Annotated in this window: 46 protein-coding genes (2 of these 46 cut by a window edge); 17 read left to right on the forward strand and 29 right to left on the reverse strand. The window is 72.0% G+C overall.

Annotation, left to right across the window (positions count from 1 at the left end; translation table 11 throughout):
• A protein-coding gene (locus ACIBVN_RS02785; protein WP_397131940.1) for a C45 family autoproteolytic acyltransferase/hydolase crosses the window boundary here: on the forward strand, positions 1-583 show its 3' portion. The gene continues 485 nt to the left of window position 1, outside the view; the window shows 583 of its 1,068 coding nt (coding positions 486-1,068); the start codon falls outside the window, past its left edge; the stop codon is at positions 581-583.
• Here the strand turns inward: ACIBVN_RS02785 and ACIBVN_RS02790 are convergent, their stop codons facing one another.
• Complete coding sequence (locus ACIBVN_RS02790; protein ID WP_397131942.1) at positions 584-1,747, reverse strand: acyl-CoA dehydrogenase family protein; 1,164 nt, start codon at positions 1,745-1,747, stop codon at positions 584-586.
• 67 nt (positions 1,748-1,814) lie between these two features.
• Here ACIBVN_RS02790 and ACIBVN_RS02795 point away from each other — a divergent pair, with 67 nt between their 5' ends.
• The 3 genes from ACIBVN_RS02795 to ACIBVN_RS02805 are packed head-to-tail and all read left to right on the forward strand — an operon-like array spanning position 1,815 to position 5,034.
• Entirely contained in the window at positions 1,815-3,248 is a 1,434-nt protein-coding gene (locus ACIBVN_RS02795) for an aldehyde dehydrogenase family protein (protein ID WP_397131944.1), read from the forward strand.
• Positions 3,245-4,369: a CaiB/BaiF CoA transferase family protein gene (locus tag ACIBVN_RS02800; RefSeq protein WP_397131946.1), complete on the forward strand. Its 1,125-nt coding sequence runs from the start codon at positions 3,245-3,247 to the stop codon at positions 4,367-4,369. Before ACIBVN_RS02795 ends, ACIBVN_RS02800 begins: the two co-directional genes overlap by 4 nt.
• Positions 4,366-5,034, forward strand: a complete 669-nt coding sequence (locus ACIBVN_RS02805; RefSeq protein ID WP_397131948.1) for a GntR family transcriptional regulator — start codon at positions 4,366-4,368, stop codon at positions 5,032-5,034. The genes ACIBVN_RS02800 and ACIBVN_RS02805 overlap by 4 nt, the downstream gene beginning before the upstream one ends.
• On the opposite strand, the gene ACIBVN_RS02810 is transcribed toward ACIBVN_RS02805, so the two are convergent.
• The 4 genes from ACIBVN_RS02810 to ACIBVN_RS02825 all read right to left on the reverse strand — a co-directional run bounded on the left by ACIBVN_RS02810 (position 5,029) and on the right by ACIBVN_RS02825 (position 8,547).
• The gene (locus tag ACIBVN_RS02810) at positions 5,029-6,339 is read right to left on the reverse strand and encodes a hypothetical protein (protein ID WP_397131950.1); all 1,311 of its coding nucleotides are present in this window, start codon (positions 6,337-6,339) and stop codon (positions 5,029-5,031) included. The two genes, ACIBVN_RS02805 and ACIBVN_RS02810, sit on opposite strands and share 6 nt — an antisense overlap.
• Before the next feature lie 50 nt (positions 6,340-6,389).
• Positions 6,390-6,779 (reverse strand): carboxylesterase family protein, encoded by a 390-nt coding sequence (locus ACIBVN_RS02815; RefSeq protein WP_397131952.1) that lies wholly within the window; start codon positions 6,777-6,779, stop codon positions 6,390-6,392.
• Positions 6,780-6,955: 176 nt separating this feature from the next.
• The gene (locus ACIBVN_RS02820) at positions 6,956-7,753 is read right to left on the reverse strand and encodes an alpha/beta hydrolase (protein WP_397131954.1); all 798 of its coding nucleotides are present in this window, start codon (positions 7,751-7,753) and stop codon (positions 6,956-6,958) included.
• 143 nt (positions 7,754-7,896) lie between these two features.
• On the reverse strand, positions 7,897-8,547 hold the full coding sequence (locus ACIBVN_RS02825) for a spondin domain-containing protein (RefSeq protein ID WP_397131956.1): 651 nt from the start codon (positions 8,545-8,547) through the stop codon (positions 7,897-7,899).
• Between the two features lie 182 nt (positions 8,548-8,729).
• On the opposite strand from ACIBVN_RS02825, the gene ACIBVN_RS02830 reads away from it, so the two are divergent.
• From ACIBVN_RS02830 to ACIBVN_RS02845, 4 genes are read left to right on the forward strand one after another with little or no spacing between them, the layout of a single operon-like run.
• Positions 8,730-9,296, forward strand: a complete 567-nt coding sequence (locus ACIBVN_RS02830) for a redoxin domain-containing protein (protein ID WP_397131958.1) — start codon at positions 8,730-8,732, stop codon at positions 9,294-9,296.
• Between the two features lie 21 nt (positions 9,297-9,317).
• Entirely contained in the window at positions 9,318-10,154 is an 837-nt protein-coding gene (locus ACIBVN_RS02835; protein WP_397131960.1) for a cytochrome c biogenesis CcdA family protein, read from the forward strand.
• Positions 10,155-10,165: 11 nt separating this feature from the next.
• The gene (locus ACIBVN_RS02840) at positions 10,166-10,765 is read left to right on the forward strand and encodes a TetR/AcrR family transcriptional regulator (RefSeq protein ID WP_397131962.1); all 600 of its coding nucleotides are present in this window, start codon (positions 10,166-10,168) and stop codon (positions 10,763-10,765) included.
• Entirely contained in the window at positions 10,762-11,325 is a 564-nt protein-coding gene (locus tag ACIBVN_RS02845; RefSeq protein WP_397131964.1) for a carboxymuconolactone decarboxylase family protein, read from the forward strand. Before ACIBVN_RS02840 ends, ACIBVN_RS02845 begins: the two co-directional genes overlap by 4 nt.
• 53 nt (positions 11,326-11,378) lie before the next feature.
• On the opposite strand, the gene ACIBVN_RS02850 is transcribed toward ACIBVN_RS02845, so the two are convergent.
• Positions 11,379-12,137 (reverse strand): DUF899 family protein, encoded by a 759-nt coding sequence (locus ACIBVN_RS02850; protein ID WP_397131966.1) that lies wholly within the window; start codon positions 12,135-12,137, stop codon positions 11,379-11,381.
• Between the two features lie 244 nt (positions 12,138-12,381).
• On the opposite strand from ACIBVN_RS02850, the gene ACIBVN_RS02855 reads away from it, so the two are divergent.
• Positions 12,382-13,002, forward strand: coding sequence for a maleylpyruvate isomerase family mycothiol-dependent enzyme (locus ACIBVN_RS02855; RefSeq protein WP_397132382.1), 621 nt, complete (start codon positions 12,382-12,384; stop codon positions 13,000-13,002).
• Between the two features lie 49 nt (positions 13,003-13,051).
• Here the strand turns inward: ACIBVN_RS02855 and ACIBVN_RS02860 are convergent, their stop codons facing one another.
• The 4 genes from ACIBVN_RS02860 to ACIBVN_RS02875 form a co-directional block, all read right to left on the reverse strand.
• Positions 13,052-13,414, reverse strand: a complete 363-nt coding sequence (locus ACIBVN_RS02860; protein WP_397131968.1) for a VOC family protein — start codon at positions 13,412-13,414, stop codon at positions 13,052-13,054.
• A gap of 61 nt (positions 13,415-13,475) precedes the next feature.
• Complete coding sequence (locus ACIBVN_RS02865) at positions 13,476-14,708, reverse strand: amidohydrolase family protein (RefSeq protein ID WP_397131970.1); 1,233 nt, start codon at positions 14,706-14,708, stop codon at positions 13,476-13,478.
• Positions 14,705-15,133, reverse strand: a complete 429-nt coding sequence (locus ACIBVN_RS02870) for a GAF domain-containing protein (RefSeq protein WP_397131972.1) — start codon at positions 15,131-15,133, stop codon at positions 14,705-14,707. The genes ACIBVN_RS02865 and ACIBVN_RS02870 overlap by 4 nt, the downstream gene beginning before the upstream one ends.
• Positions 15,130-16,503, reverse strand: coding sequence for an MFS transporter (locus ACIBVN_RS02875; RefSeq protein WP_397131974.1), 1,374 nt, complete (start codon positions 16,501-16,503; stop codon positions 15,130-15,132). Before ACIBVN_RS02875 ends, ACIBVN_RS02870 begins: the two co-directional genes overlap by 4 nt.
• A 145-nt stretch (positions 16,504-16,648) precedes the next feature.
• Here ACIBVN_RS02875 and ACIBVN_RS02880 point away from each other — a divergent pair, with 145 nt between their 5' ends.
• Both ACIBVN_RS02880 and ACIBVN_RS02885 read left to right on the forward strand, forming a co-directional pair.
• Positions 16,649-17,542: a MurR/RpiR family transcriptional regulator gene (locus ACIBVN_RS02880; RefSeq protein WP_397131976.1), complete on the forward strand. Its 894-nt coding sequence runs from the start codon at positions 16,649-16,651 to the stop codon at positions 17,540-17,542.
• A 390-nt stretch (positions 17,543-17,932) separates the two neighbouring features.
• Positions 17,933-18,094, forward strand: coding sequence for a hypothetical protein (locus ACIBVN_RS02885; RefSeq protein WP_397131978.1), 162 nt, complete (start codon positions 17,933-17,935; stop codon positions 18,092-18,094).
• A gap of 142 nt (positions 18,095-18,236) precedes the next feature.
• Here the strand turns inward: ACIBVN_RS02885 and ACIBVN_RS02890 are convergent, their stop codons facing one another.
• The 6 genes from ACIBVN_RS02890 to ACIBVN_RS02915 form a co-directional block, all read right to left on the reverse strand.
• Positions 18,237-18,779, reverse strand: a complete 543-nt coding sequence (locus ACIBVN_RS02890; protein WP_397131980.1) for a hypothetical protein — start codon at positions 18,777-18,779, stop codon at positions 18,237-18,239.
• Between the two features lie 78 nt (positions 18,780-18,857).
• Positions 18,858-19,466 (reverse strand): hypothetical protein, encoded by a 609-nt coding sequence (locus ACIBVN_RS02895; protein WP_397131982.1) that lies wholly within the window; start codon positions 19,464-19,466, stop codon positions 18,858-18,860.
• A gap of 103 nt (positions 19,467-19,569) precedes the next feature.
• On the reverse strand, positions 19,570-20,994 hold the full coding sequence (locus ACIBVN_RS02900) for a glycoside hydrolase family 28 protein (RefSeq protein WP_397131984.1): 1,425 nt from the start codon (positions 20,992-20,994) through the stop codon (positions 19,570-19,572).
• Positions 20,995-21,003: 9 nt separating this feature from the next.
• Positions 21,004-21,999, reverse strand: coding sequence for a hypothetical protein (locus ACIBVN_RS02905; RefSeq protein ID WP_397131986.1), 996 nt, complete (start codon positions 21,997-21,999; stop codon positions 21,004-21,006).
• Positions 21,996-24,488, reverse strand: a complete 2,493-nt coding sequence (locus ACIBVN_RS02910) for a family 78 glycoside hydrolase catalytic domain (protein ID WP_397131988.1) — start codon at positions 24,486-24,488, stop codon at positions 21,996-21,998. Before ACIBVN_RS02910 ends, ACIBVN_RS02905 begins: the two co-directional genes overlap by 4 nt.
• 15 nt (positions 24,489-24,503) lie before the next feature.
• Complete coding sequence (locus ACIBVN_RS02915) at positions 24,504-26,000, reverse strand: alpha-L-fucosidase (protein WP_397131990.1); 1,497 nt, start codon at positions 25,998-26,000, stop codon at positions 24,504-24,506.
• Between the two features lie 172 nt (positions 26,001-26,172).
• On the opposite strand from ACIBVN_RS02915, the gene ACIBVN_RS02920 reads away from it, so the two are divergent.
• Together ACIBVN_RS02920 and ACIBVN_RS02925 are read left to right on the forward strand one after the other, a co-directional pair.
• Positions 26,173-29,190: a glycoside hydrolase family 2 TIM barrel-domain containing protein gene (locus ACIBVN_RS02920; protein WP_397131992.1), complete on the forward strand. Its 3,018-nt coding sequence runs from the start codon at positions 26,173-26,175 to the stop codon at positions 29,188-29,190.
• A gap of 15 nt (positions 29,191-29,205) precedes the next feature.
• Positions 29,206-30,891 carry an acyltransferase gene (locus ACIBVN_RS02925; protein WP_397131994.1) on the forward strand — a complete coding sequence of 562 codons (1,686 nt, stop codon included), beginning with the start codon at positions 29,206-29,208 and terminating at the stop codon, positions 30,889-30,891.
• Between the two features lie 89 nt (positions 30,892-30,980).
• On the opposite strand, the gene ACIBVN_RS02930 is transcribed toward ACIBVN_RS02925, so the two are convergent.
• Genes ACIBVN_RS02930 through ACIBVN_RS02940 form a run of 3 tightly spaced genes read right to left on the reverse strand, consistent with a single transcriptional unit; the run spans position 30,981 to position 37,101 of the window.
• Entirely contained in the window at positions 30,981-32,312 is a 1,332-nt protein-coding gene (locus ACIBVN_RS02930; RefSeq protein ID WP_397131996.1) for a GDSL-type esterase/lipase family protein, read from the reverse strand.
• Positions 32,313-32,329: 17 nt separating this feature from the next.
• The gene (locus ACIBVN_RS02935) at positions 32,330-35,275 is read right to left on the reverse strand and encodes a family 78 glycoside hydrolase catalytic domain (RefSeq protein ID WP_397131998.1); all 2,946 of its coding nucleotides are present in this window, start codon (positions 35,273-35,275) and stop codon (positions 32,330-32,332) included.
• The gene (locus tag ACIBVN_RS02940; protein ID WP_397132000.1) at positions 35,272-37,101 is read right to left on the reverse strand and encodes a hypothetical protein; all 1,830 of its coding nucleotides are present in this window, start codon (positions 37,099-37,101) and stop codon (positions 35,272-35,274) included. Before ACIBVN_RS02940 ends, ACIBVN_RS02935 begins: the two co-directional genes overlap by 4 nt.
• Before the next feature lie 105 nt (positions 37,102-37,206).
• Between ACIBVN_RS02940 and ACIBVN_RS02945 the strand changes: the two genes are divergently transcribed.
• The 3 genes from ACIBVN_RS02945 to ACIBVN_RS02955 all read left to right on the forward strand — a co-directional run bounded on the left by ACIBVN_RS02945 (position 37,207) and on the right by ACIBVN_RS02955 (position 42,818).
• Positions 37,207-39,147, forward strand: coding sequence for a glycoside hydrolase family 127 protein (locus ACIBVN_RS02945; protein WP_397132002.1), 1,941 nt, complete (start codon positions 37,207-37,209; stop codon positions 39,145-39,147).
• An 87-nt stretch (positions 39,148-39,234) separates the two neighbouring features.
• Positions 39,235-41,052, forward strand: a complete 1,818-nt coding sequence (locus ACIBVN_RS02950; protein WP_397132004.1) for an ABC transporter ATP-binding protein — start codon at positions 39,235-39,237, stop codon at positions 41,050-41,052.
• Positions 41,049-42,818 carry an ABC transporter ATP-binding protein gene (locus tag ACIBVN_RS02955; RefSeq protein ID WP_397132006.1) on the forward strand — a complete coding sequence of 590 codons (1,770 nt, stop codon included), beginning with the start codon at positions 41,049-41,051 and terminating at the stop codon, positions 42,816-42,818. Before ACIBVN_RS02950 ends, ACIBVN_RS02955 begins: the two co-directional genes overlap by 4 nt.
• A 2-nt stretch (positions 42,819-42,820) precedes the next feature.
• Here the strand turns inward: ACIBVN_RS02955 and ACIBVN_RS02960 are convergent, their stop codons facing one another.
• From ACIBVN_RS02960 to ACIBVN_RS02990, 7 genes are all read right to left on the reverse strand, one after another.
• Positions 42,821-44,191 carry a DHA2 family efflux MFS transporter permease subunit gene (locus ACIBVN_RS02960; protein ID WP_397132008.1) on the reverse strand — a complete coding sequence of 457 codons (1,371 nt, stop codon included), beginning with the start codon at positions 44,189-44,191 and terminating at the stop codon, positions 42,821-42,823.
• 1 nt (position 44,192) lies between these two features.
• Positions 44,193-45,818, reverse strand: a complete 1,626-nt coding sequence (locus ACIBVN_RS02965) for an AMP-binding protein (RefSeq protein WP_397132010.1) — start codon at positions 45,816-45,818, stop codon at positions 44,193-44,195.
• 37 nt (positions 45,819-45,855) lie between these two features.
• Positions 45,856-46,701 carry a family 3 encapsulin nanocompartment shell protein gene (locus tag ACIBVN_RS02970; protein WP_397132012.1) on the reverse strand — a complete coding sequence of 282 codons (846 nt, stop codon included), beginning with the start codon at positions 46,699-46,701 and terminating at the stop codon, positions 45,856-45,858.
• Entirely contained in the window at positions 46,686-47,462 is a 777-nt protein-coding gene (locus ACIBVN_RS02975) for a sulfotransferase family protein (RefSeq protein WP_397132014.1), read from the reverse strand. The genes ACIBVN_RS02970 and ACIBVN_RS02975 overlap by 16 nt, the downstream gene beginning before the upstream one ends.
• Positions 47,429-48,412, reverse strand: a complete 984-nt coding sequence (locus ACIBVN_RS02980) for an aldo/keto reductase (protein ID WP_397132016.1) — start codon at positions 48,410-48,412, stop codon at positions 47,429-47,431. The genes ACIBVN_RS02975 and ACIBVN_RS02980 overlap by 34 nt, the downstream gene beginning before the upstream one ends.
• Positions 48,413-48,435: 23 nt before the next feature.
• Entirely contained in the window at positions 48,436-51,486 is a 3,051-nt protein-coding gene (locus tag ACIBVN_RS02985) for an amino acid adenylation domain-containing protein (protein WP_397132018.1), read from the reverse strand.
• Between the two features lie 70 nt (positions 51,487-51,556).
• Positions 51,557-52,663 carry an NAD(P)/FAD-dependent oxidoreductase gene (locus tag ACIBVN_RS02990; protein WP_397132020.1) on the reverse strand — a complete coding sequence of 369 codons (1,107 nt, stop codon included), beginning with the start codon at positions 52,661-52,663 and terminating at the stop codon, positions 51,557-51,559.
• A gap of 132 nt (positions 52,664-52,795) precedes the next feature.
• Between ACIBVN_RS02990 and ACIBVN_RS02995 the strand changes: the two genes are divergently transcribed.
• Positions 52,796-53,980: a PLP-dependent aminotransferase family protein gene (locus ACIBVN_RS02995; RefSeq protein ID WP_397132022.1), complete on the forward strand. Its 1,185-nt coding sequence runs from the start codon at positions 52,796-52,798 to the stop codon at positions 53,978-53,980.
• Here ACIBVN_RS02995 and ACIBVN_RS03000 read toward each other — a convergent pair.
• The 3 genes in view from ACIBVN_RS03000 to ACIBVN_RS03010 are tightly spaced (each overlapping or abutting the next) and all read right to left on the reverse strand, a layout consistent with a single transcriptional unit that may run on beyond the window.
• Complete coding sequence (locus ACIBVN_RS03000) at positions 53,977-55,266, reverse strand: glycoside hydrolase family 28 protein (RefSeq protein ID WP_397132024.1); 1,290 nt, start codon at positions 55,264-55,266, stop codon at positions 53,977-53,979. The two genes, ACIBVN_RS02995 and ACIBVN_RS03000, sit on opposite strands and share 4 nt — an antisense overlap.
• A complete protein-coding gene (locus ACIBVN_RS03005) occupies positions 55,263-57,257 on the reverse strand; it encodes a hypothetical protein (RefSeq protein WP_397132026.1) in 1,995 nt (664 codons plus the stop codon). The genes ACIBVN_RS03000 and ACIBVN_RS03005 overlap by 4 nt, the downstream gene beginning before the upstream one ends.
• Positions 57,254-57,671, reverse strand: partial view of a DUF5605 domain-containing protein gene (locus tag ACIBVN_RS03010; RefSeq protein WP_397132028.1) — the end only. The gene runs 587 nt beyond the window's last position; only the last 418 of its 1,005 coding nucleotides appear in the window; its start codon lies off the right edge, out of view — the gene reads right to left on this strand; it ends in the stop codon at positions 57,254-57,256. The genes ACIBVN_RS03005 and ACIBVN_RS03010 overlap by 4 nt, the downstream gene beginning before the upstream one ends.

Genomic DNA, 57,671 nt, shown 5'->3' on the forward strand with positions numbered 1-57,671 from the left:
GAACACGGCCGGGCTCGGCATCCACTTCAACATCCTGCGCCACGACTCCGACACCGCCGACCTCGGCGTGCCCGTGCACCTGATCGCCCGCAGGATCCTGGACGACGCCACCACGGTCGAGGAGGCCGCCGACATCGCCCGCTCCGCCACGGTGTCGGCCTCGACCGTCATCACGGCCGTGACCTCGTCGGACGCGGCCTCGATCGAGATCTCCCCGGCCGGGGTCGCCGTCATCCCGCCGGAACCGGGCGGCGTGCTGCAGCACTGCAACCACTTCCTCGACCCCGACCTGGCGGCGGGGGAGCGGCACGCCACCGACCGGCCCAGCACGTACGCCAGGCTCCAGCACCTGCGGGCCAGCACCGAGGACCTGAAGAGCGACGACCACACCACGCGGGCGCTGGCCATGCTCAGCCACGGCCCCGACGACGCGCCCGTCTGCGCCCACCCGGACCAGACACAGCCGATCAACCAGCGGTGGGAGACCGTCGCGACGATCGCGCTTGACCTGCCCGCCGGGCGGCTGCGGGTGCACCAGGGCGGGCCGTGCCAGGTCACCGAGGCGACCTGGCAGACGTTCTGATCAGTGAAACGCGCCGATCCCGGTGAGCGCCTTGCCCAGGACCAGGGCGTGGATCTCGGAGGTGCCCTCGTAGGTCAGCACCGACTCGAGGTTCACGGCGTGTCTGATCACCGGGTACTCCAGGGTGATGCCGCTCGCTCCGAGCAGCGTGCGGCACTTCCTGGCGATCTCCAGAGCCTCGCGCACGTTGTTCAGTTTGCCGGCGCTCACCTGCTCGGGGGTGATCGTGCCCGCCTCCTTCAGCCTGCCGAGGTGCACGGCCAGCAGCAGTCCCTTGCCCAGCTCCAGCGCCATGTCGGCGAGCTTTTCCTGGGTGAGCTGGTACGACGCCAGCGGCCTGGCGAACACCTCGCGGTCGCCCGCGTATACGATGGCCGTCTCCAGGCAGTCGAGCGCCGCCCCCATCGCCCCGAACACGATCCCGAAGCGCGCCTCGTTCAGGCAGCCGAGCGGCCCGGACAGGCCCCTGGCGCCCGGCAGCACGGCCTCGCCCGGCAGGCGCACGCCGTCGAGCACCAGCTCGCTCGTCACGCTCGCGCGCAGCGAGACCTTGTGCTTGACGTCGTTCACGGTGAAGCCCGGCGTGCCCGCCGGGACCAGGAAGCCCCTGATCCCCTCGTCAGTACGCGCCCAGACCACCGCCACGTCCGAGACCGAGCCGTTGGTGATCCACATCTTGGTGCCGTTCAGCACCCAGTCGCCGCCCTCGCGCTTGGCCGTGGTCCGCATGCCCGCCGGGTCGGAGCCGAAGTCCGGCTCGGTGAGGCCGAAGCAGCCGATGCGCTCGCCGGCTGCCATCGCGGGCAGCCACTCCTGCTTCTGCTCCTCGCTGCCGTACTTCCAGATGGCGTACATCGCGAGCGAGCCCTGCACCGACACCAGGCTGCGCAGCCCGGAGTCCGCCGCCTCCAGCTCCAGGCAGGCCAGCCCGTACGAGACCGCGCCCATGCCGGCGCAGCCGTACCCGTCGAGGTGCATGCCGAGCACGCCGACCGAGCCGAGCGTGCGGGCCAGCTCGCGCGCCGGCAGCTCCCCGGCCTCGAACCAGGCGGCGACGTGCGGGCGGATCTCCCGGTCGCACACGCGCCTGACCGTGGTCCTGATCTCCCGCTCCTCCTCGGTCAGCAGCGTGTCCAGGGCGAACAGCGCGGTCGGGGTGACCATCCGGACTCCTTCGTATTTTGGATCCAATATTGAAAATCCAATATGGCACAGTTAGGGTGCGTTGACCATGGACGTTCTGAATCTCATCGGCGGTCGCTGGGTCGAGGGGGAGGGCGAGGAGTTCGCCGACACCAACCCGGCGCGGCCCGGCGAAGTGGTCGCGCGCGGGCGGTTCGCCTCCGCCGCCGAGGTGGAGCGGGCGGTCGCCGCGGCGCGCTCGGCGGCGCCCGGATGGGCGGCGACGCCCCATCACGCCCGCGCGGCTGTGCTGGTCGCGGCGGCGGACCTCGTCGACGCCTCGGCCGACGAGTGGGGCGCCGAGCTGGCCCGCGAAGAGGGCAAGACGTTGCCCGAGGCGGTCGCCGAGGTGCGGGGCGCGGCCCGGATCCTGCGCTACCACGCGGGCGAGGCGGACAGGGAGAGCGGCGAGATCTTCGCCTCCCCGCGGCCCGGCGAGAACGTGCTCGTGGTCCGCAAGCCCGTCGGCGTGGCCGGGCTGATCACGCCGTTCAACTTCCCGATCGTCATCCCCGCCTGGAAGATCGCCCCGGCGCTCGGCTACGGCAACACCGTCGTGTGGAAGCCGTCCTCGCTGGTGCCGCTGCTGGCGTACCGGTTGGCGCAGGCGCTGACGTCGGCGGGGCTGCCGGACGGGGTGCTCAACCTCGTGTACGGCGAGGCCGAGGTCGGCTCGGCCATCGTGGACCACCCCGGCGTGGACGCGGTCTCGTTCACCGGCTCCACCGCGGTCGGGCGGGCGGTGATCGCGCGCTGCGGCGAGCTGGGCAAACCCGTGCAGACGGAGATGGGCGGCAAGAACGCCTCCATCGTGCTCGCCGACGCCGACCTCGAGCACGCCGCCGAGCAGGTCTGCCTCGGCGCGTTCCGCTCGACCGGCCAGAAGTGCACGGCCACCTCGCGGCTCATCGTGGCCTCCCAGGTGGCGGACGAGCTGCTGGAACGGGTGGCCGACCGGGCCGCGCGCCTCGTGGTCGGCGACCCGCTGGAGTCCGGCGTCGAGATGGGGCCTCTGGTGAGCTCCGCCGCCCGTGACCGGGTGACCTCCGGGGTGGCGCAGGCCGTGGAGGAAGGGGCCAAGCCGCTGGCGGGCACCTCCCCGGTGGACGGGCAGGGCTGGTTCGTGCCGCCGACCGTGCTCGACCTGCCGGGCATCGGGGTGGACTACTGGCACACCGAGCTGTTCGGGCCCGTGGTGGGCGCGGTGCGGGCCTCGGGGGTCGAGGAGGCGCTGGAGCTGGCGAACCTGAGCGACCACGGGCTGTCGGCGGCCATCTTCACCAGGGATCTGGGGGTGGCGCTGCGGGCGGTCGAAGGGCTGGACGTCGGCGTGCTGCACATCAACTCCGAGTCGGCCGGGACCTTCCCCTATGTGCCGTTCGGCGGGGTGAAGCAGAGCGGGTTCGGGCCCAAGGAGCAGGGGCGGGCGGCTCGCGAGTTCTTCACCCACACGATGACCGTCTACCTCGGGGCTCCGGCATGACAGGTGCCTTGTCGGGGCTGGTGGTGGCGGACTTCAGCCGGGTGCTGGCGGGGCCGTACGCCACGATGCTCCTCGCCGATCTGGGGGCCGAGGTGGTCAAGGTCGAGCGGCCCGGCACCGGGGACGACACCCGGGCCTGGGGGCCGCCCTATGCGGCCGGCGGCGCGGCGACGTACTTCCTCGGCGTCAACCGCAACAAGCGCTCGATCGCGCTCGACCTGCGGGCCGACGCGGAGGTGGCGCGGGCGCTGGCGGCCCGGGCGGACGTGCTCGTGGAGAACTTCCGGCCCGGCACGATGGACCGGCTCGGGCTCGGCTACGCCGAGCTGCGCGAGCTCAACCCCGGGCTGGTCTACTGCTCGATCACCGGGTTCGGCTCGGGGCCGGGCGCCGGGCTGCCCGGGTACGACCTCATCGCGCAGGCGGTCGGCGGGCTGATGAGCGTCACCGGAGAGCCGGACGGGCCAGGGACGAAGGCGGGCGTGGCGCTGGTGGACGTGATCACCGGCCTGCACGCCGGGCTGGGCATCCTGGCCGCGCTCCGCCACCGCGACCGCACCGGCGAGGGGCAGCGCATCGAGGTCTCGCTGCTCTCCTCCCTCCTGTCGGCGCTCACCAACCACGCCTCGGCCTACGTCGCCGCCGGGGTGGTGCCCCGGGCGATGGGCAACCGGCATCCCAGCATCGTCCCGTACGAGGTCTTCGGGACCGCCGACCGCCCGCTGGTGATCGCAGCCGGGAACGACCGCCAATTCCAGGCCCTCTGCAAGGCGCTGAACCGCGAGGACCTCGCCGAGGACCCCCGCTACGCCACGAACGCGGACCGGGTCGCGGGCAGGGACGAGCTCGTCGCGGAGCTCAACGCGGCGCTGGCCGCCCGCACGGCCGACGAGTGGTTCGAGACGCTCACCGCCGCCGGGGTGCCCTGCGGCCCGATCAACGACCTGGCCGCCGCCTTCGCCCTGGCCGAGGAGCTCGGCCTGGAGCCTGCCGTACAGCTCGACGGCGTCGGCCAGGTCGCCAACCCCCTGCGGCTCAGCGCCACCCCGCCCGCCTACCGCCGACCGCCGCCCGAGCTCGGGCAGGACGAGGCGTGGGTTCGTGAGATATTGGGGCGGTGAGTTCGGACGAGGCAGGACGCAGGCCGCCGACGGCCCAGCAGTTCGTGCTGGCCGAGCTGCGCCGCGCCATCACCACCGGCCGCCTGCGTCCCGGCACCCCCATCCGGCAGGATGCGCTGGCCGAGGAGCTGCAGGTCAGCCGCGTCCCCCTACGCGAGGCGCTCAAGACGCTCGAGGGCGAGGGCCTGGTCACCTACAAGGCGCACAAGGGCTACTGCGTCGCCACGCTCTCGCTCGACGACCTGCGCGAGGTCTACCGCATCCGCGAGCTGCTGGAGGAGGAGGCCGTCCGCCACGCCGTCGCCCGTCTCTCCGGCGCTGACCTCGACCGGCTGGAGTCGGCTCAGGAGGAGGTCGAGCGGGCCGCGTCGGCAGGCGACGTGCCGGCCATGGCGGCGGCCAACCGGCTGTTCCACATGACGTTGTTCGACTGCGCGGGCATGCCCCGCCTGGCTCGCCTGATCAGGACCCTCTGGGACACGACGGACGCCTACCGCTCGATGTATTACGGCGACGCGGGCAACCGGGAGCGGGTCGTCAAGGAGCACCGCGCCACCCTTGACGCCCTGCGCCGCCGCGCCGCCGACGAGGCCGTGACGACGCTCAACGTCCACCGCGATCACGCCGTCGCCGAGCTGGAGTCCCTTCTCGCCCGCCCCTCATGAGGGGGCGCAGTGGTCGCGGCAGCCGCCGAACCGGGCGGTGTCGGGCTTGACGAACGCCGTCTCCGGGATGTCGGTCAGGGCCGCCTCCATCGAGGACTTCCAGATGGGGCCGGGGATCGTCGTGCCGTACACGTCCTGGTAGTGGTGGCCGCCGATGGTGATGTCCGACAGCTTGTTCCGGATCGGGTTCAGCGGGTGGCCGAGGGCCACGGCGGAGGCGAGGTCGGGGGTGTAGCCCACATACCAGGCGGCGGTGAAGGCGTCGACGGTGCCCTCCATGCCCGCCGCGTCCCGCCCGAGGCCCTTCAGGGGGCTCCCGCTCAGCGCCTCCGACAGCACGCCGCTCACCGCGTCGGCGACCGGCGGCTCGAGCACCTCCTGGCACTGCGCGGCGAAGGTGCGCAGGAACGCCCCGTCGCGCACCTCCGTGACCGCCCTGGGCGCGCAGTGCCTGCCCCGGGCGGCGAGGGTCGCGTGGGTGCTGGCGACCGAGACCGGGTCCACCTCGTTGACACCCAGGGGGAACGTCTCGTATTCCTGCATCGCCAGCCCGTCGCCCCGCTCGAGCCCGAGCCGCTTGGCCGCCTGCACGCTCTCGCACAGGCCGGCTTTCTCCGTCAGCTTCATGAAGAACGTGTTCTCGGCGGCCCGGGTGCCGGACCGCAGCGTCGTGAACTCGCCGTGATCCCGCTTCAGGTTGGTGATGGTGAACGACGGATCGGCGACCGCCTGGCCCTTGCAGTTCTTGAACGCCGGGTAGCCCGGCGCCCGATACCCGCCGGAGTGCGGGAAACCGTCGTCGAAGCGCATGCCGCCTTCCAACGCCGCGGTCAGCGTGTAGGTCATCGCCGTGCTGCCCTGCTGTAAGGCCAGCGCCTTGAGGGGGACCTTGCTGGTGGCCATGGCCCGGATCTCGCCGGTGCCCGGGAAGATCATGACCTGGGCGGCGATCGGCTCGTCGTCGCGGCCGACGTACCGGTCGATGGCCTGCTGGGCGGCCTGCTGCAGGCGCGGGTCGATCGCCGTCTTGATGGTCAGGCCGCCGCGGGCGAGCAGCCCGTCGTCGAGCTCGCTCTTCACCCGCATGCACAGATAGGCGTACCGGCTGGCCGTGCAGTCGCCGGCGAGCTCCTCGATGACCGTGCCCTGGGCGTCCACCAGCACGTTCGGGCGGATCACCGTGGCGGCGACCGTCAGACGGTCGCGCGGCGGCGGGCCGTCGTCGCCGTCGCGCAGCAGCAGGAAGCCCGCGGCCAGCAGCGCGCCCACCCCGAGGGCGCTCACGCCGACATGTAATCGCTTCATGCGGTCACCTCGAAGATCGACTGATCAGCCGGACGCCCATTATGACCCGCTCACGGCTGGATGGAGTCCCAGAAGGCGCAGCGGCTGTCCTTCGCGGTGTCCACCGGGTGGATGCCGTCGCGGCCCGTCGCCAGGCTGAGCACGTCGCCGGAGCCGCGGAAGCGCGGCCAGCGCGGAGCCTGGGCGGCCGCCGGCCTGCCGTCGCGGGCGAACGACGTCCAGTAGCCGACCATGGCGTCCGACAGCCGCGTCTGCTCGGCGTCGAGCAGCCCGAGCAGGCCGGGGAACAGGTAGGTCAGCTCCGTCCCGTGCTGGGCGCCCTCCTCGTAGCCGGGTACGTCGTACAGGGGTGGCGCGGTCCGGTCGGCGAACTGGTAGGCGTACACCGGGACCCCGACCTTAGCGAGCAGGCCGAACGCCTCACCACGGGCCATGCCCATGGCTGATCAGGGCCGGACCGCACCGCGCAGACGAATCCACAACCCCCTTGTGATCCGAACCCAGAACAGGCACTAGCGCTGCGGCACGAACGAGTCTCACGAGGTCCCCTTCCAGCGAGGGCGATTACCGTACGTGAGCGCGCGCTCCCGACCGTACACGCGGAGGGGGCGTCGTACTAGTGGCTGATCCGGTCGGCCATCGCGACCACGGAGGCCACGATGTCGGTGCCGGTCAGCAGGGCCAGGTCGTTGTGGTCCGCCCCGGCCACCGCGACGGTCGTGGCCGGGCCGCCGGCGGCCTCGGCGACCGCTCTGCTGAGGCGCGGGGGCACGATCGTGTCCCGCGTGCCGTACACGACCACGACCGGCGCCCTGATCTTCGCGAGGTTCTCCGCGACCGGGAAGCGGTCCCGCAGCAGCGGCCTGACCGGCAGGAACGGGTAGTTGGCCTGCCCGGCGGCGGCCAGGTCGGTGAACGGCGAGCGCAGCACGAGGCCGTCGGGCGGGCGCTCCAGGGCGAGCCTGGTGACCACACCCGCGCCGAGGCTCTCGCCGAAGTAGATGACGCGGGAGCTCTCCACGAGGTCGCGCGCCGCCACGGCGTCGCGGTACAGCCCTTCCTCCGTCGGCGTGCCCGGGTTGCCGCCGTAGCCGCGGTAGTCCATGAGGAGCACCCCGAGGCCGTGTTCCGACAGGGCGCGGACCAGCGGCGCGCGGTACTGCCTGTTTCCCGCGTTCCCGCCGGCGATCAGGACGGTGACGTCACGGGTGCCTGGCGCGTACCAGGCCCGGAGGCGGAGGCCGTCCGCCGTGGTGAACGAGACGTCCCGGGCACCCGGGAGGACGGCGGCGGCGGGCGGCGGCGCGGTCCGGTCGGGGAGATAGATGAGCCGCCGCTGGAACACCCACAGGAGGGCCAGCAGCAGGACCAGCACCGCGACGACCACGAGAGCGGTCCGCGTCAGAGTCGTCACCGAATTTCTCCAGGATGCCCTGGCCTTGCGGCCAGGGTCACTGAGCACAACGAACGGGTCTTCACCGGATTAGTGCCCGATCTCCCTCCGGAAGAGCCCGTTCCAGGCCGAAAATCGGCCGCCCGTTGCACGCATGCCTGTGCTCAGCGCGCGAAGGTCAGCTTGGCGACGTGGCCGGTCCAGCCGTAGGTCTCGCGGTCCAGGTCACCGCAGGCCATGATCCCCTTGTGCTTGCTGATCGGCCTCTTCTCGGGCGCACGCACCATCGGGTTGTTGCAGCATGGGCCAGGGATGGTCGCCTTGGTCTCGAGGTTCTTCTCGCTGCCCGCGTCGTAGGCCATGGTTCGGATGGAGCCCGGCTGAGGCCGCAACGCGTCCACGCCGGTGAAGCCGTCGTTGGTGTTGACGAGCATGCTGACGATGCTGATTCGCTCCCCCGGCCGAACCTTGACCTGGAATGTCGCGGTCTTGCCCGGTGCGATCGGAGCGCTCGCGGCGGCGAACGCCGCACGCACGCCGGGCCGCTTGGAGACCTCCTTGATCAGTCGCGGCGCGTCGCCGTCCTCGGCCACCGCGGCGACGCCACGGCTGGCGAACCGGCCCATCTGCCAGACATGGACGCTGGGCGAGTGGACGACGACAACAGGCGGTGAGAGCGGCTGGGACCCCGACGGCGTCAGATTCTGGATCTTCACCATCCACGTCGTCGTGGGCTCCGCCTGTGCGGCGGACGGCAGGGCGACCATGCCGGCGCAGAGGGCGGCCAGTCCTGCGAACAGGTGGACAGGGCGCATGACGTGTGCTCCTTCGGGTCGATGTGACCCACAGGACGTTATGGCCGGATGCGCCGTCAAGATCTTACGCATGGCTTACCTGATGATTACGGGCCATTACGGGCGCGGCGACGGTCCGTACAGCAGCGAGATGTCATCGGCTCGTAAGATCTGGGCCTGCCACCTATGCCTACTCTCGCGACGTGGTGAGGATTCGTGTGACGGCCGCCGTCGTGGTGGCCGGACTGTTGGCGGCCGCGTGCGGCGCCTCCGATGAGGTGGGTCGCGGCGATGCGCCGGTGTCGGCGACCGTGGCGCCGGCCACCCCCGCGCCCGTACCGACGGCCTCCGGGCAGGCAAGCGTTCCCGAGGCCTTGCGGTTCACCGCGACCACCTTGGGCGGGCAGCAGTTCGATGGCGCGAGCCTGGCGGGCAAGCCGGTCGTGTTCTGGTTCTGGGCGCCGTGGTGTCCCAAGTGCCAGTCGGAGGCGCCGGCCGTCAGAGCGGCCGCCGCCAAGTACCCCGATGTCGCCTTCGTGGGAATCGCCGGGCTGGACGGCGAAGCCGCGATGAAGGACTTCGTGCGGCGTACCGGGACCGGCGCCTTCGTGCAGTTGTCGGACGAGAAGGGCGCGGTGTGGACCCGGCTCGGGGTCAGCCAGCAGTCCACGTTCGTGTTCATGAAACCAGACGGATCAACCGAGAAGGCCTCCGGACCCCTCGGCGCCGACGACCTCGATCGCCATGTCGCCAAGCTGCGCACCGCCTAACGCGTGCCGCCGGGGGCAGGTATGACCGGTGAACTGCCGCTGGCGCTGGCCCTGACCGCGGGCCTGGTGGCGGCGTTCAATCCATGCGGGTTCGCGCTGCTGCCCGCGTACCTCACGATGCTGGTCGCCGACGACCGGCCGGACGGCGGCGGCGCTCTCGCGCGCGGACCGGTGACGCGGGCGCTGCTGCTCGGGGCGGCCATGACCGCGGGATTCGTCACGGTGTTCGGGCTCTTCGGGCTGGTGGTGACGCCGCTGGCGGTGCCGGTCGGCCGATACCTCCCATGGGTGACGATCCTCATCGGCATCGCCCTGTGCGGGCTGGGGGCGTGGCTGCTGGCCGGCCGCGAACTGCTGGTCCGCACGCCCCGGCTGGCCACCGGCCGGCCCGTCGCCACGCTTCCTTCGCTGTACGGATACGGCCTCAGCTACGCGGTGGCCTCGCTGTCGTGCACCATCGGCCCGTTCCTCGCGGTGACCTCCGCCGCGCTGACCGCCGGCGGAATCCTGGGCGGCCTGCTGGTCTTCGTCGCCTACGGGCTCGGCATGGGCCTGGTCGTGGCCGTGCTGTCGCTGGTCGTGGCGCTGGCCCGATCGGCGGTGGTGGCCCGGGCCAGGGCGATGTTGCCGTACGTGTCGCGCATCAGCGGCGCCCTACTGGTGCCGGCGGGCCTGTACGTCGCCTATTACGGCTGGTACGAGCTACGCCTCTTCGCCGGCGCCGCGCCCGGCGACCTGGTCATCGACGTGGCGACCGCCGTGCAGGGCACCATCGCGCGGTGGCTGGAATCCCTCGGCCCGGACGGGTTGCCCTCTCATGCCACCACCCTCTATCTTGGAATAGTCGTTCCAAGATAGAGGGAGGGCGAATGCCTGACGTCAAGCACTTCGATCCCGACATGGCGCTGGAGCAGGTGGTGCGCCTCTTCTGGGAGCGCGGCGCCGACGTCACCGGCATCGCCGAGGTCGTGCAGGCCACCGGGCTGAGCCGGTCCAGCCTGTATGCGACCTTCGGCGGCAAGGAGCGGCTGCAGGCCGCCGCGCTGCGCCGCTACCTGGAACGACAGTCGCAGCCCGTGTTCGACGCGCTGGCCGCCGACCGCCGGGGCCTGCCCGCCGTCATCGGCTTCTTCGAGCGGCTGGTGGCGGCACGCTGCACCGGCGAGCACGCCCGCTGGGGATGCCTGGTCACCAACACACACGCGGGCGCCGCCCGCGAAATCCCCGAGATCCGGCAGGTCCTGGACGCCCACCACACCGCCCTGCGCGCCGCGATGCACGCCGCGCTGCGAACGGCGCGCGAGCGCGGTCAGCTCCGCCCGGGGCTGGATCTGGAGGCGGGGGCGGAGGCGCTGGCGCTGCTGGCCTATGGGGTCAACCTGCGCTCCAGGGCCGGAGCCGAGGCCGGCGACCTGCTGGCGGGCGTGCGCACCGTACTGGATGGCTTCACCCACACTGAGGAAAGATGATGATCGATTTCCGCGTGTACGACGAGAGCGACGCCCCCGAGGCAGCCCGCCCGATGCTGGAGGCAGCCAAGAAGCGGATGGGCTTCGTGACCACCCTGAACGGGGTGATGGCCGAATCACCCGAACTGCTGGCCGGCTACAACGCGCTGGCCGAGCAGTTCGGCAAGTCCTCCCTGCCCACGCCGGCCAAGCATGTCGTGTGGATCACCGCCAGCGTGGAGAACGGCTGCGAGTACTGCGTGGCCGCGCATTCCACCCTGGCATTGCGTTCGCGCGTCCCGGCAGAAGTGGTCGAGGCGCTGCGCGTGGGCAAGCCCCTGCAGGACGAGGCGCTGGAAGCCGCGCGGCGTCTGACCAAGGCGATGGTCGCCCGGCGCGGCTGGGTGGACGACGCCGAGGTCGAGGCCTTCCTCGCGGCCGGCTACACCCGCCGCCACGTGCTCGACATCGTGCTCGGCGTCGGCATGAAAACGCTGTCGAACTACACCAACCACATAGCCCACACCCCGCTGGACCCGGCCTGGCAAGGCCAGGAATGGACCCGCGCCCAGGCGGACTGACCCGCCGCCACGACGGCCGCCGCGCTGCGCCGCGGCGGCCGTCGGGCTCGGGTTCAGGAGCAGCAGCCTGACCCGCCTGTGCGGGGTTGCCCGCTGTGGAGGTCGTCGTCGTGGCCGGCGGCGATCCGTGCCCATTGCGCGGTCGGCCGCCCGTCCTTGCGGAACTGCTGGCCGAGGGTTTCGTACGGTTGCGGCCAGCCGGGCGGGGAGTCCTCCCAGGTCTCCTGCCGCCCGTAGACCGTCATGTCGAGGATGCCGTACGACGGGGCCATGGGCTCGACGCCGCGGCTGGTGGTCCAGTACGTCTCGTAGACGCGGTCCCCGTCGCGGAGGTAGCTCGCCTTCATCCCGAAGTGGCGACCGGCGATGAGCCGTTCGTGGGACTCGGCGGGTACGGAGTACCAGGGCATGTCCCAGCCCATGAAACGGCGGTAGCGGTCGGATTCCTCGTAGGGGCCCTGGCAGAAGACGGCGAAGGTGACGTCACGCTGGTGCAGATAGGACAGTTCGCGGACCTGGCCGGTGAAGAAGGTGCAGCCCTCGCACTGGTCGGCGGCGGTGTGGCCGTCGTGCCACATGTGATACGAGACGAACAACTGGGTGCGGCCCTCGAAGACGTCGATCAGGGGGACCTGCCCCTTGCCTCCGACGAGCGGGGCCGACGGGTCCACCTCGGTCATGGGCAGCCGCCGCCGGGCGGCGGCGATCGCGTCGCCCTCTCGGGTATGCGCCTTTTCCCGGGCGCGCAGGGTGTCGATGGCGGCCAGCCACTCCCGGCGGGGAACGATCGGCGGCTTGTTCACAACGGTCATGCCCGTACTGACCCGGCAGCCCGCAAGAACTCATCGGCTGAGCCGAGGCGGGCGCTCTTGCGGTGCTGCGTCCGCAAGCTGCTTCGAAAACATCGCTCATGAGCGACGATTTCACCGCGTAGCGGGAGTCCTCATCTTTGACCCTCCTTACCGACCTGACACAAGGACTCCTGTGACCAACCGCAAAAGACCGTCCGACACGACCGCTCCGGAACCGAAGGCAAGGAGCAGTCACGCGGCCGGCATCTGGCCGCTGGTGCACGCCGAGCGAGCGGCCCTGGCGGCTGACCTGGCGGATCTGACCGACGAGCAGTGGGCCACGCCGTCGCTGTGCACCGGGCTGACCGTGCGCGAGGTGCTGGCGCACCTCACCGCTGGGGCGAGCCTCAACAGCGTGCGGTGGCTGGCGGGCGTGATCCGCTGCCGCTTCGACTTCGACAAGCAGGTCGCCATGCGGCTGGCCGAGCAGTTGGGGGCGACCGCAGCCGAGACGCATGACAGGTTCCGCCGCGTCATCACGAGCACCACCAAACCACCTCTCCCGGTCATTGCGCTGCTGGGCGAGACGATCGTGCATGCCGAGGACATCCGGCGCCCGCTGGGCATTCGCCACAACTACCCGATCGAGACCCTCACCCGGGTAGCCGAGTACTACCAGGGCTCCGACCTCGTCGTCGCGGCCAAGAAACGGATCGTCAACCTGCGACTCGTCGCCGACGACGGCCCCTTCGCCACTGGCTCAGGACCGCTGGTGTCCGGCAGCACCCTGGCGCTGGTGATGGCAACGACTGGGCGCTCGGTGTACTGCGATGAACTTGACGGCGACGGCGTCGAAATTTTGCGCGATCGGCGCGACATGACGTGATCCTGCGAAGGGCTTCCAGCACGTCGATGGGGCAGTTGCCGCTCGCCTGTCACTTCTTGGAGATCATGACCTCGTGGCCGTCCGGGTCGGTGGCCTTGATGTAGGTGCCCCAGGCTTCCTTCACCGGATCGGTCACGGTGACGCCGGCCTCGCGCAACCGGCGCACCGTCTCGTCGATGTCATCGCAGGCGAAGGTGAGATAGGCACCCTCGCCTGGCTGCTTGCCGAACGCCTCCGCACTGTGCAAGGTGATCGAGGTCTGTCCGTTCGGCGGCTTGACCTCCACCCAACGCCCGCCTGGCCACATCTCGGCGTCGACGGTCTTGGTGAAGCCCAGCTTGTTGACGTAGAAATCCACCGACCGCTGCTGATCGGCTACGTACATGACGGCGACATCGATATGGGTGATCATAGACATCCTCCTTGTCGGCTCGACCGCATCGGTCGTCGGCGATGGTGCACAGGCAGCAAGGTCAACTGGATCCTTGAATCGGGGGAGCAGTCAAGATGCCGCCTTGGACGACGTGACGGATGCGGGTGGGGTCGGCGAGGACGTCGATGTCGGTCAGCGGGTCGCCGTCGAGCACCAGCAGGTCGGCGTGCGCGCCCACGGTCAGCGTGCCGAGCTCGCCCGCCATCCCCACCAGCTCCGCCGCCCCGACTGTGGCGGCCCGCAGCACGTCGATCGGCTGCTGCACCTCGCGCCGCAGCCGGAACTCGTGGTTCTGGTGCCGGTGCATGCCCCCGAGCAGGTCCGTCCCGTACGCCAGCCGCACCCCGCCCCGGGCGGCGCGCTCCAGCGCGACCAGGCCCGCTTCGAGCACCTCGTCCACCTTGCGCCAGCTCCGCTCGGGCAGCCCGAAGGCCGGACCCTCCTGCTTGAGCGCCCAGTACGTCACCAGCGTCGGCACCAGGAAGGCGTCGTGCCGCAGGAAGAGCTCGACGCTCGTGTCGTCGATCAGGTTCCCGTGCTCGATGGAGCGTACGCCCGCTTCGAGCGCCCGGTTGACGGCCCTGGCGGTGTAGGCGTGGGCGGCGACGTACCGGTTGGCGGCCTCGGCCTCCTCGACCGCCGCGCGCAGCTCGTCCATGGAGTACTGGGTCGAGTCGATGCGGTCGGTCGGGGAGGCCACGCCGCCGGAGGCCATGACCTTGATGTGGTGCGCGCCCTTGCGCAGCTCGTCGCGGGCCGCGGCGCGTACCGCGTCGACACCGTCGGCGACGCGGCCGACGCCGGCGCAGCATGGGTGCTCGTCGTGCAGGTGCTCGCCGCGGCCGCGGAAGTCGGCGTGGCCGCCGGTCTGGCTCAGCCCCTTGCCGCAGAACAGCAGCCGCGGCCCCCGGATCAGCCCTTCCGCCTGGGCGTCGGCCAGCCCGAAGTCGGCGCCGGACGCGTCGCGGACCGTGGTGAAGCCGCGGTCGAGCATGTCGCCCATGATCCGGGCGCTGTGGGCGGCGACGTACGAGGGTGACATGGAGCCGAGCGAGCCGAGGTTCGCGGTGGAGGCGGTGACGTGCACGTGCGCGTCGATCAGCCCGGGCACCACGTGGGCGCCCGCGACGTCGAGCACCCGCGTGCCCTCCGGCGCGCTCAGCCGGGGCCCCGCCTCGACGACGCGGCCGTCCGCGCAGCGCAGGTCGCCTTCGGCGTACTCGCCGCTCGCCACGTCGAGGACCAGGGCGTTACGCAGCAGCAGGCCGCTCACTCCGCACCTCCACGCAGCGCCGGAACGGCGAGCGGGGCCAGCGACCGGGCCGCCGCCACCGACTCCTCGTCGTAGCTTCCTTCGGCGTCGAGGATGTTCAGCACGCCGAGCACCTCCCCTTGATGAACCACCGGGACATTGATGATCGACCCGCAGCCCAGGCTCTCGATCAGCTCGTGGTCGGCGAAGATCTCCCGCACGGCGGCCCGGTCCCTGCCGAAGTACGGCTCGCGGCCCTCGATGCACCGCGCCAGCCAGCCCTGGGCCACCTCCACGGTCTTCTCCCCGCCCACCGGGTACTGCTCGGGATGGCTGCTGTGGACGCGGCGCAACGCGCGCCGTTCCGGAACCCAGGCCAGGACGGTGAACAGCCGCACTCCCACCTCCTGCCGCACCTTCTCCTCGAGCTCGGCCAGCACGGTCATCGGTTCGCCTCCTTGGCGGGTTCCGTCAGCTCCTCCAGCGATCGCCCGGCCGTGGCCAGGCCGAACACGACCACGCACACCACCCCGGCCACGAGCACCGCCGTCGTCAGGCCGAACACGCCGCCGAAGCCCAGGCTCGCCGCCGACAATCCGATGATCGTCGGGGCCAGGATGCTGCCGACCCGCCCGAACGCGCTCGACAGGCCGGTGCCGGTGGCGCGGATCCAGGTGGGGAAGACCTCGGGGGTGTAGGAGTAGACGCCCGCGTACGTGCCGTTCAGGAAGAACGACAGCACCGCGCCCGCGAGCGTGATCGTGGCGGGCGTGTCCATCTGCGACAGCCAGAACGCGCTGACCGCCGAGCCCGACAGGTAGATCGCGATGGTGTTCTTGCGGTCGAGCCGCTCCGACAACCACGCGGCCGAGAAGTAGCCCGGCACCTGCGCCAGATAGATGATGATCGAGAACTCGAAGCTCTTGGTCACCGTGATGCCGCGCTGCACGAGCAGGGTGGGGATCCACGAGAAGAACCCGTAGTACGAGAACGTGATCACGAACCAGACCAGCCAGGTGACCGCCGTCCGCCTGGCCATCACCGGGCTCCACAGGTAGCGGAGCGCGCTGAGCAGGTTGACCTTGGCCGTGCTCGTGGCGGGCTCGACCGCGGACTCGGGCACCGGCGGGAGCGGCCGGCCCGTGGCCCGCTCGACGCGGCGTTCGAGGTCGGCGACCACCGCCTCGGCCTCGTCCGCACGGCCGTTCTGCAGCAGGAAGCGCGGCGACTCGGGCAGCGAGCGGCGCCACCACAGCAGCATCACGATCGGCAGCGCGGTGATCACCTGCGCGATCCGCCAGCCGTCGTCCATCGTCGGCACCACGAACCGCCCGATCAGCGCGGCCGCCACGAACCCGAACGAGAAGAACCCGGCCAGCGCGCCGATGAACCACCCGCGCCGCTTGGCCGGCACGAACTCCGACAGGAACGGCGCGATGATCGCGCTCTCCGCGCCCGCTCCGGCTCCGGCCAGCACCCGGGACGCCAGGAACACCTCATAGTTCGGGGCGAAGGCGGCGACCACGGAGAAGACGGCGTAGAAGGCGAGCGCGTACATCATCACCTTCTTGCGGCCGATGCGGTCGCCCAGCAGGCCCGCGACGGTCGCGCCGAAGAGGAAGCCGAAGGGGGTGGCCGACCCGATGAGGCCGAGCTGCCCGTTGGACAGGCCCCAGGCGTCCTGCGCGCTCGGGAGCAGGAACGCGACCACGGCCGAGTCCATGCCGTCGAAGGTGTAGCCGAGACCGCCGATGAGGAGGAGTAGGTAGTGGGGACGGCTCAGCGGGAGCCGGTCCAGACGGGCCAGCAAGGTCATCGAACAACACCTTTCCCCAGGTCGTGGCCCTTCAAAACGATTGCGAAGCAACATATAGTGCGAAATGCCGGAAATGCAATGGTCTTTGCAAGTTGGGGGTGTTGCGACCGCGTAGCATGTCGCCGGGACGCATGGAGAGGGACACGTGACAGAGCTCGCCACGGACAGCTTCGAGGACTGGTTGCGGGCCCGCGTGCCCGCGCGCGGCCTGCGCGGCAAGGCGGCCGCCGTGGTCGAGGTCCTGCTCTCGCAGCCGCGCCGTGCGTCGTTCGGGTCGGCAGGGGAGCTGGCGCAGCTCGCCGGGGTGAACGTGGCGACGGTGACGCGCACGGCTCAGGCGCTCGGGTTCGCGGGGTGGCCGGCGCTCCAGCAGGAGCTGCGCGCCCGCTACCTGTCCTCGCTGAGCGCCGGCCAGGTCGCCGCCGAGCACCGGGGCACCGGCTCACCCAGCTCCCGCTCGCTCCGCCGCGACCTCGACAGCCTGGCGCTGCTGAACCGGCGCCTGGACGAGGGGGTGCTGCTGACGATCGCCGAGGCCATCGCCGCGGCCCGCCGTACCGTGATCGTGGCCGACGGCAGCTACGCGGCCGTCGGGCTCGCGCTCGCGCACAACGCCCGCCTGGCGGGCTACCCGGTCACGGCCGTGACCAACGGTGACGCCGAGCTGGCCAACATCGTGGCCGCCATCGGGGCGGGTGACGTGCTGGTGGCGATCAGCTTCTGGCGGCTCTACGAGAGCACGGTCCTGGCCGCCAACGTGGCCCGCTCGCGCGGGGTGCGGGTGTTCGCCCTGACGGACGCGGCCAGCCCCGCGCTGGCGGACGCGGCGGAGGAGGTGGTGATCGTGCCGGCGGAGGGCGAGGCGTTCTTCCCGTCGCTGACGGCGGGCATGGCGGTCGCCCAGGCCCTGGTCACGCAGCTCGCCGCCGTGGACCCGGCCCGCACGGGGGCCTCTATCGAGGCGGCGGAGTCCATGTGGACCCGCTTCGGCCTCCTGCACCGCCGCCCCGCCGCTCCCCATCCTCCGCCGCAGGCGTGAGCGGTCATTCGCGCCGCAACACCCCCTGGGCCGGGGGGGGAGGGCTGATTGACGTACCCGTTGACGAACTGGGCGCCGACGAGCTCGTAGTCCAGCTCGTCGTCATCGCCCAGCGTCAGCTTCACGTCCGCCAGGACCGAGCAGGTGCCCACGTTGTACGTGGTCGACAGCCGCAGCACCACCGGGCTGCCGCCGGACTCCAGGTAGAGCAGGCCCCTGCACTGGCCGCCGTTGGTGCTGAACTGGCCCACCATCGCGGTCAGCGAGCCCGCCGTGATGGTCAGCGTGGTGTTGTACGAGCCCCAGCCGGGGACCATCCAGTCGATCCGGCCGCTCCAGGTGCCCTGGTAGTCCTCCGGCACGGAGACCGACGCGTCCTGCGACGCCGTCTTGGGCTGGCTGGATCTGAATGACGAGGGCGCGGCCGTCGTGCTGTTCCCGGACACCGGGCTCGGGGTGGGCGTCGCCTCTGGCTTGTTCGCCATGACCACGACCGGGATCAGCGCGGCGATGATCACCGCGCAGGCGCCGATGATCGCGACGATGATCTGAGCTCGATGGTCCTTCTTCGGCTCAACAGGAGGAACTGTCACGTTCCAAACCGCCCGTCTGGAAGTCCGCGCCAATCACCGAGAACATCCACCGGTGCCGCCTTCGCGTTACTCGCCGAGGCCGGGGGCGCGGGCGGGCGGGGCTAGAGCCAGCTGGCCCGGACGCTGTCGCTCGACGGCGCGTCGCTCGGCGGGGTGGCCAGGGCGCCGGAACGGACGTCGTCGAGCAGGCGCCTGACGGTGTCGACGATCTCCGGGGCGCGCTCGCGCAGGCCCGTCACGTCCGCCGCGCTGACCTCGTCGCGGCCCACCCCGGCCTCGTCGAGCACGCCTTCGAGGTCGGCCAGCCGCTCGCCCAGCCACTTCAGTGGCTCGCCGGAGAGCTGCTCGTCGAACACCCGCTCGCCCGGCTCCCAGTCGCGCAGCGCGGGGTGATGGTGGGTACGGTCGAAGCTGCCCGGCGTGCCGGTGACCGACTCCAGCAGGTCCACCCGCCACAGGGGCCGATCGACGGTGATGGGCCGCGCCGAGTAGATCGACCCCTTCAGCTCGCCCGGCTCAAGTTTGCGCAGCTCCAGGCGCACGCCTCGCTCGGCTCCCTCCTGGCCCGCGTTCGGGTTGGGGTCGACGAAGTAGATGTCGCTCACAGCCACGCCGATGCGCTCGAAACCGAAGAGGTAGAGCACGGAGAACCACTTCCTTCACGCGTCGCGGTCGGGGGTCGGGGTGAACGTACCCACCCTGTGCCCGAGCCGATCGTGCTTTCAGCGGCCGGCTGTGACCTTGGGGGAGCCGGCACCCGATCCCAGCCGCGGAGCCTGGGCGGACATCCCCCGGCCCAGCAGCAGCGTGCCCAGCCAGATGAGCGCCATGCCCACGGCGGCCAGGGCCGACTCCTTGCCGGTCTGGTACATCCCGACGGCCAGCACCACCATGCCGAGGGTCGTCACAGCCGCGCTCACGATCGTGACCCGCCGGAGCGCGGCCAGGATGACCGCCAGCGCGACCAGGGCGCCGAAGAACACCTGCGCCTCGGTGCCGTAGACGATCGCCTCGAACTCCCGCACCTGCTCGCCGCCGAACCCCTGGTAGAGGTCGATCATCAGCCGCACGACCGCGGCGGCCATGCTCAGCAGCGCGGCCCCCACCGCCCCCTCCAACGCCACCCGCCGCCCGCCCGTCACCGGCCCGGCCATGCCGCGCAGCCCCAGCGTCATGACGCCGAACATGAGGAACCCGGCCAGGCAGGCCACGTGCGCGGCCGTCCACCACGGGCCGCCCACGACGTCGGCGCCGGTGGGGCGCATGAGGAGCCAGCCGCCGAGCAGCGCGGCCGGCGCGGCGGTGAAGGAGAGCTGGGTGAGGCGGTTCATGAGACCACGATGCCTCCTCACGCGGAAGGCCCTCATCGGTGATCGTCCCTGACTTCCCCCTGATCCGGCCCCGTGGCCTGGTGGAGCCGTATCCGGAACCGCCTCAGGTGGTCACCCGGCGGCCGTTGATCCACACGTTGCGCAGGACCAGGTCCGTCACGTCGCGCACGACGTCGTCCTCGGTCATCTCCTGGAACACGCTGTCCGTCACCCGTACGCCCCTGATGGGGTTGGCCGGGTTGCCGATGAGGTGGAACGCCCGGGGCGCGTGCCCGGCGCGCAGGCGGCGGACGTCGATGGCGCCCACGTCAGGGTAGTAGGGGCCGGTGTCCTTGTTCTCGTAGTTCAGCGCCACCTCGATCACCGAGTCGGCTGCCTGCGCCACCGTGATGTCCCTGAAGTAGACGTCCCTGACGTAGCCGCCGCGGTCGGGGTTGGTCTTGACGCGGACCGCGCGTTCCAGGTTGGGGCTGCTCATCGTGCAGTTCCAGGCGAAGACCCAGCGCACGCCGCCGGTGGTCTCGCTGCCGATGGTCACGCCGCCGTTGCCGTCGCGCATCACGCAGGAGTCGACGAGCACGTTCATGGCGGGCGCGTTCACCCGGCGGCCGTCGGCGTTCTTGCCCGCCTTGATCGCCACGCAGTCGTCGCCGGTGTTGAACTCGCACCGCTCGATGAGCACGTCCACGCACGACTCGGGGTCGCAGCCGTCGTTGTTGGGGCCGTTCGGGCTGTCCACGGTGACCTCGCGGACGGTCACGTTGGTGCACAGGACCGGGTGGATGTTCCACATGGGGGAGTCCTTGACCGTCACGCCCTCGATGAGGACGTTGCGGCACCGGTAGAGCTGGATCAGGTTCGGGCGCAGGTAGTGGCCCTCGCCGAACACCCGCTCCGCCACCGGCACGCCCTGCTCGGCCATGGCCGCGAGCAGGGTCTTGTCGGGCTTCTCGGCCGGCGGCGGGTCGCCCGACCAGTCCCACCAGTGCGTGGCGTCGGCCTGGCCGTCGATCGTGCCGCTGCCGGTGATGGCGACGTTCGTCCGGTCGTAGGCGTAGACGAACGGGGAGTAGTTCATCAGCTCGACACCCTCGTAGCGGGTGTATACGACTGGAAGGTAGTCGGCCGGGTTCCGGCTGAACTTGATCGTCGCGCCCGCCTCCAGGTGCAGCTCGACGTTGTCGGCCAGGTGGATCGCACCGGTGAGGTACGTTCCTGCGGGCACCAGGACCCGCCCGCCGCCCGCCGCGGCGCAGGCCGCGATCGCCTGCCTGAAGGCGTCGGTGCACATCGAGGTGCCGTCGCCGACCGCCCCGTGGTCGGTGACGGGGAAGGTGCGGCGGGGGAAGCGGGGCGGCCGGATGCGCCGCCTGATCTGCGGAACCCTGGCCCAGGCACCGGGCTCATAGGCACCGGGCTCATAGGTGGCGGGCTCATAGGTGGCGGCCGCCTCCGCCCGGCCGATCAGCTGGGGCGCCAGAGCGGCCCCGGCGGCCGCGGCCAGGAAGCTCCTGCGGGACCGGTTCATCGTGTTCTCCTATCCGTGCGCCATGGAGATGCCGCGCCGCTCCACCAGCGTGTGCTTGCCCACCTGGTACGGCTCGACCCGGCGCACCGCCGTGTAGAAGTGGTAGAGGCGGCCGTCGCGGGAGACGAGCGCGGGCTTGTGCGCGTAGGTGTCGTCGGCCGAGCCGGGCGGCCCCACGTCGATGAGGATCTCGCCGCTCTTGTGCCAGGTCCGCAGGTCGCGGGAGACCGCGTAGCTCTCGCGGGCGTGCCCGTCGAAGGAGAGCCCGAAGTAGAACATCACCCACCAGTCGCCGTCCCGCAGCACGCACGGGTCGGAGGCGAAGCGCTCGTCGAAGTCGCCGTCGCCGCCGTGCGGCACGACCGGTCCAGGGTCCGGGCGCTCCCAGTGCTCGAGGTCGGGTGAGACGGCGTAGCCGATCTGCTCGCGCCAGCCGTCGTAGGTGCGATTCTTGGCGTTGTAGAAGCAGTAGTAGAGGCCGTCGTGGCGGAGCAGCCACGACTTGTAGAGGCCGCCACGCTCCCACGCGCCGCCGTCCTGGGGGCGCAGCACCGACCCGGTGTCCTCCCAGGTACGCAGGTCGTCGCTGACGCAGAACCCGATGATCGCCGCGCCCATCTCCATGCCGGGCTCCGGATAGGCGTGGTACGTGCCGACCGCCCGGCCGTCCAGCCAGGTCACCTGGCCGGGGGAGCCGAGGCGGTTGTCCCGGACGATCGAGGTGAGCGCCGCGTTGTAACCCCGGTACGGGTGGCCGGGGTCGCGCGGCAGGATCACCTCTCCGGGCGTCCACGACACCAGGTCGGCCGAGCGGCTCAGCGCGGTCTGGTAGCCGGTCCCGTCGAAGCCGACGTACGTCATGAGGTACTCGCCGCCGTCGGAGCACACGAAGGGGCAGTCCACGAAGAGGCTGTCGAACCTGCCCGGCTCCCGCGACGGCCCGACCAGCAGCCGCCCGGCCTTGTGCGGCGTCCTGACGCGCGCGGCGTCGTACACGTCGATCATCGGCTCGCCCTGAAAGACCAGCGCCCGGCCTGCACCTCATAGGCGCGCTCTCCCAGCCGGACCGCCTCCTCCGGGACGGCGTGCCGGGCGAGCCCCAGGTCAGGCAGGCGCACCTCGGCCGACGAGCCCGGCGGGACCGCCACCTCGAGCGCGAACTCCCCGTCCCCGCGCGTCCAGGACACCGAGACCTGCCCGTACGGCGTGCCGGTGCTCGCCCGCACCGACTCCAGGTCCCCTGGTGCGGCGGGCTCGATCAGCAGCCTGCGGAAGCCGTTCGACCCGGGCGCCTGGCCGATGCCGCCGAGCCCGCGGTAGAACCAGGCGTCGATCGCGCCCAGCATGTAGTGGTTCTGCGACAGCCCTCGCGTCGGCCCGTCCCAGGCCTCCGTGAGCGCGGTGGCGCCGTGCCGCACCTGGTAGCCGTAGCTGGGGTGGCTCGTCGAGGTGGCGAACTCCCACAGCGCGTCGTGCCGTCCCGCGCGCCCGAGCACCCGGAACAGCGCGGGCAGCGCGATCTCGCCGACCGTGATGCCGCCGCCCGCCACCGCCCCGGCGATCCGGTCGAGCGCGAGTTCGTCGGTGATGACGCCCATGTCCAGCGCGAGGATCTCCGACGCCTGGCTGCGGCTGGCGGGCAGGATGCCGGCGAAGGCGGCGGTGATCTGGTCGGTCAGGGCGCGGTAGCGCTTGGCGTCGTCGTCGCGGCCCAGCACCCCGGCCACGCGGGCCATCGTGCGCGCGGCGCGCCAGTAGCCCCAGGTGGAGACCAGCGGTACGGGGGTCGAGGTGTCCAGGCCGATCCAGTCGCCCAGCCCGTAGTCCAGGATGCCGTCCTCGGCCTTGCCCGTGAGGTAGTCGACGTAGCGGCGCATGGCGTCGTGGTGCGTCTCCATCGCCGACGCGTCGCCGTACCAGCGGTAGAGCTGCCACGGGATGCGGACGATCGCGCCGCCCCAGTTGGGGTCGTCCCTGAACGGGGGGTCGAACACCAGGAACTCCGGCGCGATGTCCGGCACCAGCCCGTCCCCGGTCTGCGCCTCGGCGATGGTGACCAGCAGTTCGCGGTAGTAGGCGGCGACGTCGTAGTTGTAGGCCACGACGTCGAAGAGCAGGTGGGTCTGCTCCAGCCAGCCCAGCTTCTCCCGGTGCGGGCAGTCGGTGAGCACGCTGTACATGTTGCCCCTGACCGCCCTGTCGATGATCTTGTGGACGTCGTTGACCAGGGGGTCCGAGGTCTCGAAGGCGCCCGTGGGGGTGTTGTCGGCGCGCAGCACGAGCGCCGTCACGGCCTCCTCGCCGACCTGCTCCGGCAGGCCCTGGACCTCGACGTAGCGGAAGCCGTCGTAGCGGAAGCGCGGATGCCAGGTCTGCGGCCCGTCCTTGGTCACGTACGTGTTGAAGATCGGCGCGCCGGTCGTGGGCTTCGACTGCACCACGCGGCCGTACGCGTCGAGCTGGTCGCCCGGCACGAGCCGCAGGTAGCGCCCGGCGGGGAGGTCCAGGCTCAGCTCGGCCCAGCCCGCGACCACCGTGCCGACGTCGAAGACCGGCGTGCCGTCGGTGGCTACGAGCTTGGCGGTCGCGGGCAGCCGCTCGGTGACCCTGATGGGCGGGCAGGCCCGCGAGCGCAGAACGTCTTTCGCGGCGGGTATCACGGTCACGGGACGCCACTCGATGGCGGTGCGGCGGGCGTCGTGGTCCTCGCCGCCGTACCAGTGCGAGCGTACGGTCGGGCCGTCGGCGGCCCGCCAGTCCGCGCCCGTGACGAACCGGCTGAACGAGCCGTCGGCGTAGCCCAGCTCGAGCTGCGCGATGGCGCGCGGGGCGACCTTGGAGCCGAAGAACTTCATATACCGGTCCTGGTGCGGGAAGACGTGCGCGATCCCCGGGCCGAGCTCGACGCCGAGCGTGTTCCGGCCCTCACGCAGCAGCTCCGTCACGTCGTGCGTGGCGTACACGACCCTGCTGGTGAAGTCCGTGTAGGGCGGTTCGAGCACCGCGTCGGTCACCGGCGCGCCGTTCACCGTCGCGGTGTAGACGCCCAGGCCCGCGACGTGGAGCCGGGCGCGGGTGACCCGCTTGGCCAGGACGAACTCGCCTTTCAGCAGCGGGAGCGGTCTGCCCTCTCCGACCCGCGGGTCGCCCTCGTCGTACCAGTCGGGGTGGGTGATCCACGCGGCCGTCCAGTCGTCGGGGCCCAGCAGCCCCAGCTCGAAGCGCGCGTCCGGGCTCCAATCGGACCATTCGCCGTTCGCGTCGCGGATCCGCACGCGCCAGCGCGCGGCCGTGCGGCTGGTCAGCGGCCGCCCACCGTACACCACCCGTTGCTCGGCACCGCTGACCTCGCCGGTGTCCCACAAGCCCGGCTCGACCTGTACGTGGTAACCGGTCTGCGTCGTGGTGCCGGTCAGCTGCCAGCTGAGCGCCGGCCGGGTGATCTCGATGCCTAGGGGGTCGGTCAGGTCGCACGTTCGCAGGTTCGTCACCATGGCGCGGGCTCCAAGTCAGGCGATCTTGATCATGTACGCGGCCTTCGTGGGCGGGTCCGGGGGCAGGTCGGCATGGAGCGCCTCCTCGGTCAGCCGCCAGCCGAGCGGGCCGTGGCCGAGGAGCTCGACCGTGGCCGGGCGGCCTTTCAGCAGCCCCTCGCGGGTGCCCAGGCTGGTGATCGCGGCGGTCCCGTTTTCCGGCCAGGCGAGCAGGGTGGCGTACACCGTGTCGCCACGCCTGGTGAAGCGGATGTCGCTCGGCAGGTAGGCGCGGTCGGCCTCGTTGTAGCCCTCGTAGCCCTTGGTCTCGCCCATGCCCGTCGCGCCCTCGGCGGGACGCAGCCAGGGCGTCGTGCCGTACACGCCCTCGCCGCACACCCTCAGCCAGTCGCCCACCTCGCCCAGCAGGGCGCGGGCCCGGTCGTCCACGGTGCCGTCGGCGCGCTGGGGGACGTTGAGCAGCAGGCAGCCGTTCTTGCTGACCACGTCGATCAGCGTGTGGACGATCTGCTGGGAGCTCTTGCGCGGGTGGAACATCGGGTCGTCGTCGGAGCAGTCGAACCACTCGCCGTCACTGGTGTCGAACTGCCACGGGTAAGGCTGGGCGGCGTCGAGCTGGCGGCGCTCGCAGTCGAGGACGACGGCTGTGCGGTCGGCGTCGGGGACCTCCTTGACGGTCACGAGTCCGCCGGTCGGGCACGTGTTGTAGTAGTGGGCGAGCAGCTCGAGCCCTCGCGCGCTGACCGGCTCCGACTCGACCACGCTGCCCGCGTCGAACGGCAGGCGGCCGTCGTCGAGGTAGACCAGGTCGGGGCGGTAGCGGTCGAGCGCCTCGCGGACGCGGGCGTAGAACCGGTCCGCCACCTGCGGCGGGGGCTTGGCTCCCGGCGCGTGCCTGGCCGGGTAGAGCTCGGCCGGGTCCAGGCCCTCCCACCAGGTGCCCGTGCCGTCGTGCCTGGTCAGCGTGCCGTCGTACGGCTCGCCTGTGGCCGGGTCCGCGCCGTGTGCGACGTCGAGCCAGCGCCACGTCCAGTTGTTGTGGAAGCTCAGCCCGAACGGCAGTCCCGCCGCGCGCGCCGCCCGCTCCCATGCGCCGACGATGTCGCGCCGCGGGCCGATGCGGGCGGCGTTCCAGGCGTGCTGCCTCGAGTCCCACAGGTCGAAGTTGTCGCAGTGGGCGGCCAGGGCGACGAAGTAGCGGGCGCCGCTGGAGACGTACAGGTCGATCAGCTCTTCGGGGTCGAAGCGCTCGGCGCGCCAGCGGGGGAAGAGGTCCTTCGTGCCGCCGCGGCCGAAGTGCGCGCGGTGGTGGGCGTGCTGGCGCTCGGCCCTTCGCCGCTCCCAGGGCTCGGACCAGGGCTGCATGCCGTACAGGTGGCGGGCGTACCAGTCGCCGGAGCTCGCCACGGACTGCGGCCCCCAGTGCGACCAGATGCCGAACTTGGCCTCCCCGAACCACTCGGGGATGCGGTGACGGCGTAACGACTCCCAATCCGGCAGAAACCCGCTCAATGGGCGCACCTACCTTATTGAAACGATTTACGCATGGTATATTTATTCAGCCTCGGATGTCAATGCAAACCTCGGAACCTTTCGAGGATGAGGAAGGATGGCCCGAGGGATGGTCACCGCGGATCCGGGCGTCTAGAGTTAAAACGTTTTGGTCTCGGAGGGACAGTTCGGAATGCTCGATTTCCACGAAGACCCCGGGCCGGGCTCCGGGCGGCGGGCGGCGCGCGCGGACTTCCTCTCCGACGCGCCGCGCCTTTCGCTCAACGGCCGGTGGCGCTTCCGCCTCTCGGACACCGCCGAGGGCACCGGCCCCTCGCTGCCCGACCCGGCACTCGACGACACCGGCTGGGACACGATCCGCGTGCCGTCGCACTGGGTGCTGGAGGGGCACGACCGGCCGCTCTACACCAACACCGCCTACCCTTTCCCCATCGACCCGCCGCGACTGCCCGACGGCAACCCCACGGGCGACTACCGGCTCGGCTTCGACCTGCCCGACGGCTGGCCCGAGGGCCGGACCGTGCTGCGTTTCCAGGGGGTCGACTCCTGCGGCACGGTGTGGCTGAACGGCTCGTTGCTGGGCCACTCCAAGGGGAGCAGGCTGCCGTTCGAGTTCGACGTCACCGGGCTCGTCCGGCCACGTGGCAACCTGCTCGCCGTACGCGTGCAGCGCTGGTCGTCGGGCAGCTACCTCGAGGACCAGGACATGTGGTGGCTGCCGGGCATCTTCCGCGACGTGGAGCTGCTGGCCCGCCCTTCGGACGGCATCGACGACTTCACCGTCCACGCCACCTACGACGCCCAGAACCGCTCCGGCACCCTCCGCGTCACCGCCGACGTGCCCGGCCTGGTCGAGATCCCCGAGCTGGGTCTGTCCGTCGCCACGGGAGAGGAGGTCACCGTCCCGGGCGTCGAGCCGTGGAGCGCGGAGCGCCCGCGCCTCTACCGCGGCACTCTGCGGGCCGCCGGCGAGACGATCGACCTGCCGATCGGCTTCAGGACCGTCGAGATCGCCGGCGGGCGGCTGCTCGTCAACGGGGCGCCGGTGCTGTTCCGCGGCGTCAACCGGCACGAGCACCACCCCGAGCGCGGCCGCGCGCTCGACCGCGACACCATGATCCGCGACATCGAGCTGATGAAGCAGCACAACGTCAACGCCGTCCGCACCGCCCACTACCCGCCGCACCCGGAGTTCCTGCGGCTCTGCGACGAGTACGGCCTGTGGGTGGTGGACGAGTGCGACATCGAGACCCACGGGTTCATCTACGCGGGCTGGGAGGGCAACCCGCCGGCCGAGCCGATGTGGCGCGACGCGCTCCTCGACCGCGCCCGGCGCATGGTGCAGCGCGACAAGAACCATCCCAGCGTGGTGATCTGGTCCCTGGGCAACGAGAGCGGCAGCGGGCCGGCGTTCGGCGACATCGAGCGGTGGATCCGGGAGCACGATCCCAGCAGGCCGCTGCACTACGAGCGCGACCCGAGTTACCGCCACTCCGACTTCTACAGCCTGATGTACCCGTCGCTGGACGACCTGGAGCGCATCGGGGAGCGGAAGGAGGACCCGCCTGAGGGGGTGGCGCCGGAGTCGCCCGACGACGTGCGCCGTCGCGGGCTGCCGTTCCTGCTGTGCGAGTACGCCCACGCCATGGGCAACGGACCGGGCTCGCTGGCCGACTACCAGGCGATCCTGGAGTCGCACGAGCGGTTCTGCGGGGCGTTCGTGTGGGAGTGGATCGACCACGGGCTCGCGGGACACGACTCGCTCGGCCGCCCGTACTTCCGGCACGGCGGCGACATCGACTACCAGCCGAACGGCGGCCGGTACTGCCTGGACGGCCTGCTCTTCCCCGACCGCACGCCGTCGCCCGGCCTGGCGGAGCTGCGCAAGGCGATCGAGCCGGTCGGGATCGCGGTGGACGCGGCGGCCGGGGAGGTCGTCGTCGTCAACAAGCACGACCTGATCGACCTCGGCCACCTGGAGTTCCGCTGGCGGGTGGAGGTGGACGGCTCGCGGTCGGACGCGGCTCAGGTGACGGGCGGCGCGCCGCCGGGAAGCGAGCCGCCGGGAAGCGGACTGCCGGGAAGCGCGCTGCCGGGAAGCGGGCCGTTGCCCGTCCCGCACTGCGGCCCGCGCCAGACGGTGCGGGTGCCGTTGCCGGAGGTCGCGGTCGCGGCGGAGGGCGAGACGTGGATCACGGTCGAAGCCGCGCTCGCCACCGCGACCTGCTGGGCGCCGGCCGGACACGTGGTCGCCTTCGGCCAGGCCCGGCTCGGCGACGGCACCCACCGCCGCCGCCCGCTGCCCGCGGCGAGCGAGACGGCCGGCGGCGGGCCGCGGCTGGCCGGGACGTCCAGCGGAGGGTTGCGGCTGGGCGGGGCGGTGTTCGACCCGGGGACCGGGCGGCTGACCCGGCTCCACGGCGTCGAGCTGGACGGGCCGGTGCTCGACGTGTGGCGCGCCCCGACGGAGAACGACCGCGGCCAGGGCACGAGGAACGCGCTGGCCGCCGACTGGGAGGCCGTGGGTCTCGACCGGTTCCTCCACCGGACCGGCGGCATCGACCGGCCCGACGACCGCACGCTCGTCGTCCACGGGCGCAGCGGCCCGGCCACCCGGACCCTCGGCTTCCTCACCACGTACACCTGGCAACGGCAGGACGGCGCGCTGCGCCTGCGGATCGAGGCCGAGCCCGTCGGCGACTGGCACGACACCGCGTACGGCCACCTCGATGTGAGCCCGCCCCGCATGGGAGCCAGGTTCGCCCTGCCCGGCGGCTACACCGACGTCGAGTGGTTCGGCCGCGGCCCGGGCGAGTCGTACGCCGACAGCCGGGCCGCCGCCCGGGTCGGCCGGTTCGCGCTGCCGATCGACGCGCTCCAGACTCCGTACGTCGTGCCGCAGGAGAACGGCAACCACGTCGAGACCCGCTGGCTGGAGCTGTCGGGCACGGAGCTGCCCACCTTGCGTGTGGACGGCGAGCCGTACCTCGACTTCACCGCCCGCCGATGGACGAGCGAGGCGCTGCAGGCCGCCCACCGCCCCCACGACCTGCGCGACTCCGGCCGCGTCTGGCTGAACCTGGACCACGGCCAGCAGGGCATCGGCAGCGCCTCCTGCGGCCCCGCCCTGCCCGGGCGGTACCGCCTGCCGGTCCGGCGCTACTCCTGGTCGATGACGTTGACCGCCTGAGAGGATTTTGATCGCATGACGGAACCGACCAAGTTCGACTTCTGCCCGTGGCTGTTCTGGGACCACGCGACCGAGGAGGACCGCCTCGCCCAGGAGCGCCACCTGGACGCGCTGCGGACGAGCATGGAAATCGACGCGGCAGGCAAGGTGTTCGTCTCGCCGCTGGCGGCCGTGTACGCCGACAGCCTGCGCATGGGCGACTACTGCTACATCGCCGCCCACGCGTACGTCACCCACGACATCGTCATGGGCGACGACTGCACCATCAACCCGTACGCCGTGGTGCGGGGGAACGTCGTGCTGGGGAACGCGGTGCGGGTGGGCGCGCACACGTCCCTGCTCGGCTTCAACCACGGCACGGCGCCGGACCGCCCGGTCTTCCGCCAGGCGACCACGTCGAAGGGCATCCGGATCGGCGACGACGTGTGGATCGGCTCGAACGTGGTCGTGCTCGACGGGGTGACGATCGGCGACCACGCCATCGTCGGCGCGGGCGCGGTCGTCACCAAGGACGTGCCCGCCTGGGCCATGGTCGCGGGCGACCCGGCGCGCCGCATCCGCGACCGCCGCGCCGCGCGCCCCGCTCCGGCCGCCGGGCAGGACCTGGAACGGCTGCTCGCCGACTTCGCCGCACGCGCCAGGGAGCAGGCGGAGGCGGTGCTCGGCCGGTGCTGGACGGGCGAGCGGTACGTGGACCGCCCGGACGCCCCGCCGACCGTCCGCGCCTGGTGCGACGCGGTGGAGATCGCCGACCTGCTGCTGGACGGCCCGCCCCCGACACCCGCGCGGGAGGAGATCGTCGCGTTCCTCCGCGACCGCCAGGACCCGGCCAGCGGCCTGATCCCGGAGATCGGCGCCCCCGGCTCACCGGAGACCGGCGCCCCCGGCTCACCGGAGACCGGTGGTCCCGGCTCGCCGGAGCTGGACGGAGCCACCGCGTATCACGTGCTCTGCGTCGGCTACGCCCTCGACCTGCTCGGCACCCGGTTCCAGCACCCCGTCCACGCCGTCGCGAACCTCGGCTCGCAGGACCTGCTAGCCACGCTCGACTCCCTCGACTGGGCCCGCAACGCCTGGACGGCGGGCTCGTGGGTGGACGCGTTCGGCACGGGCCTTCACCGCAACCTGGCCGATTTCGGCGTGCGCGGCGAGCTCGAGACCCTGTACGGGTGGCTGCTGACCCGCTGCAGCCAGGCCCACGGGATGTGGGGGGAGCCGGATCCCGACGCGGGCTGGCTGCAGGTGGTCAACGGCTTCTACCGGCTGACGCGGGGGACGTTCGCGCAGTTCGGCGTGCCGTTGCCGTACCCCGAGCGGGCCGTCGACACCGTGCTCGCCCAGGCCGCCGACCCCCGTTACTTCGGCCCCGACACCGGCAACGCCTGCAACGTGCTCGACGTCATCCACCCGCTGTGGCTGCTGGGCAGGCAGACCCGGCACCGCCGCGGGGAGGGGGAGGCGTGGGCGCGCGAACACCTCCTCCGGGCGGTGGGCGGCTGGCACGACGGCGCGGGCCTCAGCTTCGCCCTGACCCGGGGGAGCGGCGCGGCCCGCACGCCTGGGCTGCAGGGGACCGAGATGTGGCTGGCCATCATCTGGCTGCTCGCCGACTACCTCGGCGTCTCGGACGCCCTCGGCTACCGCCCGCGGGGCATCCACCGCCCTGAACCGGCGACCCGGCTCCCCGGCCCCGGCCGCTGACCGGTCCGCATCGCTCCCCACCGAACCAGCCCACAATTCGAGAGGACTCTCTTTCGGAGGGGGAGGAGGAAGCGGCGGGCCGAACGGCCTCATGGGACGGGAGAGCGATCGGCGGCCGCAGTCTGATCGGGGCCGATCAGCTGCGCCAGTTCGAGTGCGGCGGCCATCGCCTGGTGGCCCGCCGCACTCGGGTGGAGGTGGTCGCCACTGTCGTACCGGGGCAGCAGGCGGCTCGGGTCCGCGGGGTCGCGGAGCGCCGCGTCGAAATTCGCGAGCCCGTCGAACACGCCGCCGTCCCGCACGAACGCGTTCACCGCCGCCCTCGCCAGTTCCCCCTCGGGCGTGTGGTACTCGGCGCCCGCGAACGGGCCAAGCGTGCCACCGATCACGCGTACCCCGGCGGCGTGCGCCTTGGCGACGATACGGCGGTAGGCGCCGATGAGCGCGTCCGCCCGCGCGCCCGCCCCGAGGTCGTTGACCCCGGCCAGCAGGATCACTGCGCCGATCCCCGGCTTGGTCAGCACCTCGGCGGTCAGCCGCTCCTCGGCGGGGCGCCCGGTCCCGGCGGCCAGCACCCGCCCGCCGGACACGCCCTCGTTGACGACGGCCAGCGGCCACGGCCCCCGCACAGCCCGATCGGCGAGGAGATCCGTCCAGCCGTGGCCGGTCTCGGAGCCCACGCCGGTCGTGATCGAGTCCCCGAGCACCGCCACCGCCACCGCCGGCACCGGGCCGGGCGCGGTGACGATCACGGCGTCCAGCCAGTGCCAGACCGCCACCCGCTCGGTGTACGGGGCGCCGCTCTCGTCGGCGGCGTGGTCACCGGGAAGCGACCGGTAGGCGGGCGAGGCCGCATCCCGCCTGGACGTGGTGCCCGGTCGCGGTGGGTGGGCGGCAGTATCGGGTGCGGCGGTTGGTGGCGGTGGGTGGGCGGCAGTATTGGGTGCGGCGGTTGGTCGCGGTGGGTGGGCGGCGGCATCGGGCGCGATGGTTGGTCGCGGTGGGTGGGAGGTGGTGGCATCGGACCCGGGCGCGGTGTCCGGTGGGTAGGGCGGGGCCGTGGCGCGGTTGCGGCCGGTCAGGGTGCCGCCGTCGCCCTGGAGGTGGAGGCTGACGGCGAGGCGCTGCCGGGGCGCCACGTGGCCGGGCAGCGGGTCGCTGAGCGCCGTCGTGCCCGGCGCCAGCGTCACCTCAGGGATCCCACCGAACGTGAGCATCCGGTTCGACCCCGGCACCAGCGCCGCCCCTGAGGCCGGAACGCCCACGTAGACGTGCCCGAACGTCACCGGCCGGTCCCCGAAGGCGTTGGTGAGCCGCACCCGCAAGCCGGTCCCGCCCGCGCTGGTCCGCACGATGTTGCGCACGGTGAGGTCCCGCAGCCCGCCCCCGGCCCGCTCGGCGGCGGCCGCCCAGGTGGTCACCGGACGGCCGCCTCCCGTCATCGCTCCCACGCCGCGGTGAACTCGTACCGGCCGGACGCCACCCGGCACACCAGCGCCGCCTCGCTCACGCCCACCACCTGCACGGGCGGCGAGTCGGTGGCGCTCACCGCCTGCACGGGCGGCGAGTCAGCGGTGCCCACCGCCTGCACACGCGGCGAGCCGGCGACGCCCGTCACCTGCACGGGCGGCGAGTCGGAGGTGTCCGGCGGCGGCTCGCTCGCAGGTCGGGTGGGCTCGTGTGCGGACGACGTCGTCCCGGGGAGCGACGTGCCGGACTCCCGCACCGAGGACGGGTCGGTCGTCGGCACATGCACGGTGGCCACCGCGCCCGGCGGGATGTGGACGTCCAGCCGCAGCGTGCCGCCGTCCGCCTCCCACCGGCTGCTCAACCGGCCCAGCGGCGTGTCGTACGAGGCCGAGGCCCACTTCAGCCGCCCTCCGGGCAACGGCCGGATGAGCGGTCGCCGGTACCCGACCGACCCCTCCTCCTGCCCGATCCCCGCGACCCCGCCGTACAGCCAGGCCCCGACCGACCCGAGCGCGTAGTGGTTGAAGGAGTTCATGGCGACGGGCCCGAACCCGGCCTCCTCCGTCCACCCGTCCCACCGCTCCCAGATCGTGGTGGCGCCCCGCTTGATCGAGTACCCCCACGACGGGTACCGGTCGTCGTGCAGCAGCGAGTAGGCCAGGTCGTGGTGCCCGTACGCGGACAGGACGGGCCCGAGCAGCCCCACGCCGGCGAAGCCGGTGGTCAGGCGGCGCCCCCGCCGTTCCAGGTCGGCCACCAGGTGCGCGACGGCCGCGGGCACCAGGGACGGCGGGATCAGGCCGTGGGCGAGCGCCAGCAGGTAGCCCGTCTGCGTGTCACCCGTGACCCGGCCGTCCGCCGACACGAACGCCCGCACGAAGGCTTCACCGATCCTCGAACGCAACGCGGCGTAATGCGAGGAGGCGGCGACATCGCCCACCACCGCGGCGGCCTTCGAGGTCAGCTCCGCGCTCAGCGCGAAATACGCGGTGGCCATCACCTCGCGCGAGGTCCGCACGCCCGCTTGCAGCCAGTCGCCGTAATGGCTGCCGACCCGGTTGCGCCAGATCAGGTCGGGGTTGTGGCGTTCGACGTGGTCCACCCACCGTCGCATGCTGGGCAGGCTGTCACGCAGCACCCGTTCGTCCCCGTACACCTGGTAGAGGTGCCACGGCACGACGGTGGCGGCGTCGCCCCAGCCCGGCGTGCCGTGCCGCTCGGTCATGACGTGCGGCACGACGTCGGGCACCGCGCCCTCGTCGGTCTGCGCGCACCGCAGGTCGGCCAGCCAGCCCGTGAAGAACGCGGCCACGTCCGCGTTGTAGCAGGCGGTGGGCAGGAACACTTGAGCATCCGCGGTCCAGCCGAGCCGCTCGTCGCGCTGCGGGCAGTCGGTGGGCACGGAGACGAAGTTGTCGCGCTGGCTCCACCGGATGTTGCTCATCAGCTGCCGCACCATGTCGTCCGAGCACGAGAACTCGCCCGCGACCGGCGTGTCGGAGTGCAGCACCCGCCCCACGACGTCGAAGTCGGAGTGCCCGCTGACCTCGACGTAACGGAAGCCGTGCACGGTGAAGCGCGGCTCGAACGTCTCGACCGGCGCCCCGGCGGCCACGTAGTGGTCACTCGCCTCGGCCGAGCGCAGGTTGGCGGTGTAGAGGCCGCCGCCGTCGTCGAGCGTCTCGCCGTGGCGCAGCGTGATCCGGGCGCCGGGCGAGGCTCCCCTGAGCACGAGGCGGACCCGGCCCGCGATGTTCTGTCCCAGGTCGACGATGGTACGGCCGTCGCCCAGCGGCCGGGTGCCGACCGGCACGATGTCCTGGATGACCCGGACGGGCTCGGCGACGGAGGGCACGAGGACCTCGTGGGACGTGTCCACGACGCGGGCGGGGGCCCAGGAGGTGTCGTCGAAGCCGGGCAGGTCCCAGCCGGGCTGTTCGAGCCGCGCGTCGTACAACTCGCCCATGAGCAGGTCGGCGTACCGGATGGGGCCGGTGCTCTCCCGCCACCGCCCGTCGGTGCCGACGACCGTGCGGGAACCGTTCTCGTGCTCGGCCACGATCTGGACCAGCAGTTGCGGGCGCCTGCCGTAGTGCTGCGCCTGCTGCCGCGAGTCCCAGCCGAGACTGCCCGACCACCAGCCGTCCGCGAGGATCGCCCCCACGCAGACGGGCCCGTCCCCGACCAGGTCGGTGACGTCGTACACCTGGTACGTCACCCGCCGCCGGTAGTCGGTCCACCCCGGGGTGAGCTCGCCGTCGCCGACCCGGTTGCCGTTGACGCGCAGCTCGTACAGGCCGCGTGCACTGCATGCAATGCGTACAGCGGTCGCGGGCGGCAGGTCGAGCACGCGCCGGAAGTACCGGGGGGCGGGCAGGTGCGCGGTGCGGGGGCTGCGCGGTTCGCGGTTGTCGGTGGGCGGCTCGAACGGCGGCTCGGTCTCGGGATCGTGGCCGATCCACGCCGCCCGCCACTCGTCCTTATGCATCACCCCGGTGTCGAACCACGACTCGGCCGCCCCACCGCCGGGTGTCCCATCCGCTCCGCCGTCGTGTATGTCGGCTGGCCCGCCGTCGCGCGTCTTGGCTGGCCCGCCGTGGCGTATCTGGGCTGAACCGCCGCCGCGTACCTCCACCCGCCAGGTGTAGCGGGTGAACGACGCCAGCGGGGCGCCCCCGTAGTCGGCGCTGACGTCCTGGCCCTCGACCCAGCCGCTGTCCCAGACGAGGGCGCCGCGCGCGTGGACCCGGATCCGGTACGCGTGCTGCGCGTCGCCGCGCCGGTCCGAGGCCAGCCGCCAGCTCAGCCGGGGCACGGGCGTGCCGATCCCGAGCGGCGTGGCGCGGTGCTCGCAGCGCAGGTCGTACGGCCTCAACGTGCCGCCGTCGGGCACCTCGGGGAGTGACCAGCTCACCAGGTCCACTCCTTCGCCGGCTGGGTGAGGGTGTAGTCGCGCCGGGGCGCGGTCGGATGGACCTTGCGCCCGCTGTACATCGGCCGGGCGGTCCCCTCGGGGCTGATGCCGATCACGTCGTCGCCCCGCCACCGCACGCGGTACTCCCGCCCCGCCGCCACCTCGGTGGAGGTCGTCTCCGGCACGGGGAACGTCACCGTGACCCGCTCGCCCCGCCGTGGCGCGGGGATCGACAGGTAGCCGTCCGGCGCCCACGCCCCGGCTTGCGTCCCGTCGAAGCCGCCCCGCCCGTCGGCCCGTCCACCACCACCGTCGGCTCGTCCGCCACCCCCGCTGGCTCGTCCGCCACCCCCGCCGATCCGTCCGTCACCGTCGGCCCGTCCGCCACTCCCGTAGGCCGGTCCGCCGCCGTCGCGGGTCACGCGGACCTTGGCGTATCCCGCCCAGTCGGGCACGCGCAGCCGCAGCTCCGGCAGGTCCTCGTGGATGTCCAGGTCGACCCGGCCCTCGTGGGGGAGGTGGCTGAGCACGGTGACCTGCCGGGTGGCACGGGTGAGCAGCAGGTTGACCCGGACGGCGCGGGAGTCGGCGGTGACGATGGAGTTCCAGCCCCAGAACAGGCCGCGTACGCCCGAGCCGACGCAGCACGCCTGCACGTCGGCCGTGTGCCCGCGGCCCAGCTCGACGTCGCAGACGAAGTCGTTGGGCGCGCCGTACCCGGCGAACGCGCCGCGGACCCGCTCGCCCACCCGCACGTGCGTCACCCAGCCCGGCTCGTCTCCCGAGGTGTCGGGCGCGGACTCGACCCAGCTCAGGTCGAGCAGCTGCGACTCCACGAGGTGGTTGCGCAGGAACCGCTCCACCACGCCCCAGTACGGGGTGTGCCCGGACTTCGCCAGCGTGGTGCCGGCGCCGATCAGGTCGACCAGGGAGCAGCTCTCGTGCTCGTACCGCTGGTCCGCGAGGTCGCCGGGCGTCCAGCCGAACGCGGTGGCCTGGCCGAGCGCCCAGTCGTAGGCGCGGCGGACGTAGGCGGTGAGCTCGTGGTCGCCGGTGTAGCGGGCGTAGCGGGCGAGCCCTTCCAGTGTGCCGAGGCGGGTGTGGAAGTGGCCGCTGCGGTACGCGCGGGCGGAATTGAAGCTCCCGTCCTCGCCGAACACCCCGCTCTTGTGCACGATCAGCCGCGCGAACCAGCCGCACAGCTCCAGCGCGTCCTCGTTGCCGGTGGCCTGGTGGTACCGCAGCAGCGGCATGATCAGCCGCCCGCTGAACGAGGCCGGGTCGGGGGCGAGGCGGAGCGCGATGGCGTTCGGGGACGGCCAGCCGTCCGGGGTGTACTCGGAGGCGGGGTAGAACCACACGTCCCGCTCCTTGATCGCGATCCGCTTGAGCGCGGCCACGTGCCGGTCGGCCAGCTTCTGCGCTGCGGGGTCGCCGTCGGACACGTACCACGTGGTGAGCGACAGGAGCACGGCGCGCTGGTCGACGAGGTTGGCGTTCGCGGGCCAGCCCACCTCGGGGCGCGCCAGCCGGTAGCTCAGTCCGTCCTCGCCGAAGAAGCCGATCAGCCGCCGCCTGAACCCCTCCTCGACCTCCCGCCACGTGTCCTTGCCCGTCATGTGCCTGGCGATCAGGCAGGCGTCGAGGAGCCGTCCGTGGCTGGAGCCGTAGTCCCAGTCGCCGTGGCGCAGGGCCGCCGGGCGGGCCAGCAGGTCGGCACTGAAGTACGGAATGCCGTCCATGTCCTGGTCGGGCAGTCCGGCCACCGCGTTCATCGCCAGCTCGGCCCGTTCTTCGAGCAACACCGTGTCGGGGATCTCGGGCATGGGGCGTCCCTTCGCCTAAACAACGCGTCAGTGTGTCCCATGCCCCGCCATGGGCATAAATATTCGTATCTTGTTGGATATGTGACGCTGGGGCAGGATGGCGATATGAGTGATGATCGGATGTCTTCGGTCGTACGGCCCCGGCCCGACGCCGCGGTGGCCCTCCGGCCCGTGGCGGGCGGGCGGATCCAAGGAGGGTTCTGGGGCGCGCGGCAACGCGTGAACCGCGAGGTGACGATCCCGCTGGGCGGCGAGCGGGTACGCGAGTCCGGCGCGTTCGACAACCTCAGGCTGGCGGGTGAGCATCGCGGCAAGGTGTTCGCGGACTCCGATGTCTACAAGTGGCTGGAGGCGCTCGCCTGGGAACGCGGCAGGGCCGAGGACGACGACCTGGCGAGGTCGTACAAGGAGGGCGCCGAGCTCGTCGCGGGCGCCCAGTGCGCCGACGGCTACCTGCACACCCACACCCAGCTCACCGGCCGCGAGCGCTACTCCGACCTGGCCTCCAGCCACGAGCTCTACTGTGCGGGCCACCTCATGCAGGCCGCGGTCGCGGGCAGTCGCGCGGTCGGCGACCGCACGCTGCTGCAGGTCGCCACCCGTTTCGCCGACCACCTGGCCGAGACGCTGCCCGACGACGCGCTCGACGGCCACCCCGAGGTCGAGATGGCCCTGGCCGAGCTGCACAGGGAGACCGGCACGCGCTCGTACCTGGACCTCGCCGCCCGGCTCATCGCCACCCGCGGCCACTCCCTCCTCCCGCTCAAGGGTCACCACGGGCCCGGCATCCGCCAGGACCGGGTGCCGGTGCGCGAGGCGACCACCGTCGAGGGACACGCGGTGCGCGCCATGTACCTGGCCGCGGGCGCGGCCGACGTCGCCGTCGAGACCTCCGACCTCGCGCTGCTCGACGCCCTGGAACGGCAGTGGCTGGACATGGTGGCGACCAAGACGTACCTGACGGGGGGACTCGGCTCAGTCTGGTACGGCGAGCAGTTCGGCGGCCCCCACGAGCTGGCCCCCGAAACCGCGTACTGCGAGACCTGCGCGGCCGTCGGCAGCATCCAATGGTCGTGGCGCATGCTGCTGGCCACCGGCAAGGCCGCCTTCGCGGACCTGATCGAGCGCACCCTCTACAACGCCGTCCTGCCTGGCGTCTCCCTCGGCGGCGACCGCTTCTTCTACGTCAACGTGCTGCGCGTGCGCGTGGGCGCGAACCCCGACGACTTCCGCGCGCCCGCCCGCGGCCGCCAGGACTGGTACGGCACCGCCTGCTGCCCGCCCAACGTGATGCGCCTGCTGTCCTCCCTCGACCACTACCTGGCCACCCAGGACGGCGACGGCGTCCAGCTCCACCTGTACGCCCCCGGCACGATCCGGGCCGGCGACGTGCTGCTGGAAGTGGAGACCGACTACCCGTGGAGCGGCCGGGTGGAGATCGTCGTGCGCGAGACCCCTGGCCGGCCGTGGACCTTCTCGGCGCGCATCCCGGCGTGGGCCGACCAGGCGGCAGTGACCATATCCGGCGCATCCGGCGGGACCAGTGCGGACGACCGGCCCAACGACCGGCCCAACGACCGGCCCAACGACCGGCCCGTCGAGCCGGGCTCCTACCACCGCGTCCGGCGCGCCTGGCGGCCGGGCGACCGGATCACCCTGGACCTCGCCATCCGCCCCCGCCTCACCACGGCCGTGCCCCGGCTGGACGTGGCCCGCGGCCAGGTCGCCGTCGAGCGAGGCCCCCTCGTGTACTGCCTGGAGCAGGCCGACCACCCCGGCGTCATCGTGGACGACCTGTGCGTGGCCGGGGCGGACCTGCGCGACGGGACGGCGGTCGCCGGCCTGCCCGCCGACGTGGTGCCGGTCACCGCACGCGGCCGGGCCCACGTGCACCGGGAGGAGGACGGCGGCTTCCCCTACCGCACCGCCGGCGCCCCCCGGGAACCGGAGCACGGGGGCCCGGTCGATCTCACGTTCGTGCCGTACTACGCCTGGGCCAACCGGGGCGCCGGCCCGATGACGGTCTGGGCACTCATGCACCGCTGACGTATGATCTCCGGGCGCGCGCGGCCTGACCGAGGACGTCGTCGTGCGCGCCCGGCCATACCCCCCGTGCATGGAGGCACCCGCCCCGTGAGGACGCTGCTGGTCGAACGAACACGCCTGTTACACCTGTCGCTCCAAGATCGGAAAGCCGCCGCCGGCCTGGTGCCCGTGCACGCCGGAGGGGCGCTGGCCCCCGCCGCCACCGCCCTGTCCACCGGCTGGCTGGTCGCCGCACTCACCGGCTCCGCCGGCGGGCGGGAGCCCGGCACCGCGATCGTGTGGCCGCTGGTCACGATGGCGGCCCTGCTGGCGGTCACCGAGGTGCTCCAGGCGCTCGGCGGCGCGCTGGAGCAGTTCGTGGCCGGCCGCGTCGACGCCCGCGTGATGCGGAAGGTCCGCCGGCTCGCGCTCGCGCCCGCCGACATGGCGCACCTGGAGGATCCGGCGTTCGCCGACGACGCCTCCCGCGCCTCCGATCCGGGCGGCGGCCGGGTCCGCTCCCCGGGCACGGCCGCCGTCGGCCAGCTCCGGCTGGTCTTCAGAATGCTGGCCGCAGCGGGCTCCGCGGCCGTGGTGGCGGTGGAGTTCTCGCCGCTGCTGGCCGTCTTCCTCCTGGCCACGGCCCTGACCCAGCGCGCGCTGCTCCGCCGCTGGTGGGTCGGCCTGGCGACGGCGGCGGACACCCGCGAGGACCTGCGCCGCCGGGGCGAGCACTGGTCGGACGTCGCCTCGACCACTCCGGCCGCGAAGGAGATCCGCCTGTTCGGGCTGCAGGAGTGGGTGGTGCGCCGCCGTAACCGGGAGGTGCTGGCCTGGGCAAGGCCCATCTGGGCGTACCGGCGCGACGTCCTGCGCCAGCAGTGGCTGACGGCCGTGCTGGCGGCGGTGTCGGCCGGGGCCGCCCTGCTGTTCCCCGGCCTCGCCGCCGTGAACGGCACGCTCTCCCCGTCCGACCTGGTGACCGTGCTGGTGTCCGCGTTCGGCCTCTTCACCATCAGCTCCATGGGCTACGAGGCGTTCGACATCGAGTTCGGGCTCGGCGCCGTCCGCGCGCTCGATCGGCTGAGCAGGCAGTACGGGCCGCGTGCCCGGTCCGGGAGCGCGCCGCGCGGAACGTCCGCTCCGGCCGAGATCCGCCTGGAGGACCTGGTCTTCCGCTACCCCGGCACGGACCGCGACGTCGTCGCCGGGGTGAACCTGACCGTCCACCCCGGCGAGGTGCTGGCCCTGGTGGGACAGAACGGCGTCGGCAAGACCACGCTGATCAAACTGCTCGCCGGCCTGTTCCCGCCCACCGCCGGGCGAGTGCTGGTGGACGGCGGACCGCTCGGCCCCGGCGACCTGCCGGAGTGGCGCCGCCGCGTGGCCGTGGTGTTCCAGGACTTCAACCGCTACCCGCTCTCCGCCGCCGACAACATCGCGATGGCCGCGCCGGAACACCGTTCCGACCTCGACGGGATCCGCGCCGCCGCCCGCCGCGCCGGCATCGACGGCGTGATCGAGGCGCTGCCGGGCGGCTACGACACCCCTCTCGCACGCGAGCGCGCCGACGGCACCGACCTTTCCGGCGGGCAGTGGCAGCGCGTCGCCATCGCCAGGGCCATCTTCGCCGTCGAGCACGGCCGTGACGTGCTCATCCTGGACGAGCCGACGGCGCACCTGGACGTCGAGGCCGAGGCGAGCTTCTACCGGCAGGTCGTCGCCGAGGTGCCGGGGACCACGGTGCTGCTGATCTCCCACCGCCTGTCCACTGTGCGCAACGCCGACCGGATCGTGCTGCTGGAGAGCGGCCAGGTGGCCGAGCAGGGAAGCCACGCGAGCCTGCTGGCGGAAGGGGGCGCCTACGCGCGGCTCTTCCGCCTGCAGGCGGCCCGCTTCACCGACACGGGAGCGACGAGCCGATGAGCGAGAAAATCCGACTGGTCCGCCACATGTTCGCCCTCGCCTGGCGCGCCGACCGGGCCGTCTTCGCGATGATCACCTTGTTGTCCGCCGGCCAGGCCGCCGCGACCGCCCTCACCGCCCTCGGCCAGCGCTGGGTCGTGGACGCCGCGGGCCTGCACGCCGCCGGCGCCCTCGTCGTGGCCGTCGTCGTCGGCACCCTGGCCCACACCGTCCTGGCCGCGGGCAACCGCACGCGCTACAACTACCAGGACGACCTGATCAACCGGGTGGACATCGCGGTCAGCGGCGAGATCCTCGACGTCACCGCCGCCATCCCCACCCTCGAGCACCTCGAACGCACGGACTACCTCGACCGGCTGAGCCTGCTGCGCCGCAACACCCGCGCCCTGGCCGGCTCCTGCTGGGCGCTGTCCGACACGGCCATCTCGGTGGTCAGCGTCGGGCTGTCGTTGTGGCTGCTGGCCTCGGTGCACCCGGCGCTGTCCGCGCTGGCCGTGCTCGCCCTTCCGCCGCTGTGGGCGGCCGGGCGCGCCCGCCGGCGGCTGGCCGACGCCCACGTCGCCACCGCCGAGCAGTCCCGCCTGGAGCAGCGCCTGCACCGGATGTGCATCGAGCCGGAGACCGGCAAGGAGATCTACGTCTCAGGCGCCGGCCCCGTCCTGGACACCGCGGCCGACGCCGCCCGCCACTCCGTGATCGACGCCGTCCTGCGGGCCCGCATCGGCGCGATCGGCTGGGAGCTGGCCGGCTGGCTCTGTTACGCCGCCGGGTTCGTCGCCGCGCTGGTGCTGATGACCAGGATGGTCGGCCGCGGCGAGGCCACACTCGGCGACCTGATGCTGGTCATCAGCCTCGGCACCCAGCTCCGCTTCCAGGTGTACGGCACCGTGCAGGGCTTCTCCCAGATCGCCGACGCCGGGCACTCCACCCGCCACTACCTCTGGCTGCTCGACTACGCGCGCCGCCACCGCCCCACCGGCACCCGGCCCGCCCCGGACGTGCTCCGGCACGGCATCGAGCTCCACGGCGTCGGCTTCACCTACCCGGGCTCGGCGGAGCCGGTGCTGTCCGGCGTGGACCTGACACTGCGCGCCGGCTCCACGGTCGCCCTGGTGGGCAGCAACGGCGCCGGGAAGACCACCCTGGTCAAGCTGCTCAGCGGCATGTACGCGCCCACCGAGGGCCACATCACCGCCGACCGCGTACCACTCGCCGAGCTGGACCTGCGGGCCTGGCGGCTGCGGCTGACCGGCGTCTTCCAGGACTTCGTGAAGTTCCAGCTCCCGCTGCGGCAGGCGGTCGGCGCCGGCTGGCTGCCGTCGGCCGACGACCCCGCCGCGGTGACGAAGGCCCTGGACAGGGCCGGTGCCGCGCCGATCGCCGAGCAGCTCCCCGACGGGATGGACACCCAGCTCGGCCGGCTCTACGCGGGCGCCGAGCTGTCGCACGGCCAGTGGCAGCGGCTGGCCCTGGCCCGCTCCCTGATGCGGCCGCACCCGCTGCTGCTGGTGCTGGACGAGCCCACCGCCGCGCTCGACCCGCAGGCCGAGCACGAGCTGTATGAGCACTTCCTGCGCCACGCGGCCACCGGGCGCGGCCGGATCACGCTGCTGGTCTCGCACCGCTTCTCCACCGTCCGCAGCGCCGACCACATCGTCGTGCTGGAGGAGGGCCGGGTCACGGAGCAGGGCTCCCACGAGGAGCTGATGGCGCTGGGCAGCCGGTACGCCACCCTGTACAGCGCGCAGGCCGAGGCCTACTCGTGATGCTACGCAGGCGCCTTCTCCGGGGTGCGCAGGCTCGCGGCGGCGACGGCGACGAGGGCGCAGATTCCCAGCATGGTCACCCAGACCCCCTGGTACGCGCCGATCGAGCCGAGCCGGTCGCCCGACAGGACCAGGACGAGCGCCGAGACGCCGATGACCGCGCCGCAGGCCCGCGTGGTGACCGACAAGGCAGTGCCGGTGGCGAGCCGTGCGGGCGGGATCTCGGCCACTGCCGCGCCGCTCAGTGAGGTGACCAGCATGGCGACGGCGGCCCCGGCCAGGACGACCGCGGGGAGGACCACCGTGAGATACGCCCGGTCGGCGCCCGCCGAGAACGCCAGATACGCCGTGGCGAGGGCCAGCAGCGCGACCCCGCACAGTGCCAGCGCCCGGTGGCCGGTACGCACTGCCAGCCGCCCCGCGAGCGGCGCGGTCAACACCTGGGCGAGCGCTCCGGGGGTGACGGCGAGCCCCGCCGCGGCATCGGAGTATCCCCAGATCCTGGTGAGGAAGAGGATGTTGGCCAGCGGCAGCGCGAACATCACCAGCCCCAGGAGGAACATCGCGATGTTGGCCCGCTGAGTGCCGCGTGCTCGCAGGGCGTTCAGGTCCACGATGGGGGCGGGGTGCGTCCGCGCGCGCCGGACGAACAGGACACCCACGACGACGCCCGCCACGAGCGCGGTGATCGTGCCGGGGCTGCCGGGGCCCCACGCGTCACTCTGCACGATGGCCAGCGAGGGCAGGCCGATGGCCCCCACCAGCAGGAGCAGGCCGGTGACGTCCGGCAACCTGGACGTGGCGGCCTTCGCCACGCCCGGGGTCACGATGCGCCACGCGCCCGCCAGGACGACGAGCCCGACCGGCAGGTGCAGGAAGAACACCGTCCGCCAGTCCCAGACGCCGACGAGCATGCCGCCGAGCGACGGCCCGGACGCCGTCGCCACCGACTGCGCCGCGCTCCACAGGCCGATCGCCGTGCCACGGCGTTCTGGCGGGTAGTACGGCAGGATCAGGGCGAGCGTCAGCGGGGTGATCACCCCGCCGCCGACGCCCTGCACGACCCGGGCGGCGATCAGCGCGCCTGCCGACGGGGCGATGGCGCACAACGCGGAGCCGAGCACGAACACCGCCAGCCCGGTGAGGAAGACCCGGCGGTAGCCGAACCGGTCGGCCAGCCCGCCCGCCGGCAGCAGCGCCGCGGTGAACACGATCGCGTAGCCGTTGAACACCCACGACAGCTCGGGCAGGCTGCTGCCGGGGAAGCTGCGCAGGATGTCGGGGAAGGCGATGTTCGCCAGTTGCACGTCGATCGCGCCGAGGAAGGCGCTCCCGCACAGGACGGCCAGCGGGAGCGCCCGTGATCCGGCCACCTCAGTCCGACGCCGCGCCGAACCGCTCCCGCAGCTCGACCTTGCGGATCTTGCCGGTGACGGTCCGCGGCATCGCGTCGACCAGTTCGAGCCGTTCGGGCCAGAACCACTCGTTCACCCCGGCGTCCTTCATGTAGGTCCGCAGGTCCTCGAGCGTGGGCGGTTCGCCCGTCGGCGCCACCACGGCGCATACCAGCTCGACCAGCGACGGGTCCGGAATGCCGATGAGCGCGATGTCGCGGATGGCGGGATGCCTGCCGAGCAGTGCCTCGAGGTCGCTCACCGGCAGCTTGAAGCACATCTTCGCGACGATGACGTCCTTGGTCCTGCCGGAGATGCGTATGCCGCCGTACCCGTCGTCGCGGGCCAGGTCCCCGGTGTCGAACCAGCCGTCCGGCGTGATCGACTTGGCGTAGATCTCGTCGCGCAGGTAGTAGCCGAGGCACTGCGCCGCGCCGCGTACCTGCAGAGCGCCGATCTCGCCCGCCGGGACAGGCTGGTTCTCCTCGTCGACGATGCGGATCTCCATGCCGGACACGACGGTGCCGTCGCTCTCTCCGGCCCGCTCCGGCGGGTCCTCGGGCCGCGTCATGGTGACGCCGCCGTTCTCGGTCATGCCCCACAGCGCGTACACCCGTACGCCGAGCGTCTCGCTCACCTGCTCCACGAGGTGCGGCGGGACGGGCGCCGAGCCCGACACGAAGATGCGCAGGCTGGACAGGTCGCGCGGGCTGACCGCCTGCGTCTCGCTGATCTCCCTGGCGAACGGGGGCGTGGCGTAGTACATCGTGACGTCGTGCTCGGCCGCGAGGTCGAGGTAGAGGCCGGGGTCCCAGACGTCGGCGGTGACCGCGGTGCCGCCCAGCGTCAGCGCCGTCAGGTACGTCATCACCATGCCCACGTAGTGCATGGAAGTCTGGGAGGTCATGATGACCAGATGGTCGTCCAGGTCGTAGGCCTCCTGGTAGCCGTTGATGGCGGCATAGAGGGTGTTCTGGCTGTGCAGCGCGCCCTTGGGCTCTCCCGTCGTGCCCGAGGTGAACAGGATGAGGAAGGGATCGTCGGGGCCCAGCGCCCGCCCGGCGAGCTCCTCGGGATCGCCGGGCTCCGGGTCGAGCAGGTGCTCGTCGAAGTCGAGCGCCCCGGGCGGTCCGTCGCCGCCGACGATGACCACGTGCTCCAGGGTCGGGATCTCCTCCGCGAGCGTCATGGCCGTCTCCGCCGTCGGCAGGTCGCCGATCCGGTTCACGGTGATGAACACGCGCGCTTCGGTCAGCCGGATCATGAAGTCCAGCTCGCGGTGCCGGTAGAGCGGCATCTGCGGCGCGATGCGCGCACCGATCTTGATGCAGGCCAGGGTCAGGGGGAGCGTTTCCCTGCGGTTGGGCAATTGGACCGCGACGAAGTCACCCGGCCGCACGCCCAGCCGGATCAGGCCGTGGGCGATCCGGTCGGTCAGCCGGTCGAGCTCCGCGTACGTGATGACATCGGTAAGACCGTCGGCGACTCGTCGACTGATAAGTACGGATTTATCAGGAAATGTCGCCACGTGACGTCGAAGGTCGTCCAGGAAGGTCGCGCTTCGCCACCAACCGTTGCGCCGATATTCCTCGTGTGCGTCTGACACGGTCACCGCCTTTCGTTGTTTTTGTTGTAGGTGGTTGCTATACAGATGGAAATGTGCCGGCAGGGGTGACCAGGTAGAACAGGCCCGGCAGATGGACCGCGACCCCCTCGTACACCTCGGCGCAGACGGCCACGCCCGGCCGGGCGAACGTGCCGGGCGGAGGCTCGGCCACGCGGATCACCGAGCGGCGCGCGTCGAGCAGCCTGGCCGCCACGGAGATGTCGCCGACCAGGGCGTCTCCCTGGCCGATCCACCGGTTGCGACTGACCTTCATGCCGTTGCCCGCTGCCAGCTCCGCCAGCAGCCCGCCCCGGCCCACGAGCCGGTGGTAGTAGTCGTGGGGGTTGACGATCATCGCGTGCGGGGTCGCGCCCGACTGTTCCACCTCGTCGCAGGCCGCCAGGACGCCGGCGACGTAGTCGGTGTCGTACGGCAGGCGGGCGATCTCCGGGTGGCCGAGCAGGGCTGTCGTCAGGGCGAGGTTCTCCGCGGTGGCGAGCCGTACCAGGAGCCGGTAGTCGAGGAAGGTGGCGAGCGCGTCCAGGTCGTCGGCCAGCCCGTCGGGGATCTGCACCCAGGCCTGGATCGGCTGGACCTTGGCCTCGGCCATCCCGAACCTGAACGCCGCCTCACGGCGGACGCCGGAGTCGCGCACCGCCTGCCGCTCCTCGTCGCTGGGCGGGGACTCCGTCCAGAACCTGGCCCCGTCGCCCTCGACGGGGATGACCCTGAGCAGGTTGCGCACTGTCAGGCGCGGCCTGTCCTTGGTCGGCTCGTGTGCCTCGGTGATGGTGTAGTCGAAGGTCACCTCCGCGCGTTCGGGGTCGTCGGCGAAGGCTCGCGCGAACAACCGGCCCGGAGACTGCTTCATGGCTGTTGACATGGGTTCTCCCTCTCGTGCTGGACGAGCCGCTGGTAGAAGGGGAGATGGTGGTCGTAGAAGGCCCGCAGGACGGGGTGGTTGTCCACGGTGGCCGGATAGGTTTTGCGGCGCTCCTCGAATCCGGCGCTGCCGCTCGCGTCCAGGTGCCACCGGCGGGTCCGCCGCCACTCGGGCCGGTCCTCGGCGGCCCAGGTGAGCGCTTCGGGGCGGAAGGCCAGCCCCGCGTACGCGCAGAAGGTTTCGACCACCTTCGCGGGCTCCCGCACCAGCCGCTCCGTGCGGATGACGAGCGGCTCGCGCCCCGTGGCCGCCCAGACCAGCTCGAACAGCCGCGCGAGGCGCTCGTAGCCGATCTCCTCGCAGGTCACCGCCGGTTTGATCGCGTAGTGCGAGCTGATGGTCGGCCTCGGGTCGCGGACGATGAACGTGTGGACGATGCCGGCCAGGTCCTCGGGGTGTTTGAAGAGGTGCGGGTACTCGTAGTCGAGCACCTCCTTGACGAACACCGGCCGCACCCTGGCCAGCTCCACGAGGCGGATGAGCAGCTCCTTCTCGGAGCGCGCCGTCGCCTGGCCGCCGTCCGGCGACGGGAGCTCGAGCGCGCCCTCCTCGGTCAGAGCCAGGAACGGCTCGTGCAGGACGGTCACGTCGCCCCGCTCGATCATCATGCGCAGGAACGCCGTCGAGGCAGAGCGCGAGTGCGCCCACATGACGATCAGCGGCGGGTTCACCCGGACCACCAGGCGGGAACGCGGTCCCATCGGTGCCGCCGCAGATCGCGCAACAAGGCGTCGTCCAGCGGTCTCCCGTCGCTGACGGCGAGGTTCGCCCGTACATGGGCGGGCTTGCGCATGCCCGGGATCACCGTGCTGACCGCGGGGTGGTGGAGGATGAACCGCAGGGCGACCTCGGGGAGCGAGACGCCTTCTGGGATGGCCGCCTTGAGCCGTTCGGCCCGTTCGACGCTGGGCAGGAGGTTCTCCGGGCCGAAGTAGGTGCTGCGCCAGTCCCCCTCCGGCCAGGTGCTGGCGGCGGTCAGCGTGCCGGTGAGCGTGCCCTCGTCGAACGGGACGCGGGCGATGATCCCGATGCCGTCACGCATCGCGCGCTCGAACAGCTCGTCCTCAGGCGCCTGGTCGAAGATGTTGTAGATCACCTGGATGACGTCGATGAGGCCGGTGTCGAGCGCGGCGAAGCAGTTGGCCGGCTCCCACCGGTTGACGCTGATGCCGACCGCGTCGATCACCCCCTCGCTCTTGAGCCCGGCGATGGCCTCCTGCCACCGCTCGTCGCCGGCCCACCGGTCCTCCCAGGTGTGGAACTGCATGAGATCGATGCGCGAGACCCCGAGGTTGTCCAGGCTGCGGTGGGTGTACTCCCTGATGTGGTCCGCGGGGTAGGCGTCGTCGAGGGTGTCGCCCGGTTTTGGGGGCCATTCACGGTTCTTCGGGGGGATCTTCGTGGCCACGTACAGCTTTTTGTCGGGGTGGCGGCGCAGCAGCGCGCCCAGCAGCTGCTCGCTGACTCCCCGCCCGTACACCCAGGCCGTGTCGAAGAAGGTGCAGCCCAGCTCGACGGCCTCGTCGAGACAACGTGGGGCGACGTCGTAGTCCCAGCCGGTGAAGCCGCCAGGGCCGCCGCCGATGCCCCACATGCCGTATCCGACCTCGCTGACCTCCCAGCCGAGGTTTCCCATCTTGCGGTAGCGCATCCCTTAGCCCCTCTGTCGTGTGATCAACCGGTCGGGACCCGATTCGCGGCGAGGGCGTCGCCGTCCCTGCTCGCCAGCCGGGCGTGGTAGGCGGCGATCGGGCCGTCAAGGGTGCCGTCGTCGAGCCGCCATCGCTGTTCGAGCCGGTGGCACTCGTCCTTCCGGAACAGCGCGGGGTTGTCGGTCAGCAGCCTGCTGAAGGCCCGCCGCAGCTCGTCCTCGTCCCGCATGGCGGGCAGGAGCGAGGCGAGCGTGGTCAGCTCGCGGTCGGCGCTCGCCCGCCCGGTCTCGCGTACGAGCGTCACGAAGTCCCCGCACGGGATGGGCGCGATGGCCGCGCCCGCGCGCACCAGGACGTCGTCGAAGCAGACGCTCTCGGCGCGGAAGACGTGCAGGTTGCGGCCCCAGACCTCGTCGTCGCAGACCGCGGCGGCGACGCGGGAGGCCACGTAGTCGACCGGGGTGTAGTCGGAGCGCGCGGAGACGTCGGGCCGGACACCCAGTCGCAGGAACGCCGAGAGCAGCAGGTGGGTGAGGGCGAGCTGGTTCGGGTAGCCGTTGTCGGCGCTCGGCATGACTTCGCCGAGCCTGAGCACGGTGATGAGCGCGCCCCTGCGCCGGGCCTCGGCGAGGTGGCGTTCGGCGATCCACTTGGAGCGGCTGTAGCCGCCGGCGGGTGTCCTGGCGAGGGAGGGGTCGCAGTCCTCGGGGACGCGCTCGCCGCGGTGGAACGCCTCCTCCTGGAGCGCGGCGAGCGTCGAGACGTAGTGCAACGGGACGGGCCGGTACGCCATCGCGAGCCGTAACAGCTCGATGGTGCCGCGGACGTTGGCCTGGCGGTGGGCGCGGTAGTCGAACAGGAAGTTGACCATCGCGCCGTTGTGCAGCACCAGATCACAGGTGCGTGCCAGGTGCTCCCAGGTCCTGGTGTCCAGCCCAAGGCCGGGTGAGGCCAGGTCGCCCGCGAACCCCTCCAGCCGGTCGGCGAAGCGCCGCTCCCACAGTCCCCGCTCGGCGAGCGCGGTCACGACCCGAGCGGTCGCGTCGCCGCCGGGCGCCCGTACGAGGCAGCGCACCCGCAGGCCGGTACGGGTCAGCAGCTCGTGGACCAGGCGGCTGCCGACGAACCCGGTCGCCCCCGTGACCAGCACGGTTCGCAGCCGCCCTGACCTGGTCACGCGCCTGATGGGCTCGCCCTCGGGCACCGCCGCGTCCCGTGCCATCAGCACGGACTCCTCCTCGACGGCCGCGCCGTCGCGCCGGCGGCGCTCGATCAGCCGAGTCAGCGCGTCGGCGGTCGGATGGTCGTACAGGTCTTTGACGTCGACCCGCACCCCGGACTCCGCGGTGATCATGTGCACGACGGACAGGGCCTGGATGGAGTCGCCGCCCGACTCCGCGAAGTGCATGCCAGCCGTCAAGCCCGGCCAGCCGAGGGCCGAGCGCATCGCCCGCAGGACCTGGTCGGCCAGGCTCGCGGTCGGCGTGCTCTCGGCCAGCAGTGCGGTGTCCTCGGCGAGCCTGCCGTCGAGGATCTCCTGGAGCCGCCCCCGGTCGACCTTGCCGTTGTCGTGCAGCGGCATCTCCTGAAGGAGGAAGAAGTAGCGGGGCATGCTGGTCCTGGGCAGGGTGCGGCGCAGTTCCTCGCTCAGCGCGGCCTTGGTCAGCCCGCCGCCGGAGGCGAACAGCGCGAGCACTTTCGTGCCCGCCTGCTCGGCCACCAGGACCTCCGCCTGCCGCACGCCAGGGCACCTCTGCGCCGCCGCCTCGATCTCGCCCAGCTCGATCCGCACGCCGTGGATCTTGACCTGGAAGTCCTTCCGCCCGGAGAAGAACAGCCGGCCCTCGTCGTCCAGGTGTCCGAGATCGCCGGTGAGGTAGAGCCGGTCTCCGGGGATCGCCTCCGGGTACGGGTTGCGGACGAACGCCCTGGCCGTGGCCTCGGGGTCGCCCAGGTACCCCGCGCCGAGGCAGGCGCCGCCGATGACGATCTCGCCGGTGGCTCCGGGCGGCAGCGGGCGCAGGTCGTCGTCGACCACCACGGCGTAGCAGTTGTCGATCGGGCGGCCCAGCGGGATCCGGTCACCGTCGGCCGCGGACACGGGGTGGAAGACCATCCCGATGGACGCCTCCGTCGGCCCGTAGCCGTTGGTGACGCTGAGCCCGGGCAGCAGGGTCATCAGCCGGTGGACCGCCTGCGGGTTGACCGCTTCGCTGCCGACGACGAGCCGGCGCAGGGACGACAGCCCCCCCAGGGCCGTCTCGTCACCGTCCACGATCGCCACCAGCCCGTTGAAGACGCTCGAGACGAAGTCGGCGGTGGTGATGCCGTACTGGGCGATCAGGTCGATGGTGTGCCGGAGATTGAGGAACTCGCCCTGCACGGGCAGCACGGTGCGCCCGCCCATGGTCAGGGGCCAGAAGAGCTGCCAGATCGCGGAGTCGGAGGTGTGCCTGCTGTTCTGCAGCACCACGTCGTCGCCGGTCGCGGCGAAGTACCGGGTCATGAAGCGGAACCGGTTGGTCAGCCCCCTGTGCCGGTTCATCGCACATTTCGGCGTCCCCGTGGTGCCGGAGGTGAAGTAGCCGTACACGAGGTCGTCGGGGTCGATGCCGATCGCCGGGCGGCGGGCGGTCGGGACGATCCCGTCGATGTCGACGGTGACCGCCCGCTGACGTGACTCCTGCGGCAGGGCGCCGTCGCCCGCACAGAGGATCGGCCCGTCCGGCAGCACCTCCAGCGTGCCGCGGATCCGCTCCCGTGGCCAGGACGGGTCGAGCGGCACGAACGCCGCGCCCAGCTTCATCAGCGCCAGGTACGTGACCGGCAGCTCCAGGGAGTTGACCAGCAGGACCGCGACCACGTCGCCCCTGGTCACACCGTGCTCGGCCAGCCTGGCCGCCAGGCCGTTCACCAGGTCGTCCAGCTGCCGGTAGGTGAGCGTCCTGCCGTCGTAGGTGACCGCCGGCCGCTCGGGACCTCGGTCCGTCTGCTCTTCGATCATCGCCGAGACCGGACGGAACGGACCGAAGTCGACCGCTCGGCCGGAGAATCCAGGGGGGTTGCCGGTCATCTTCACCTCTCCGTCAGGGATGTTCAAATGGCGACCGGTCCCTTCACCCTGCACGCCCCCGTCGCCTTGCTCATGGACGTTCCGTGCCGTTCAACATGCGTTGTGCCGAGTACGCCGCGTCGGGCGGCGTGCCCGTCGCCGCCGCGGCGGCGATCCTGCCGACCGCGGGCGACGCCTGTACCCCGTAGCCGCTGAGCGCGGCCAGCCAGACGAAGCCCGGCGCGTCCGGCGCCTCGCCGATCACCGGCAGCTCGTCCGCCACTGAGCTGCGCAGCCCCGCCCACGCGTGCCTGACGCTGCGGATCTCCAGCGTGGTGGCCTCCTGTACCCGCTGCACGCCGATCGCGACGTCGACGTCCTGGGGACGGACGTCCCCGGGCGGCACGAGCGTCGCGTCGGCGGGCGAGACGAGCAGCCGGCCCGACTCGGGCTTGACGTAGAACGTGTCCGCCACGTCGGTGACCATCGGCCAGGAGGCGGCGTCCACGCCGCCCGGCAGGTCGGCAAGGAAAGCGGTGCGGCGCAGCGGCCTCAGCCCGACGGGCCGTACCCCCGCCAGCCCGGCCACTTCGTCGGCCCATGCCCCGGCCGCGTTGACCACGGTCGGCGCGGTGTGCTCGCCCGCGTCGGTGACGGCCCTCCAGACCCCGCTGCTCCTCGACAGCTCCCGCACGCGCGCCGACGTGATCACCTGACCGCCTCGGGCGCGGATGCCGCGCAGAAACCCCTGGTGGAGTGCGTCCACATCGATGTCCATCGCCGCGGGTTTCAGCATCGCGCGGCTGCACCAGTCCAGGCGCACGATCGGGCAGTACTGCTCGACCTCGCCGGCGTCGATCTCCACTGCCGGAGTCGGGGCCTCCTGCCCCTCGGCCAGCACCTCGTCGAACAGCTTCTCCCCGCCCGCCGGGCACAACGCCAGCACGCCGCGCGGCGTCAGCAGCGGGCCGTCAGCGAAGCCGGACGGTGGTGCGGCGAGGAACGACCGGCTCGCCGCCGTGAGAGCTCGCACGGTACGGTTGCCGAAATACTCTGAGAAGAGCGCGGCCGACCGTCCGGTCGAGTGATAGCCGGGGGCGTGCTCCATTTCGAGCAGGGTCACGGCGCCGCACTCCGCCAAGAAGTACCCCGCACTGGCGCCTGCCACCCCGCCGCCGACTATGAGAAAGTCTCTCACGTTCGTAATTGATCACATTGCCCGCGCTCCCGTAAATACATTTCAAAGCATGACAAATATGACATGTCCGTAAACAGGAATGAAGTCAAGCTGTAAATCCGCATCGTCGCAGAGTGGCCTGGAGGCGTCCCCATGTCCTCACCGAAGAGTCCTTTCGCCGGTCGGCTCGGCCGGGCCGACAGTTCGCCCGTCCGGGATCTGCTCGCGCTCATCGATCAGCCCGAGATCATCTCGTTCGCGGGCGGTCTGCCGTCGGCCGAGTTCTTCGACGTCGACGGCCTGCGCGGGGCCTACGACCACGTGCTGTCGTCCGCGGGGCGCCGGGCCCTGCAGTACTCCTCGACGGAGGGCGATCCCGAGCTCCGCGACGTCCTGGCGCGGCGGCTGACCGGACGCGGGCTCGCGACGGCGGGCGACGACCTGCTGGTGACGACCGGATCGCAGCAGGCCATCTTCCTGGTGGCGACCGCCCTCCTCGATCCGGGCGACGTCGTGCTGGTCGAGGAGCCCACGTACCTGGCCGCGTTACAGTGCTTCAGGCTCGCCGGCGCCAGGGTGGTGCCCGTCCGCGGCGATGAGCACGGCCTGGACCCGGACGCTCTGCGCGAGGTCGTCGAGCGGGAGCGTCCGGTGCTGCTCTACGCGGTGCCCACCTTCGCCAACCCGACCGGGCGCACGCTCACCGACCAGCGGCGCCGCGCCGTCGCCGGGCTCGCCGCCGCACACGGCTTCTGGATCCTCGAGGATGACCCCTATGGCGAGCTGCGCTACCGGGGCGAAGTCCTGCCGCCGCTCAGCTCCTACCCGGGCGCCGAAGAGGCCTCCATCTACCTCGGCAGCTTCTCCAAGATCGGTGCCCCCGGACTGCGCGTGGGCTGGCTCCGCGCCCCCGCGGCACTCCTGCGCGTGCTCGCCGTCGCCAAGCAGGCAACCGACCTGCACACCTCCACCATCGACCAGGCCGCGGTGGCCCGCTATCTGACCACCGCGGATCTCGACCTGCACATCCGCACGCTCCGCGACGTCTACGGGCCCCGCCGCGACGCCATGATCGAGGCCCTGGCACGGGTCGCCCCGCCCGGATCCCGCTGGAGCGATCCCGACGGCGGCATGTTCATCTGGCTCCGGCTGCCCGGCGACTCGGACACGGGGCTGCTCCTGCGCCGGGCACTCCGCCACGATGTCGCCTTCGTCCCGGGCGCACCCTTCTATCCGGCGGAACCGGACCGGGCGACCCTCCGCCTGTCCTTCACCGCCTACCGCCCCGACGAGATCGCCGAGGGCATGCGCAGGCTCGGTGCGGCGCTGGCCGGTTAGGGGCTCACCGTGACGCCCGTGATGGACAGGTCCTCGACGTCCCCGACCACGTCGGCCCGCAGCACCCCGGAGAACGTGCTGTCCCTGATCGTGATCTCCCGTAGCGGCTGCTCCGGATAGCCCCGCAACAGGTACGCGCTGCGCGTCCGGTCACTGCGCATCCCGGCGACGTTGATGTTGCGGATGACCGGCGCCTCGTCCCCGTTGTGCCCGTCGCCGTGGTAGAGGTCGATCGAGACGGCCTCCTTGGTCAGCCCGTCGATCTCGATGTCCTTGACGTAGACGTTCTCCACGAAGCCGCCCCGCACCGAATTCGTCTTGATGTAGAGCCCGAAATACAGCCCTTCACCGCCCCAGCGGCAGCGGCGCACGAACACGTTGCGGATCCCGCCGGTCGTGTCGGTGCCGATCGCGACCGAGCCGTACCGGTAGCGCATGTCGCAGTCCTCGATCAGCACGTCCTCGCACGGCACCCCCACCCGCCGCCCGTCCGGGCCCCGCCCCGCCTTGATGGCGATGCAGTCGTCGCCGACGTCGAACACGCAGCCCGAGATCACCACCGACCGGCACGACTCGGGGTCGCAGCCGTCGTTGTTGGGGCCGCGCGAGTGGATCGACACGTTCCTGACCAGGACGTTCTCGCACCGTACCGGGTGGATCTCCCACATGGGGGAGCGGACGACGCGCACGCCCTCGACGAGCACGTTGCGGCACAGGTACGGCTGGATCAGGTTGGGCCGCAGGAAGTGGCCCGCGCCGAACACGCGCTCCTCGACGGGCACGTTCTCCGCGGCCATCCGCTGCAACGAGGCCCAGTCCTCGGCCTCGTGCGGCGTGCCAGGGCGCCAGCCGAACTCCGGCGTGCCCACCCACGGCCACCAGTGCTCGGGCCCCGCCCCGCCGTCGAGCGTCCCGCCGCCGGTGATCGCGATGTTCTCCTGGCCGTAGGCGTAGATGAAGGGGGAGTAGTTGTAGCACTCGATGGCCGAGAAGCGGGTGTAGACGGCCGGGAGGTAGTCGGCCGGGTCGGTGCTGAACTGGATCGTCGCGCCCTGCTCGACATGCAGGTCCACGTTGCTGAGCAGGTGGATGGCGCCGGTGAGGTGCGTACCCGGGGGCACCCGGACGTGGCCGCCGCCCGCTTCGTGGCATGCCTCGATGGCCCCGCGGAACGCCTCCGTTCCCGAGCCGAACTCGGAGACGTCGAACCAGCGGTCGGGGAACTCGGGCGGGCGTACCCGGTCCCGCAGCTCGTCCGCGTAGCGCCAGGCCTCTTCCTCCGTCATGTCACCTTCCTCGTGCGGAGCGCGTGATAGAGGGGCAGGGCGATCACCCAGGACGGGTTCCAGGTGTTCGCCTCGCCCTTGCGCTGCCAGTTGGTCTGGAAGAATCCCTCGCCCTGCTCGCCGGGCACGTCGAAGCCCCAGTCGCCGGGCTCCCGGCAGACGCCCTGGCCCATGGCGTGCAGGATCGTCTCGGCTCTGGCCGCGTACCAGGGCTTGCCGGTGGCCAGGCCGAACTCCATCAGCTCGGAGGTCGGGAAGAACACGTCGAGGTGGTGGTTCTGCACGCTGACCGCCGGCCAGCCGCATGCCTGGAAACCGCGCCGTTCGAAGGTGCTGCCCGCGTCGAACTCAGGCGACCACACGTAGACGAACGTGAGCAGCCAGTCCGCCGCCGCCTCGGCCCACTGCGCGTAGAGCTCGCGCCCGGTGAGCCGGTACAGCTCGAAGGAGGCCAGGAAGTAGTACATCCCGGCCTCCTTGTCCTCGCCGGACGCGTCCAGCGTGGCGTGCGCGAACGGCCGCTCGAACGTGGCCGCGTGCAGCCGGTGGTAGTGGCCCAGCACCTCCTCGGCCCGCCGCAGCCAGACCTGCTCGCCGCTGAGCCGGTACGCGCCCAGCATGGCCTGCACGCACGCGATGCCCGCCGCGCTGACCATCGCCGAGAACGGCCGGCCGTCCGGCGTCCAGCCGATCGGGACGATGCCCTCCCGCAGTCTCGTCCGCCAGAAGAAGGCGGCGGCGTCCTCCACGGCCTCCTCCCAGGCGTGCGGGACCGGCAGGCCCGCCTCCCTGAAGTGGAGCGCGATCCCGGCCAGATCGGCGACCGTCTCGCCGTGGGCCCGGCTGGACACGAAGTCCGTGCCGTCCTTGCGGAACATCTCCCATTTGTCGTCGTCGAGCAGGTACCGGCCGTACCGCAGGCCCTTCGTCGAGGTGCCGCTGCCCTCGACGTAGAAGTCCGCGGCGCGGCGGGTCCGCTCCTTGCGGCCCAGCAGGGCGTCGCACAGGGCGAGCTTGAGGCACTGCCCGGTCCAGCCGTACAGGTACGACCTGGGCCTGCCGTGACGGGTGCCCGTGTAGGCGAGGTAGCCGTGGTCTGTCCAGCGCGCGTCCATGGCGTTGGTCTTGAGCCGGACGATGTCCTCGCGCTCCAGCGGGCGGGCTCCGCCGTTCTCCTGGTAGAGCTCGGTGTGCACGAGCTTTCTGAAGCCGAGGCCGCGCGGCTCGACCGGGCCCCAGTCGAGGGTGTGCCTGGTGCTGATCGTCTCGCCCGGCGCGAGCGTGCGGTAGCCGATCGGGTGGTCGGCCACCTCGGCCTTGCTGACGTAGCAGACGTCGGGTTTCCCGTCGAACATGATCACGCCGGTCATGGCGGCCACGGTCAGGCCCGGCAGGACTCCCAGGGAGTCGTAGGTGACCGTGCCGTCCTCGGCGCGGCGGGCCGTCGGGTGGGCGAACAGGCTGACGTACCGGTCGTCCCAGGCGGCGTTGACGGCGGGGACGGGCAGGCGGTCCTCCTCGCACACGAACCCTCCGCCCGGCTCGATGCGGGGCACTCTCCGGCGCGGGTCGGAGGAGGGGTTGCCGTTGTAGAGGACGCCGGGCATGGTGACGTTGGCGTCGGCGGTGGGAAGGGGGATCAGGAGGCCCGCCGCGACGTCGGTGACCTCATGCCCGGAGTCGTTGTGCCAGGTCGTGCCCAGGGTGAGCAGCCCGTCGGGGGTGAAGGCCAGCTCCAGGCGCGCGCTCAGCGGCCCGGTCCTGGCCGTCACCACCACGGCCTCGTCCGTGCCCGCCACCTGGACCGAGCCGGCGGGCTCGACGCGCCACGGGCGGCCGGTGGAGGCGGTGAGCATCCCGTGGAGCGGCGCCCGGAGGTGCGGGGAGGACGCGTCGCGATGACGCAGCCGCATCTCCGGGCCGTCCGCGCCCGCCACGACCTCGACGACCTTCCCGCCCGGCTCGGCGATGGCGGCGGCGGTGCCTTTCACGGGCGCCGCCGCAGCCGCACGGCCTGGCCCACCGTCCCGGGCAGCGGGACGCTCACCGTCTCGCCCTCCTGCACCCCCAGCGGCGTGACGGTCATCTCCCACGTGTCGATCACCTCGACCTCGTATCGCCCGGCGGGCACCTCGTACTCCCGCTGCGGGAACCGGTGCTCCCCGCAGAACTCCAGGTAGAACTGCCCGGGCAGCTCCAGCATCGGCGCGTCCCTGTCGCGGTAGCGCGCCTCCGCGGGTGTCCCGGCGATCACCTCCCGCAGCAGTGCGAGCCGGGGCACGGCCGCGCCCGCCAGCGTGCCGCCGGCCTCCGACCAGGTCAGCCCGTCGTCATCGGCGTAGGACTCGCCATGGGTGAGGTAGCGGCGCCGCACCGCACCGTCCCACGCCTGGGACACGACCTGC

This window comes from Nonomuraea sp. NPDC049400, from assembly GCF_044466425.1.
GTDB lineage: Bacteria > Actinomycetota > Actinomycetes > Streptosporangiales > Streptosporangiaceae > Nonomuraea.

Bases quoted from the DNA above. Each gene is read 5' to 3' on its own strand.
- ACIBVN_RS02795 (WP_397131944.1), top strand. From the start codon at position 1,815: ATGGACGTTCTGAATCTCATCGGCGGTCGCTGGGTCGAGGGGGAGGGC.
- ACIBVN_RS02905 (WP_397131986.1), bottom strand. From the start codon at position 21,999: ATGATCGACGTGTACGACGCCGCGCGCGTCAGGACGCCGCACAAGGCC.
- ACIBVN_RS03000 (WP_397132024.1), bottom strand. From the start codon at position 55,266: ATGACGGAGGAAGAGGCCTGGCGCTACGCGGACGAGCTGCGGGACCGG.
- ACIBVN_RS02920 (WP_397131992.1), top strand. From the start codon at position 26,173: ATGCTCGATTTCCACGAAGACCCCGGGCCGGGCTCCGGGCGGCGGGCG.
- ACIBVN_RS02985 (WP_397132018.1), bottom strand. From the start codon at position 51,486: ATGACCGGCAACCCCCCTGGATTCTCCGGCCGAGCGGTCGACTTCGGT.
- ACIBVN_RS02895 (WP_397131982.1), bottom strand. From the start codon at position 19,466: ATGAACCGCCTCACCCAGCTCTCCTTCACCGCCGCGCCGGCCGCGCTG.
- ACIBVN_RS02860 (WP_397131968.1), bottom strand. From the start codon at position 13,414: ATGATCACCCATATCGATGTCGCCGTCATGTACGTAGCCGATCAGCAG.
- ACIBVN_RS02970 (WP_397132012.1), bottom strand. From the start codon at position 46,701: ATGTCAACAGCCATGAAGCAGTCTCCGGGCCGGTTGTTCGCGCGAGCC.
- ACIBVN_RS02850 (WP_397131966.1), bottom strand. From the start codon at position 12,137: ATGACCGTTGTGAACAAGCCGCCGATCGTTCCCCGCCGGGAGTGGCTG.
- ACIBVN_RS02910 (WP_397131988.1), bottom strand. From the start codon at position 24,488: ATGGTGACGAACCTGCGAACGTGCGACCTGACCGACCCCCTAGGCATC.
- ACIBVN_RS02870 (WP_397131972.1), bottom strand. From the start codon at position 15,133: ATGACCGTGCTGGCCGAGCTCGAGGAGAAGGTGCGGCAGGAGGTGGGA.
- ACIBVN_RS02815 (WP_397131952.1), bottom strand. From the start codon at position 6,779: ATGGGCATGGCCCGTGGTGAGGCGTTCGGCCTGCTCGCTAAGGTCGGG.
- ACIBVN_RS02800 (WP_397131946.1), top strand. From the start codon at position 3,245: ATGACAGGTGCCTTGTCGGGGCTGGTGGTGGCGGACTTCAGCCGGGTG.
- ACIBVN_RS02955 (WP_397132006.1), top strand. From the start codon at position 41,049: ATGAGCGAGAAAATCCGACTGGTCCGCCACATGTTCGCCCTCGCCTGG.
- ACIBVN_RS02900 (WP_397131984.1), bottom strand. From the start codon at position 20,994: ATGAACCGGTCCCGCAGGAGCTTCCTGGCCGCGGCCGCCGGGGCCGCT.
- ACIBVN_RS02845 (WP_397131964.1), top strand. From the start codon at position 10,762: ATGATGATCGATTTCCGCGTGTACGACGAGAGCGACGCCCCCGAGGCA.
- ACIBVN_RS02840 (WP_397131962.1), top strand. From the start codon at position 10,166: ATGCCTGACGTCAAGCACTTCGATCCCGACATGGCGCTGGAGCAGGTG.
- ACIBVN_RS02825 (WP_397131956.1), bottom strand. From the start codon at position 8,547: ATGCGCCCTGTCCACCTGTTCGCAGGACTGGCCGCCCTCTGCGCCGGC.
- ACIBVN_RS02790 (WP_397131942.1), bottom strand. From the start codon at position 1,747: ATGGTCACCCCGACCGCGCTGTTCGCCCTGGACACGCTGCTGACCGAG.
- ACIBVN_RS02945 (WP_397132002.1), top strand. From the start codon at position 37,207: ATGAGTGATGATCGGATGTCTTCGGTCGTACGGCCCCGGCCCGACGCC.
- ACIBVN_RS02975 (WP_397132014.1), bottom strand. From the start codon at position 47,462: ATGGGACCGCGTTCCCGCCTGGTGGTCCGGGTGAACCCGCCGCTGATC.
- ACIBVN_RS02810 (WP_397131950.1), bottom strand. From the start codon at position 6,339: ATGAAGCGATTACATGTCGGCGTGAGCGCCCTCGGGGTGGGCGCGCTG.
- ACIBVN_RS02835 (WP_397131960.1), top strand. From the start codon at position 9,318: ATGACCGGTGAACTGCCGCTGGCGCTGGCCCTGACCGCGGGCCTGGTG.
- ACIBVN_RS02980 (WP_397132016.1), bottom strand. From the start codon at position 48,412: ATGCGCTACCGCAAGATGGGAAACCTCGGCTGGGAGGTCAGCGAGGTC.
- ACIBVN_RS02940 (WP_397132000.1), bottom strand. From the start codon at position 37,101: ATGCCCGAGATCCCCGACACGGTGTTGCTCGAAGAACGGGCCGAGCTG.
- ACIBVN_RS02875 (WP_397131974.1), bottom strand. From the start codon at position 16,503: ATGACCTTGCTGGCCCGTCTGGACCGGCTCCCGCTGAGCCGTCCCCAC.
- ACIBVN_RS02995 (WP_397132022.1), top strand. From the start codon at position 52,796: ATGTCCTCACCGAAGAGTCCTTTCGCCGGTCGGCTCGGCCGGGCCGAC.
- ACIBVN_RS02925 (WP_397131994.1), top strand. From the start codon at position 29,206: ATGACGGAACCGACCAAGTTCGACTTCTGCCCGTGGCTGTTCTGGGAC.